General features: G+C 70.7%; 53 protein-coding genes (1 of these 53 only partly in view). 18 read left to right on the top strand and 35 right to left on the bottom strand.

Annotated elements, in window-relative coordinates:
• The first annotated feature begins 121 nt into the window (after nt 1–121).
• Complete coding sequence (locus ACZ56E_RS10375; RefSeq protein ID WP_471212985.1) at nt 122–829, top strand: PepSY domain-containing protein; 708 nt, start codon at nt 122–124, stop codon at nt 827–829.
• A 55-nt stretch (nt 830–884) separates the two neighbouring features.
• Here ACZ56E_RS10375 and meaB read toward each other — a convergent pair whose 3' ends face one another.
• Nucleotides 885–1,841 carry a methylmalonyl Co-A mutase-associated GTPase MeaB gene (meaB, locus tag ACZ56E_RS10370; protein ID WP_398301283.1) on the bottom strand — a complete coding sequence of 319 codons (957 nt, stop codon included), beginning with the start codon at nt 1,839–1,841 and terminating at the stop codon, nt 885–887.
• Nucleotides 1,842–1,949: 108 nt separating this feature from the next.
• Nucleotides 1,950–3,152 (bottom strand): acetyl-CoA C-acetyltransferase, encoded by a 1,203-nt coding sequence (locus ACZ56E_RS10365; RefSeq protein ID WP_471212982.1) that lies wholly within the window; start codon nt 3,150–3,152, stop codon nt 1,950–1,952.
• 138 nt (nt 3,153–3,290) lie between these two features.
• On the opposite strand from ACZ56E_RS10365, the gene mce reads away from it, so the two are divergent.
• The 8 genes from mce to ACZ56E_RS10325 all read left to right on the top strand — a co-directional run bounded on the left by mce (nt 3,291) and on the right by ACZ56E_RS10325 (nt 14,017).
• Nucleotides 3,291–3,731 (top strand): methylmalonyl-CoA epimerase, encoded by a 441-nt coding sequence (gene mce, locus ACZ56E_RS10360; RefSeq protein ID WP_362990308.1) that lies wholly within the window; start codon nt 3,291–3,293, stop codon nt 3,729–3,731.
• Between the two features lie 247 nt (nt 3,732–3,978).
• Entirely contained in the window at nt 3,979–7,983 is a 4,005-nt protein-coding gene (gene scy / locus ACZ56E_RS10355) for a polarized growth protein Scy (protein WP_471212979.1), read from the top strand.
• Nucleotides 7,984–8,165: 182 nt separating this feature from the next.
• Complete coding sequence (locus ACZ56E_RS10350; RefSeq protein ID WP_150216158.1) at nt 8,166–9,101, top strand: coiled-coil domain-containing protein; 936 nt, start codon at nt 8,166–8,168, stop codon at nt 9,099–9,101.
• Nucleotides 9,102–9,180: 79 nt separating this feature from the next.
• The gene (locus tag ACZ56E_RS10345; protein ID WP_471212977.1) at nt 9,181–10,131 is read left to right on the top strand and encodes an ABC transporter ATP-binding protein; all 951 of its coding nucleotides are present in this window, start codon (nt 9,181–9,183) and stop codon (nt 10,129–10,131) included.
• 3 nt (nt 10,132–10,134) lie between these two features.
• Nucleotides 10,135–10,905: an ABC transporter permease gene (locus ACZ56E_RS10340; protein ID WP_468608814.1), complete on the top strand. Its 771-nt coding sequence runs from the start codon at nt 10,135–10,137 to the stop codon at nt 10,903–10,905.
• 59 nt (nt 10,906–10,964) lie between these two features.
• The gene (locus tag ACZ56E_RS10335; protein WP_471212974.1) at nt 10,965–11,789 is read left to right on the top strand and encodes a hypothetical protein; all 825 of its coding nucleotides are present in this window, start codon (nt 10,965–10,967) and stop codon (nt 11,787–11,789) included.
• Between the two features lie 105 nt (nt 11,790–11,894).
• Nucleotides 11,895–13,082, top strand: coding sequence for an ABC transporter ATP-binding protein (locus ACZ56E_RS10330; RefSeq protein ID WP_471212972.1), 1,188 nt, complete (start codon nt 11,895–11,897; stop codon nt 13,080–13,082).
• A gap of 92 nt (nt 13,083–13,174) precedes the next feature.
• The gene (locus ACZ56E_RS10325; protein ID WP_471213156.1) at nt 13,175–14,017 is read left to right on the top strand and encodes an ABC transporter permease; all 843 of its coding nucleotides are present in this window, start codon (nt 13,175–13,177) and stop codon (nt 14,015–14,017) included.
• A 24-nt stretch (nt 14,018–14,041) separates the two neighbouring features.
• On the opposite strand, the gene ACZ56E_RS10320 is transcribed toward ACZ56E_RS10325, so the two are convergent.
• On the bottom strand, nt 14,042–14,374 hold the full coding sequence (locus tag ACZ56E_RS10320; protein WP_468608820.1) for an ATP/GTP-binding protein: 333 nt from the start codon (nt 14,372–14,374) through the stop codon (nt 14,042–14,044).
• Nucleotides 14,375–14,584: 210 nt separating this feature from the next.
• On the opposite strand from ACZ56E_RS10320, the gene ACZ56E_RS10315 reads away from it, so the two are divergent.
• Nucleotides 14,585–15,622: an LLM class flavin-dependent oxidoreductase gene (locus ACZ56E_RS10315; RefSeq protein ID WP_468608822.1), complete on the top strand. Its 1,038-nt coding sequence runs from the start codon at nt 14,585–14,587 to the stop codon at nt 15,620–15,622.
• 82 nt (nt 15,623–15,704) lie between these two features.
• Here the strand turns inward: ACZ56E_RS10315 and ACZ56E_RS10310 are convergent, their stop codons facing one another.
• Entirely contained in the window at nt 15,705–16,097 is a 393-nt protein-coding gene (locus ACZ56E_RS10310) for an SCO5389 family protein (RefSeq protein ID WP_468557075.1), read from the bottom strand.
• 242 nt (nt 16,098–16,339) lie between these two features.
• Between ACZ56E_RS10310 and nucS the strand changes: the two genes are divergently transcribed.
• Nucleotides 16,340–17,011, top strand: a complete 672-nt coding sequence (gene nucS, locus ACZ56E_RS10305; protein WP_362990291.1) for an endonuclease NucS — start codon at nt 16,340–16,342, stop codon at nt 17,009–17,011.
• Between the two features lie 58 nt (nt 17,012–17,069).
• On the opposite strand, the gene ACZ56E_RS10300 is transcribed toward nucS, so the two are convergent.
• The 4 genes from ACZ56E_RS10300 to ACZ56E_RS10285 form a co-directional block, all read right to left on the bottom strand.
• Entirely contained in the window at nt 17,070–19,538 is a 2,469-nt protein-coding gene (locus tag ACZ56E_RS10300; protein ID WP_471212969.1) for an ATP-binding protein, read from the bottom strand.
• Between the two features lie 217 nt (nt 19,539–19,755).
• On the bottom strand, nt 19,756–20,079 hold the full coding sequence (locus tag ACZ56E_RS10295) for an STAS domain-containing protein (RefSeq protein WP_055696792.1): 324 nt from the start codon (nt 20,077–20,079) through the stop codon (nt 19,756–19,758).
• 196 nt (nt 20,080–20,275) lie between these two features.
• The gene (locus ACZ56E_RS10290; protein ID WP_471212967.1) at nt 20,276–21,124 is read right to left on the bottom strand and encodes a 3-hydroxyacyl-CoA dehydrogenase family protein; all 849 of its coding nucleotides are present in this window, start codon (nt 21,122–21,124) and stop codon (nt 20,276–20,278) included.
• 147 nt (nt 21,125–21,271) lie between these two features.
• Nucleotides 21,272–21,913, bottom strand: coding sequence for a TetR/AcrR family transcriptional regulator (locus ACZ56E_RS10285; protein WP_471212965.1), 642 nt, complete (start codon nt 21,911–21,913; stop codon nt 21,272–21,274).
• 71 nt (nt 21,914–21,984) lie between these two features.
• Here ACZ56E_RS10285 and ACZ56E_RS10280 point away from each other — a divergent pair, with 71 nt between their 5' ends.
• Nucleotides 21,985–22,767, top strand: coding sequence for an ABC transporter ATP-binding protein (locus ACZ56E_RS10280; RefSeq protein WP_468608830.1), 783 nt, complete (start codon nt 21,985–21,987; stop codon nt 22,765–22,767).
• A gap of 36 nt (nt 22,768–22,803) precedes the next feature.
• Nucleotides 22,804–23,559 carry an ABC transporter permease gene (locus ACZ56E_RS10275; RefSeq protein WP_471212961.1) on the top strand — a complete coding sequence of 252 codons (756 nt, stop codon included), beginning with the start codon at nt 22,804–22,806 and terminating at the stop codon, nt 23,557–23,559.
• Nucleotides 23,560–23,562: 3 nt separating this feature from the next.
• Here ACZ56E_RS10275 and ACZ56E_RS10270 read toward each other — a convergent pair whose 3' ends face one another.
• On the bottom strand, nt 23,563–24,786 hold the full coding sequence (locus ACZ56E_RS10270) for a phospholipase D-like domain-containing protein (protein ID WP_471212959.1): 1,224 nt from the start codon (nt 24,784–24,786) through the stop codon (nt 23,563–23,565).
• A gap of 171 nt (nt 24,787–24,957) precedes the next feature.
• Here ACZ56E_RS10270 and ACZ56E_RS10265 point away from each other — a divergent pair, with 171 nt between their 5' ends.
• A complete protein-coding gene (locus tag ACZ56E_RS10265) occupies nt 24,958–25,200 on the top strand; it encodes a DUF6411 family protein (RefSeq protein ID WP_398301252.1) in 243 nt (80 codons plus the stop codon).
• A gap of 14 nt (nt 25,201–25,214) precedes the next feature.
• Nucleotides 25,215–25,787, top strand: a complete 573-nt coding sequence (locus tag ACZ56E_RS10260; RefSeq protein ID WP_468608836.1) for a cob(I)yrinic acid a,c-diamide adenosyltransferase — start codon at nt 25,215–25,217, stop codon at nt 25,785–25,787.
• A 10-nt stretch (nt 25,788–25,797) separates the two neighbouring features.
• Here ACZ56E_RS10260 and ACZ56E_RS10255 read toward each other — a convergent pair whose 3' ends face one another.
• Nucleotides 25,798–26,376 carry a hypothetical protein gene (locus ACZ56E_RS10255; RefSeq protein ID WP_471212957.1) on the bottom strand — a complete coding sequence of 193 codons (579 nt, stop codon included), beginning with the start codon at nt 26,374–26,376 and terminating at the stop codon, nt 25,798–25,800.
• Nucleotides 26,377–26,541: 165 nt separating this feature from the next.
• On the opposite strand from ACZ56E_RS10255, the gene ACZ56E_RS10250 reads away from it, so the two are divergent.
• The 3 genes from ACZ56E_RS10250 to ACZ56E_RS10240 all read left to right on the top strand — a co-directional run bounded on the left by ACZ56E_RS10250 (nt 26,542) and on the right by ACZ56E_RS10240 (nt 30,441).
• Nucleotides 26,542–27,732, top strand: a complete 1,191-nt coding sequence (locus ACZ56E_RS10250; RefSeq protein WP_471212954.1) for a sensor histidine kinase — start codon at nt 26,542–26,544, stop codon at nt 27,730–27,732.
• Nucleotides 27,729–28,379 (top strand): response regulator, encoded by a 651-nt coding sequence (locus ACZ56E_RS10245; RefSeq protein ID WP_471212952.1) that lies wholly within the window; start codon nt 27,729–27,731, stop codon nt 28,377–28,379. The genes ACZ56E_RS10250 and ACZ56E_RS10245 overlap by 4 nt, the downstream gene beginning before the upstream one ends.
• A gap of 193 nt (nt 28,380–28,572) precedes the next feature.
• Complete coding sequence (locus ACZ56E_RS10240) at nt 28,573–30,441, top strand: glycosyl hydrolase family 18 protein (RefSeq protein ID WP_471212950.1); 1,869 nt, start codon at nt 28,573–28,575, stop codon at nt 30,439–30,441.
• A gap of 82 nt (nt 30,442–30,523) precedes the next feature.
• On the opposite strand, the gene ACZ56E_RS10235 is transcribed toward ACZ56E_RS10240, so the two are convergent.
• From ACZ56E_RS10235 to ACZ56E_RS10115, 25 genes are all read right to left on the bottom strand, one after another.
• Nucleotides 30,524–30,973: a DUF2550 domain-containing protein gene (locus ACZ56E_RS10235; protein ID WP_398301239.1), complete on the bottom strand. Its 450-nt coding sequence runs from the start codon at nt 30,971–30,973 to the stop codon at nt 30,524–30,526.
• Between the two features lie 144 nt (nt 30,974–31,117).
• Nucleotides 31,118–31,492, bottom strand: coding sequence for a F0F1 ATP synthase subunit epsilon (locus ACZ56E_RS10230; RefSeq protein WP_150172272.1), 375 nt, complete (start codon nt 31,490–31,492; stop codon nt 31,118–31,120).
• A 130-nt stretch (nt 31,493–31,622) separates the two neighbouring features.
• On the bottom strand, nt 31,623–33,065 hold the full coding sequence (atpD, locus tag ACZ56E_RS10225) for a F0F1 ATP synthase subunit beta (RefSeq protein ID WP_362990266.1): 1,443 nt from the start codon (nt 33,063–33,065) through the stop codon (nt 31,623–31,625).
• Nucleotides 33,065–33,985 carry a F0F1 ATP synthase subunit gamma gene (locus tag ACZ56E_RS10220; RefSeq protein ID WP_365358517.1) on the bottom strand — a complete coding sequence of 307 codons (921 nt, stop codon included), beginning with the start codon at nt 33,983–33,985 and terminating at the stop codon, nt 33,065–33,067. Before ACZ56E_RS10220 ends, atpD begins: the two co-directional genes overlap by 1 nt.
• Nucleotides 33,986–34,005: 20 nt before the next feature.
• The gene (gene atpA / locus ACZ56E_RS10215; RefSeq protein ID WP_398301234.1) at nt 34,006–35,598 is read right to left on the bottom strand and encodes a F0F1 ATP synthase subunit alpha; all 1,593 of its coding nucleotides are present in this window, start codon (nt 35,596–35,598) and stop codon (nt 34,006–34,008) included.
• A gap of 112 nt (nt 35,599–35,710) precedes the next feature.
• Nucleotides 35,711–36,535 carry a F0F1 ATP synthase subunit delta gene (locus tag ACZ56E_RS10210; RefSeq protein ID WP_471212946.1) on the bottom strand — a complete coding sequence of 275 codons (825 nt, stop codon included), beginning with the start codon at nt 36,533–36,535 and terminating at the stop codon, nt 35,711–35,713.
• Nucleotides 36,532–37,080 carry a F0F1 ATP synthase subunit B gene (locus ACZ56E_RS10205; RefSeq protein WP_362990258.1) on the bottom strand — a complete coding sequence of 183 codons (549 nt, stop codon included), beginning with the start codon at nt 37,078–37,080 and terminating at the stop codon, nt 36,532–36,534. The genes ACZ56E_RS10210 and ACZ56E_RS10205 overlap by 4 nt, the downstream gene beginning before the upstream one ends.
• Nucleotides 37,081–37,118: 38 nt before the next feature.
• Nucleotides 37,119–37,361 carry an ATP synthase F0 subunit C gene (atpE, locus tag ACZ56E_RS10200; protein ID WP_362990256.1) on the bottom strand — a complete coding sequence of 81 codons (243 nt, stop codon included), beginning with the start codon at nt 37,359–37,361 and terminating at the stop codon, nt 37,119–37,121.
• A 75-nt stretch (nt 37,362–37,436) separates the two neighbouring features.
• Nucleotides 37,437–38,207 carry a F0F1 ATP synthase subunit A gene (gene atpB / locus ACZ56E_RS10195; protein ID WP_468563801.1) on the bottom strand — a complete coding sequence of 257 codons (771 nt, stop codon included), beginning with the start codon at nt 38,205–38,207 and terminating at the stop codon, nt 37,437–37,439.
• A gap of 276 nt (nt 38,208–38,483) precedes the next feature.
• Nucleotides 38,484–38,933 carry a hypothetical protein gene (locus ACZ56E_RS10190; RefSeq protein ID WP_471212944.1) on the bottom strand — a complete coding sequence of 150 codons (450 nt, stop codon included), beginning with the start codon at nt 38,931–38,933 and terminating at the stop codon, nt 38,484–38,486.
• A 261-nt stretch (nt 38,934–39,194) separates the two neighbouring features.
• The gene (locus ACZ56E_RS10185; RefSeq protein WP_468608855.1) at nt 39,195–40,505 is read right to left on the bottom strand and encodes an MraY family glycosyltransferase; all 1,311 of its coding nucleotides are present in this window, start codon (nt 40,503–40,505) and stop codon (nt 39,195–39,197) included.
• Nucleotides 40,506–40,643: 138 nt separating this feature from the next.
• The gene (locus ACZ56E_RS10180; protein ID WP_471212942.1) at nt 40,644–41,915 is read right to left on the bottom strand and encodes a serine hydroxymethyltransferase; all 1,272 of its coding nucleotides are present in this window, start codon (nt 41,913–41,915) and stop codon (nt 40,644–40,646) included.
• A gap of 50 nt (nt 41,916–41,965) precedes the next feature.
• Nucleotides 41,966–42,619 (bottom strand): arsenate reductase/protein-tyrosine-phosphatase family protein, encoded by a 654-nt coding sequence (locus tag ACZ56E_RS10175; RefSeq protein ID WP_362990248.1) that lies wholly within the window; start codon nt 42,617–42,619, stop codon nt 41,966–41,968.
• Nucleotides 42,616–43,263 carry an L-threonylcarbamoyladenylate synthase gene (locus tag ACZ56E_RS10170; RefSeq protein ID WP_362990246.1) on the bottom strand — a complete coding sequence of 216 codons (648 nt, stop codon included), beginning with the start codon at nt 43,261–43,263 and terminating at the stop codon, nt 42,616–42,618. The genes ACZ56E_RS10175 and ACZ56E_RS10170 overlap by 4 nt, the downstream gene beginning before the upstream one ends.
• A 46-nt stretch (nt 43,264–43,309) precedes the next feature.
• Nucleotides 43,310–44,155 carry a peptide chain release factor N(5)-glutamine methyltransferase gene (prmC, locus tag ACZ56E_RS10165; protein WP_468608859.1) on the bottom strand — a complete coding sequence of 282 codons (846 nt, stop codon included), beginning with the start codon at nt 44,153–44,155 and terminating at the stop codon, nt 43,310–43,312.
• A 44-nt stretch (nt 44,156–44,199) separates the two neighbouring features.
• Nucleotides 44,200–45,276, bottom strand: coding sequence for a peptide chain release factor 1 (gene prfA / locus ACZ56E_RS10160; protein ID WP_468608861.1), 1,077 nt, complete (start codon nt 45,274–45,276; stop codon nt 44,200–44,202).
• Between the two features lie 127 nt (nt 45,277–45,403).
• On the bottom strand, nt 45,404–45,625 hold the full coding sequence (gene rpmE / locus ACZ56E_RS10155) for a 50S ribosomal protein L31 (RefSeq protein ID WP_098244794.1): 222 nt from the start codon (nt 45,623–45,625) through the stop codon (nt 45,404–45,406).
• A gap of 159 nt (nt 45,626–45,784) precedes the next feature.
• The gene (locus ACZ56E_RS10150) at nt 45,785–46,897 is read right to left on the bottom strand and encodes an LCP family protein (RefSeq protein WP_471212939.1); all 1,113 of its coding nucleotides are present in this window, start codon (nt 46,895–46,897) and stop codon (nt 45,785–45,787) included.
• A 320-nt stretch (nt 46,898–47,217) separates the two neighbouring features.
• Nucleotides 47,218–49,290: a transcription termination factor Rho gene (gene rho, locus ACZ56E_RS10145; RefSeq protein WP_471212937.1), complete on the bottom strand. Its 2,073-nt coding sequence runs from the start codon at nt 49,288–49,290 to the stop codon at nt 47,218–47,220.
• A gap of 393 nt (nt 49,291–49,683) precedes the next feature.
• Entirely contained in the window at nt 49,684–50,601 is a 918-nt protein-coding gene (thrB, locus tag ACZ56E_RS10140; RefSeq protein WP_471212933.1) for a homoserine kinase, read from the bottom strand.
• A 242-nt stretch (nt 50,602–50,843) separates the two neighbouring features.
• Complete coding sequence (gene thrC, locus ACZ56E_RS10135) at nt 50,844–51,902, bottom strand: threonine synthase (protein WP_468608868.1); 1,059 nt, start codon at nt 51,900–51,902, stop codon at nt 50,844–50,846.
• Between the two features lie 6 nt (nt 51,903–51,908).
• A complete protein-coding gene (locus ACZ56E_RS10130; RefSeq protein WP_468608870.1) occupies nt 51,909–53,201 on the bottom strand; it encodes a homoserine dehydrogenase in 1,293 nt (430 codons plus the stop codon).
• 104 nt (nt 53,202–53,305) lie between these two features.
• Entirely contained in the window at nt 53,306–54,697 is a 1,392-nt protein-coding gene (lysA, locus tag ACZ56E_RS10125) for a diaminopimelate decarboxylase (RefSeq protein WP_471212929.1), read from the bottom strand.
• A gap of 26 nt (nt 54,698–54,723) precedes the next feature.
• Entirely contained in the window at nt 54,724–55,908 is a 1,185-nt protein-coding gene (nrtL, locus tag ACZ56E_RS10120) for an ArgS-related anticodon-binding protein NrtL (protein ID WP_471212927.1), read from the bottom strand.
• 516 nt (nt 55,909–56,424) lie between these two features.
• Nucleotides 56,425–56,511: the final stretch of a response regulator gene (locus ACZ56E_RS10115; RefSeq protein ID WP_471212923.1), read on the bottom strand. Its footprint extends 441 nt past the window's final position; 87 of the gene's 528 nt are visible here — the last part of the coding sequence; the start codon falls outside the window, past its right edge; it ends in the stop codon at nt 56,425–56,427.

Here is a 56,511-nt window from a genome sequence, read left to right as displayed (position 1 = left end):
ATTGGTCCTCGTCGCAACAACGGCTCGCAGCAGCAGCTCACAGCAAGGGCTCACAGCAAGGGCTCGCTGCAGCAGCTCGCGACGACAGCTCGTAGCAACAGACCGTCTCGGGAGGGACCTCATGAAGCGCAACATCGTCATCGCCACCGTCGCCGCACTCACGCTCGTCGGAGGTGGCACCGCCACCGCCCTCGCGGTCACCGGCGACGACGAGTCGAGCGCCGCCAACCGGTCGAGCGTCCAGCTGAAGGACCACGACCGCGACGACGACCGCAAGGACGACGACCGCGACGACGCCGCGGAGAACACCGCCGAGGCGAAGGCCGCGAAGGTGACCGCCGCGGAGGCCGTCAAGGCCGCCCTCGCGGACACCAGGGGCACCGCCGTCTCGGCCGAGCTCGACGACGAGGACGGCGGCCTGGTCTGGGACGTCGACATCCTGAACGGCAAGACGTGGCACAGCGTCGAGGTCGACCCGGGCACCGGCAAGGTCCTGGGCTCCTGGACAGAGAAGAGCGACGCGGACGACGCCCGTGAGGACGCCGCCGACGCGGCCCGGCTGAACTCCGCGCTGAAGGGCGCCTCCGTGAGCGCCGCGGACGCCGCCAAGGCCGGTGCCGACAAGGGCACCGTGACCTCCGTGGACCTGGACGACGACGGCCGGGCGACCGCCTGGAGCGTGGAGACCACCGACTCCAAGGGCGCCGAGTCCGAGTACAACGTCGACCTGAAGACCGGCAAGGTCACCGCGGACCACCACGACGACCGTGACGACCAGGGCGACCACGACGACCGTGACGACAGCGACAACGACGGCTCCGACGACTGACGCGCCCCTCACCACCACGGCCCGGACCGCAAGGTCCGGGCCGTGCCCGTCCGCCCTAGCTGTCCGTCAGCCCCTCGACCAGCTCGTCCGCGGCCGTGTACGGGTCCAGCTCCCCCGCCACGATCCGCTCCGCCAGCGCGGACAGCCTGAGGTCGCCGTGCAGGGAACCGATCCGCTCCCGCAGCGTCGTGACGGCGATCGTCTCGACCTCCCGGGAGGCGCGGGCGACCCGCCGCTCGGCGAGGACACCGCGCTCCTCCATCCACGCCCGGTGCTTCTCCAGCGCCTCCACGACCTCGTCGACGCCTTCGCCGCGCGCCGCGACCGTCTTCACGATGGGCGGCCGCCAGTCGCCGGGGCCCCGGGACTCGCCGAGGCCCAGCATGTGGTTCAGCTCGCGCGCGGTCGCGTCGGCGCCGTCGCGGTCCGCCTTGTTGACGACGTACACGTCGCCGATCTCCAGGATTCCGGCCTTGGCCGCCTGGATGCCGTCGCCCATGCCGGGCGCGAGGAGCACCACCGACGTGTCCGCCTGGGAGGCGATCTCCACCTCGGACTGGCCGACGCCGACGGTCTCGACGAGGATCACGTCGCAGCCCGCCGCGTCCAGGACACGGATGGCCTGCGGCGCGGCCCACGCGAGCCCGCCGAGGTGACCGCGCGTGGCCATCGAGCGGATGTAGACGCCGGGGTCGGAGGCGTGGTCCGACATCCGGACCCGGTCGCCGAGGAGCGCGCCTCCGGAGAAGGGGGACGACGGGTCCACGGCGAGGACGCCGACCCGCTTGCCGGCCCGCCGGTAGGAGCTCACGAGCGCGGACGTCGATGTCGACTTGCCGACACCGGGCGATCCGGTGAGACCGACCACATACGCGTGCCCTGCGAGCGGCGCCAGCGCCGCCATCACTTCACGCAGCTGCGGTGACGCCCCCTCGACCAGTGAGATCAGCCGGGCCACGGCCCGCGGCCTGCCCTCGCGGGCCTGCGCCACCAGGGAGGGGACGTCCTGCATCACAGCTCCGTTCACTACGTACGCGTACGGGGACGGGAGTACCGCCCCGTACGCGTCACGTACACGTAACCGCATACGTGTACGTACAGGACGGGACGTACCGCCGGGTCAGGCCTTGGCAACCTTCACGATCAGGGCGTCGCCCTGCCCGCCGCCACCGCACAGCGCGGCCGCGCCCACGCCGCCGCCACGCCGCTTCAGCTCCAGGGCGAGGTGCAGTACGAGGCGTGCGCCGGACATGCCGATCGGGTGACCCAGGGCGATGGCTCCGCCGTTGACGTTCACCTTTTCCGAGGAAACTCCGAGGTCGTTCATTGACTGCACCGCGACGGCGGCGAAGGCTTCGTTGATCTCGATCAGGTCGAGGTCGGAGACCTCCAAGCCCTCCTTCTTCAGCGCGTGCTGTATGGCGTTGGACGGCTGGGACTGGAGCGAGTTGTCGGGTCCCGCCACATTGCCGTGCGCCCCGATCTCGGCGAGCCAGTCGAGGCCCAGCTCCTCGGCCTTGGCCTTGGACATGACGACGACCGCGGCGGCGCCGTCGGAGATCTGCGAGGCGGAGCCCGCCGTGATCGTGCCGTCCTTGGAGAAGGCCGGGCACAGCTTGCCGAGGGACTCGGCGGTGGTCTCCGGGCGGATGCCCTCGTCCTTGGCGAAGAGCACCGGGTCGCCCTTGCGCTGCGGGATCTCGACCGGGGTGATCTCGGCCTCGAACAGGCCGTTCTTCTGGGCGGCCGCGGCGCGCTGGTGGGAGAGGGCGGCCACCTCGTCCTGCTCCGGGCGGCGGATGCCGAGGCGGGTGTTGTGCTTCTCCGTGGACTCGCCCATCGCGACGCCGTCGAAGGAGTCGGTCAGGCCGTCGTGCGCCATGGAGTCGAGCATCTCGATCGCGCCGTACTTGTGGCCCTCGCGGGACTTGGGGAGCAGGTGGGGGGCGTTGGTCATGGACTCCTGACCGCCGGCCACCACGATGTCGAACTCGCCGGCGCGGATCAGCTGGTCGGCGAGCGCGATGGCGTCGAGGCCCGAGAGGCAGACCTTGTTGACGGTCAGCGCGGGGACGTTCATGGGGATGCCCGCCTTGACGGCGGCCTGGCGTGCCGGGATCTGCCCTGCCCCGGCCTGGAGCACCTGGCCCATGATCACGTACTGGACCTGGTCGCCGCCGATTCCCGCGCGTTCCAGCGCGGCCTTGATCGCGAAGCCCCCCAGGTCCGCACCCGAGAAGGACTTCAGCGAGCCGAGGAGGCGGCCCATGGGCGTGCGTGCGCCCGCGACGATCACTGAGGTGGTGCCGGTCGTTCCTGCCATGTGCGACGACCCCTTGGGAGGAGAGGAGTTAACGAGGGTTTATCTGAATGTACTGAGCAGTACCCCTGCCGTCACCGGGCGGCGACTGTGATCGCGCGCACGTTGCGTAATCACTGCGTCAAGCGCTGCACTTGAACCATGCTGACGCGAATCGATCACATCGGGATCGCCTGTTTCGACCTCGACAAGACCGTCGAGTTCTACCGCGCGACGTACGGATTCGAGGTGTTCCACACCGAGGTCAACGAAGAGCAGGGCGTGCGCGAGGCCATGCTCAAAATCAACGAGACGAGTGACGGAGGTGCCTCCTACCTCCAGCTGCTCGAACCGACCCGCGACGACTCCGCGGTCGGCAAGTGGCTGGCCAAGAACGGCGAGGGCGTGCACCACATCGCCTTCGGCACCGCGGACGTGGACGGCGACGCCGCGGCCATCAAGGACAAGGGCGTACGCGTCCTCTACGAAGAGCCCCGGATCGGCTCCATGGGGTCCCGCATCACCTTCCTGCACCCGAAGGACTGCCACGGCGTCCTGACGGAACTTGTCACTTCGGCACCCTCCGAGGCACCGGAGCACTGACCTCCGTATATCTGGGCCGGTAGGGTTAGTGGCGGCCGTCCGAACTTTGGGCGGCCACATACCGGGGTCCGGGTTTCGGGGGACGAGCATCGGGGCAGCAGCTCATGCTCCGCTGTTGATCTGACACCATTCCCCCGGGGGTCCCGTTCGGCGGACGGACGGGGCTCGTTGGAGAGAATTGCGACCAGGAGTGGGGCCTCCCCTGCTCGAGCGCAGCCGAGAGCTCGGGGAAGGATGGGACCGCGCAGTGCGGGGCTACGAACGCCAAGAGAACTCGCGGGCTGAGACCGACAGTCTGTCGCGGTTCGAGGCCGAGATGGACCGGCTGAAGACCGAGCGGGAGAAAGCCGTCCAGCACGCCGAGGACCTCGGCTACCAGGTCGAGGTGTTGCGCGCCAAGCTGCACGAGGCGCGCCGCAACCTCGCGTCCCGTCCTGCCTACGACAGCGCGGACATCGGGTATCAGGCCGAGCAGTTGCTCCGCAATGCCCAGATCCAGGCCGAGCAGCTGCGCGCCGACGCCGAGCGCGAGCTCCGCGACGCCCGCGCGCAGACCCAGCGGATCCTCCAGGAGCACGCGGAGCAGCAGGCCCGCCTCCAGTCCGAGCTGCACGCCGAGGCCGTGTCCCGCCGCCAGCAGCTCGACCAGGAGCTGGCCGAGCGCCGCCAGACCGTCGAGTCCCACGTCAACGAGAACGTGGCCTGGGCCGAGCAGCTCAGGGCCCGCACCGAACAGCAGGCCCGCCGCCTCCTCGACGAGTCGCGCGCCGAGGCCGACCAGGCCCTGGCCGCCGCCCGCGCGGAGGCCGCCCGGATCGCCGAGGAGGCCCGCCAGCGCCTGGCGGGCGACGCCGAGGCCGCCCGCGCCGAGGCCGAGGCGATCCTGCGCCGCGCCCGCACCGACGCCGAGCGCCTGCTGAACGCCGCGTCCACCCAGGCCCAGGAGGCCACCGACCACGCAGAGCAGCTGCGCTCCACCACGGCGACCGAGTCCGAGCAGGCGCGCCGCATGGCCGCCGAGGCGAGCCGGGCCGCCGAGCAGCGCATGGCCGAGGCCGAGACGGCGCTGCGCCAGGCGCGCGGCGAGGCCGAGAAGGTGCTCTCCGAGGCCAAGGAGACCGCGGCCAAGCAGCTGTCGGCCGCCGAAGCGGCGAACGAACAGCGCACGCGGACCGCCAAGGAGCAGGTCGCCCGGCTTGTCGGCGAGGCCACCAAGGAGGCCGAGTCCACCCGGTCCGAGGCCGAGCAGCTGGTCGCCGACGCCCGCGCGGAGGCCGAGAAGCTGATCGCGGACGCCGCCGAGAAGGCGCGCACGATCACCGCCGAGGAGACCGCGAGCCAGCTCGCGAAGGCCGCGCGGACCGCCGAGGAGGTCCTCGACAAGGCCTCGAAGAACGCCAAGGAGACCACGAAGGCCGCCACCGAGGAGGCCGAGCGGATCCGGTCCGAGGCGGAGACCGAGGCGGACCGGCTGCGCGCCGAGGCGCACGACATCGCCGAGGAGCTCAAGGGCGCGGCGAAGGACGACACCAAGGAGTACCGCGCCAAGACCGTCGAGCTGCAGGAGGAGGCGCGCCGGCTGCGCGGCGAGGCCGAGCAGCTGCGGGCCGAGGCGGTCTCCGAGGGCGAGCGCATCCGGGGCGAGGCGCGGCGCGAGGCGGTCAAGGAGATCGAGGAGGCGGCCAAGTCCGCCGAGGAGCTCCTCACCAAGGCGAAGGCCGACGCCGAGGAGCTGCGCACGGCTGCGGCCGCCGAGAGCGACCGGGTCCGCACCGAGGCCGTCGAGCGCGCCACGACGCTGCGCACGCAGGCCGAGGAGACCCTGGAGCGCACCCGCGAGGAGGCCGAGCGGCACCGCGAGGAGGCCGCCGAGCAGGCCGAGGCCACGAAGTCCGAGGCCGAGGCGGCCGCGCGGGCCCTGCGCGAGGAGACCGAGCAGGCCATAGCGGCACGGCAGGCCGAGGCCGCCGAGGAGCTGACGCGGCTGCGCACGGAGGCCGAGGAGCGCCTGTCGGCCGCCGAGCAGGCGCTGACCGACGCCCGCGCCGAGGCCGCGCGCATGCGCAAGGAGGCCACGGACGAGACGGACCGGCTGCGCGCGGAGTCCGCCGAGCGGATCCGCACGCTCCAGGCGCAGGCCGAGACCGAGGCCGAGCGGCTGCGCAACGAAGCGGCAGCCGACGCCTCGCAGGCCCGCGCGGAGGGCGAGAACATCGCCGTACGCCTGCGTTCGGAGGCCGCGGCCGAGGCGGAGCGGCTCAAGACGGAGGCGCAGGAGTCGGCCGACCGGGTCCGTGCGGAGGCCGCGGCCGCCGCCGAGCGCGTCGGCACGGAGGCCGCCGAGGCGCTCGCCGCCGCCCAGGAGGAGGCGGTCCGGCGTCGGCGCGAGGCCGAGGAGACCCTCAACTCCGCGCGTGCGGAGGCCGACCAGGAGCGTGAGCGGGCCCGCGAGCAGAGCGAGGAGCTCCTCGCGTCCGCCCGCAAGCGGGTCGAGGAGGCGCAGGCCGAGGCGATCCGGCTCGTCGAGGAGGCCGACCGCCGCGCGACCGAGCTGGTCTCGGCCGCCGAGCAGCACGCCCAGTCCGTACGGGACTCCGTGGCCGGCCTGCACGAGGCGGCGCAGGAGGAGGTCGCGGGGCTGCGCTCGGCCGCCGAGCACGCCGCGGAGCGCACGCGGACGGAGGCGCAGGAGGAGGCGGACCGCGTCCGCACCGACGCCTACGCCGAGCGGGAGCGCGCCTCCGAGGACGCCAACCGCACCCGGCGCGAGGCGGCGGAGGCCTCGGAGGCCGCCAAGGAGCTCGCGGAGCGCACGGTTGCGGACGCGATCGCGGAGGCCGAGCGGATGCGCTCGGACGCCTCGGAGCACGCCCAGCGGGTGCGCACGGAGGCGTCGGACACCATCGCGCAGGCGGAGCAGGACGCCGCACGCACGCGTGCCGACGCCCGCGAGGACGCCAACCGCATCCGCAACGACGCGGCGGGCCAGGCCGACACGCTGATCGGCGAGGCCCGCAGCGAGGCGGAGCTGCTGCAGAACGAGACGATCGCCGAGGCCGAGCGGCTGCGCGCCGAGTCCACGGCGGAGGCCGAGCGGCTCAAGACCGAGTCCACCGCGGAAGCCGAGCGCGTGCGCACGGAAGCCGCGGAGCAGGCGGAGCGGCTGCGTGCCGAGTCCACCGCCGAGGCCGACCGGGTCCGCGCGGAGTCCGTGGCGAAGGCCGAGAAGCTCATCTCGGACGCGTCCGGCGACGCGGAGCGGCTGCGTGCCGAGGCCGCCGAGACGGTCAACTCCGCGCAGCAGCACGCCGAGCGGATCCGCAGTGAGTCGGAGCGCGTCAAGGCCGCGGCGGCCAGCGAGGCCGAGCGGCTCACGTCCCAGGCCCGCGAGGAGGCCGAGCGCACGCTCGACGAGGCCCGCAAGGAGGCCAACAAGCGCCGCCAGGAGGCCGCCGAGCAGGTCGACACGCTCATCACGGAGGCCGCGGCGGAGGCCGAGAAGCTGACGTCGGACGCCCAGGAGAAGGCGCTGAAGGCGACCACGGACGCCGAGGCGCAGGCCGACACGATGGTCGGCGCGGCCCGCAAGGAGGCCGAGCGCCTGGTCGCCGCGGCGACGGTCGAGGGCAACACGCTGGTGGAGAAGGCCCGTACGGACGCGGACGAGCTGCTCGTCGGCGCCCGCCGCGACGCGACCGCCATAAGGGAGCGCTCGGAGGAGCAGCGCGACCGTCTCAGCGCCGAGATCGAGGAGTTGCACGATCGCGCCCGCCGCGAGTCCGCCGAGGCGATGAAGTCCGCGGGCGAGCGGTGCGACGCGCTGGTCAAGGCCGCGGAGGAGCAGCTGGCCGAGGCCGAGGCGAAGGCCAAGGAGCTGGTCTCGGACGCCAACACGGAGGCGGGCAAGGTCCGTATCTCCGCCGTGAAGAAGGCCGAGGCGCTCCTGAAGGAGGCCGAGACGAAGAAGGCCGCGCTGACCCGCGAGGCCGAGCGGATCAAGGCCGATGCCGAGGCGGAGGCGACCCGCATGGTCGAGGAGGGCAAGCAGGAGCTGGAGGTTCTGGTGCGGCGCCGCGCGGACATCAATGCGGAGATCTCCCGTGTCCAGGACGTGCTGGAGGCGTTGGAGTCTTTCGAGGCCCCGTCGAGCGGTGCGAAGACCGGGTCGGGCGGCGGTTCCGGCGCGGGCGGCGTCAAGGCGGGGGCCGCGGCCGGATCGACACGTTCGAGTGGGAAGCAGTCGGAGGGGTAGTCAAAGGGAATCTGCCGTGCTCCGAAAGGACCTTTGGCCCTGTCCCTGGCAAGCACTCTGACGGTCAGCCACTCAAAAGGGGTGTCATTCTCCAGATCAAACAGGCATCTGCTCGATGACACGCCGCTTGGACCCCTAGGATTCCCTCTATCACCTCACCGGTCTCATTCGACAGGAACCCCATGAGCGACACTTCCCCCTACGGCTTCGAGCTTGTGCGGCGTGGGTACGACCGCGCTCAGGTGGACGAACGTATCTCCAAGCTCGTCTCCGACCGTGACAGCGCTCTTGCCCGTATCACTGCTCTGGAAAAGCGCATCGAGGAGCTGCACCTCGAGACGCAGAACGCCCAGGCCCAGGTCGCCGACGCCGAGCCGTCGTACGCCGGTCTCGGTGCCCGCGTCGAGAAGATCCTCCGCCTCGCCGAGGAGGAGGCGAAGGACCTGCGCGAGGAGGCCCGTCGCGCGGCCGAGCAGCACCGTGAGCTCGCCGAGTCCGCCGCCCAGCAGGTGCGCAACGACGCCGAGTCGTTCGCCGCCGAGCGCAAGGCCAAGGCCGAGGACGAGGGCGTCCGGATCGTCGAGAAGGCCAAGGGCGAGGCGAGCGCGCTGCGGGCCGAGGCCCAGAAGGACGCGCAGTCCAAGCGCGAGGAGGCGGACGCCCTCTTCGAGGAGACCCGCGCCAAGGCCGCCCAGGCCGCCGCGGACTTCGAGACGAACCTCGCCAAGCGCCGTGAGCAGTCCGAGCGTGACCTGGCCTCGCGTCAGGCCAAGGCGGAGAAGCGCCTCGCGGAGATCGAGCACCGTGCGGAGCAGCTGCGCCTGGAGGCGGAGAAGCTGCGGACCGACGCGGAGCGCCGCGCCCGGCAGACCGTCGAGACCGCGCAGCGCCAGGCCGAGGACATCGTCGCCGACGCGAACGCGAAGGCGGACCGGATCCGTTCGGAGTCCGAGCGCGAGCTCGCCGCGCTCACGAACCGCCGCGACAGCATCAACGCGCAGCTCACCAATGTGCGGGAGATGCTGGCGACGCTCACCGGTGCGGCGGTCGCCGCCGCGGGTACGCCCGCGGACGACGAGCCCGTCTCCCGAGGCGTGCCGGCTCAGCAGACCCGCTAGCCCCCGCGCCCCGAAAGGGACGCCAGAGCCCCTTGCCGCTCCGGTGGCAGGGGGCTTTGTCCCGTTTTAGCGTTGCCGCATGATCGAGCTAGAGGGGCTGACCAAGCGGTACGGCGAAAAAGTGGCCGTCAACAACCTGACCTTCGCCGTCCGCCCCGGCATGGTCACCGGCTTCCTCGGTCCGAACGGCGCGGGCAAGTCCACCACCATGCGCATGCTGCTCGGGCTCGACCACCCCTCGGCCGGCGCCGTCCGCATCGACGGCCGGCACTACACCCAGCTGAAGGACCCGCTCAAGTGCATCGGCGCGCTCCTCGACGCCAAGGCGATGCACGGCGGCCGCAGCGCCTTCAACCACCTGCTCTGCCTCGCGCAGAGCAACGGCATCCCGCGCGCCCGCGTCACCGAGGTCCTCGACACCGTCGGGCTGACCGCCGTCGCCAAGAAGAAGGCCAAGGGCTTCTCGCTCGGCATGGGCCAGCGCCTCGGCATCGCCGGGGCGCTCCTCGGCGACCCCGAGATCCTGATGTTCGACGAGCCGGTCAACGGCCTCGACCCCGAGGGCATCCACTGGATCCGCAATCTGATGAAGTCCCTTGCCGCACAAGGGCGTACGGTCTTCGTCTCCTCGCATCTGATGAGCGAGATGGCGCTCACCGCCGACCACCTCGTCGTCATCGGCCAGGGCCGCCTCCTCGCCGACCTGTCGATGTCCGACTTCATCCGGCAGAACTCCCGGTCGTACGTCAGAGTCCGCTCCCCGCAGCGCGAACGCCTCCTCGACGTCCTGCACCAGGCGGGCGTCACCGCCGTGGACGCGGGTGACGGCGCCCTCGAAGTGGACGGCGCCCCCGCGGAGCAGCTCGGTGAGCTCGCCGCGCGGAACCATCTCGTCCTCCACGAGCTGAGCCCCCAACAGGCGTCCCTCGAAGAGGCCTTCATGCAGCTCACCGCGGAGTCGGTCGAGTACCACGCGCACGCCGACCACAAGGGTCCCGGCCAGGGCTGGCAGCCGCGGAAGGGAGCCTGAGCGATGGCCGCGACACAGGTGCTGAAATCGGAGTGGACCAAGATCCGCTCGGTCTCGTCGACCGTCTGGACGCTCGGCCTCGCCCTCGTCGTCACGGTCGCGCTCGGCGCGTTGATCAGCGTCCTGTCCAAGAACGACTACGACAGCCTCGACGCCAGGGACAGGATGACCTTCGACCCGACGTTCATCAGCTTCGCCGGGATGTCCCTCGGCCAGCTCGCGATGATCGTCTTCGGGGTGCTCGTCGTCTCGAACGAGTACAGCACCGGCATGATCCGCACCTCGCTCGCGGCGGTCCCGCAGCGCGCCGCGTTCCTGTTCGGCAAGATCACCGTCGCCACGCTGCTCGCCTTCGTGGTGGGCCTGGCCACCAGCTTCCTCACGTTCTTCGTCGGGCAGGCGATGCTCGGCCCGTACAAGGCGCAGATCGGCGACCCCGGAGTGCTGCGCGCCGTCATCGGCGGCGCGCTCTACATGGCGCTCATCGCGCTGTTCTCCATGGGTGTCGCGGCGATGCTGCGCAGCCCGATGCTCTCCCTCGGCATCCTGATGCCGTTCTTCTTCCTCATCTCCAGCATCCTCGGCAACGTATCGGCGACGAAGAAGATCGGCCGCTTCCTGCCCGACCAGGCCGGCAGCAAGATCATGCAGGTCAAGTCGCCGTTCGACGACGACACCCCGTACGGGCCGTGGGGCGGCCTCGCGATCATGGTGGCGTGGGTGGTGCTCGCGCTGCTCGGTGGGTACGTACTGCTGAAGAGACGGGACGCTTGATCCAGGGCGTGTCCCGGGCGTCCACAGGGACGTACGACCGCCGTGCCCCGGGGGGACATGTGACGACGCAGGACCGCGGGCTCGCCGCGCTCGGCCTCGACGGCGTGCCCGCGCTGCAACCCCTCACCTATCCGGGCCTGCCGGTCACGGTCCCCGCCCTGCTCACCGGCGCCGAGCTGCTCGAACTGCGCCCGCGCCCCGGCGGCCTCGGCGCGTGGACCGTCGACGGCACCGGCCGCCCGCCGCACCGCTCACTGGACGACATCCTCACCGCCCTCGGCCAGCCACCCGTCGCGGGCCGGCACCCCGTCGTAGCCGTCGGCTCGAACGCCTCCCCCGGCCAGCTCTCCCACAAGCTCGCCCGGCGCGGCATCCCCGGCGCCGTGCCGATGGTGCCCGTGCGGCTGCGCGGCCTCGGCATCGGCTGCTCCGCCCACATCGGCCGGGCCGGGTATGTGGCGGCCGCCCCCTACGGAGCCCGCACCGCACGGACCACCCTCGTCGTCTCCTGGCTGGACGCGGCCCAGCTGCCCGCCGTCGACGCCACCGAGCTCCCCAACTACCGTCGCGTCCTGCTGCCCGGGGACGCGTACGGCATGACCCTGCCGTCCGGCGAGCGACTCGACGAGGCGTACGTCTACGTCAGCGTGCGCGGCGTCCTCGCCGACCCCGTGACCGGGCTGCCGCGGCCCGGCGGCGGCGACCAGGCCGCGCTGCTCGACGCCCTCCTCGACGCGTCACCGCGGCTGCGGGAACTGCTCGGGCCCGACGCGGCGTCCTGGGTACGGCGGGCGGCCGCCGACCCCGAGCTCCGCGCCCGGGGCACGCTTCTCTTCGCGGAAGAGGGCTGGGTGCTGCCGTGGACGGAGCTCCCGGTGCCGTAAACGCTTTTACTCGCTCTTGGCTGGAACCGTCAGCTCCCCGTTATCCTCCTAACCCTTACGGGGGCGTGTGCCCCGACGTCCTGAACCATTCGATGGGTGCGGAGAATGATCGAGGCAGTCGGCCTGACGAAGCGCTACGGCGCCAAGACAGCCGTGTACAACCTTTCCTTCCAGGTGCGGCCCGGAACCGTCACCGGCTTCCTCGGGCCCAACGGCTCCGGCAAGTCGACGACGATGCGCATGATCCTCGGGCTCGACGCGCCCACCACCGGGCAGGTGACGATCGGCGGCTACCCCTACCGCAAGCTGCCGAACGCCCCGCGCCAGGTCGGCGCGCTGCTCGACGCCAAGGCCGTGCACGGCGGCCGGCACGCCCGCAACCACCTGCTCTGCCTCGCGCAGCTCTCCGGCATCCCGGCCCGCAGGGTCGACGAGGTGCTCGGCGTCGTGGGCCTCCAGGAAGTGGCGAAGAAGCGCTCCAAGGGCTTCTCGCTCGGCATGGGCCAGCGGCTCGGCATCGCGGCGGCGCTCCTCGGCGACCCGCAGGTGCTGCTCTTCGACGAGCCGGTCAACGGCCTCGACCCCGAGGGCATCCTCTGGGTCCGCAACCTGATGAAGTCCCTCGCCGCCGAGGGGCGCACGGTCTTCGTGTCGTCCCACCTGATGAGCGAGATGGCGCTGACCGCCGAGCACCTCATCGTGATCGGCCGCGGCCAGCTGCTCGCCGACATGAGCGTCAAGGACTTCATCTCGCACAACTCCGCGGACTTCGCGCGGGTGCGGACGCCGGACAGCGAGCCCCAGCACCGCGAGAAGCTGACGTCGCTGCTGACCGAGGCGGGCGGCCAGGTGCTGCCCGAGCAGGACGGCGCGCTGCGCGTCACCGGTCTGCCGCTCCCCCGCATCAGCGACCTCGCGCACGGCGCCGACGTCCGCCTGTGGGAGCTCTCCCCGCACCAGGCCTCGCTGGAAGAGGCGTACATGCGGATGACGCAGGGCGCCGTCGACTACCGCTCCACGGTCGACCAGCGCGCGGGCCTCCAGCAGGAGATGCCGCCCGGCGCCATGCCCCCCGGCGCGCTGCCGGTGCCCGGCCAGGGCCAGCCCGGCTGGTACGCCCCGCCGCCGCCCCAGCAGGGCGGCGGCCAGCCCTTCGCGATGCCGCAGCCGCAGGGCGCGCCCGCGACGCAGAACCCGTACGCCGCGGCGCCCCCGCAGCAGGCGCCCGCCGCTCCCGCCCCCGACATGGCCAAGCGCGCCACCGCCACCGACAACGAGGACGCCGCACGATGACCACGCCTCCGACTCCGCAGCAGCAGCCGCAGGCGCAGCAGCCTCAGCAGATGTACGCACCGGCGGGCGCACCGGCGCCGCAGGGCGCCCCGATGGCTCCGCCGCCCGCCGCGCCCGCGCCGCCCTCCGCCTGGCAGCAGGCGATGGCCAACGCCTACACCTCGCCGATCCCGGTCAAGAAGACCCACCTCGGCAACGCCCTGAGCTCCGAGTGGACGAAGATCAAGTCGGTCCGCTCCACGATGTGGACCCTGGGCATCTTCCTGCTCCTGGTCGTCGGCATCGGCCTGCTCGCCGTGGCGAACACGGAGTCCGTCGACTACGCGGACATGCCGTTCACCGTCCCGGCCTTCTTCGGCCTGATGCTCGGTCAGATCTGCCTGATCACGCTCGGCGTGCTCGTCACCTCGTCCGAGTACGGCACGGGCATGATCCGTACGACGTTCACCGCGTCCCCGCAGCGCCACCGCGTCCTCGCCGCGAAGGTCATCATCTACTTCGTGGTCGCCTTCGCGGTCTCCGCGGGCTCCATCCTGCTGGTGGGCCTGGCGGCCTCGGCCGCCCACAGCGGTCCCGAGGCGGGTGACCTGCCCTGGGCGGGCACGGTCTTCAAGGGCGGTCTGTACGTCTCGCTGCTCGGCGTGCTCGCGCTCGCCGTCGGCTCGATGCTGCGGCACTCCGCGGGCGCCATCACCGCCATGCTCGGCGTGGTCCTGGTCCCCGCGATCATGCCCGCGTTCCTGATGATCTGGGAGAGCACGCAGCCGCTCGGCGAGAAGATGAACGACTACAACGCCATCACGGCCCTCGCCAAGATCTTCGGCGCGGACACCGCGGACGGCCCCGGCGGCGGCTCGCAGCTCGCGCTGCTCGTCGTCGTCACGGTGGCCGCCGTCGCCGGCGCGTTCGCGCTCCTGGAGAAGCGCGACGTATAACCGCACGACACGGTCGTACGAGGCTCAGTACCTCGGCGCGTTACGGGACCGCTGCACCCGCGTGGTGCGGCGGTCCTTCGCGTTCCAGCACGCCTTGTGCCAGTGTCTGCGCTCGTCCACGCCGGAGTGCTCGGGCCAGGCCACCACGTGCGCGAGGGCCGACGGGATCTCCTGGTCGCAGCCCGGGCAGCGGTACCGCTTGCCCGCCGCGCTCGCGCCCGCGACGTGGCGCACGCTCCACTCCTCGCCCTGCCAGCTCTCGGTGGACTGGAAGCCGCCGTAGCGGCCCGGCGGCTGCGCGCCCGCGGACGCCTTCGGCTCTCCGGCGCCCTTGGGGCGGTTGCGACGCGGGGACACGGAAACACCTCACGGGCTGTACGGCGGTCAGGGGTGCGACCAGCCTACGCGCCACGCCCCGGGGTACCCGTGCCCGCACCGAGGGCCGCCGGCCCCGTCGCTGCACGGAAAATCCAACAATCTTCATGCCAGGCCGTGCCTTTGGCACGTGTCACGCGTTGTTGCCCGTAGGGGGAGTGCCTGCGTCGGCGCCAAGGAGGCAGGAGTTCGATGCGTGTAGGTAGTTTTGTTCTGGCCGCCCAGTTCCCCGGACAGGGACAGGGGGAGGCACTGCACCGAGCGGTGCGGTCCGCCGAGGTGGCCGAGGAGGCGGGGCTGGACTCGGTCTGGCTCGCCGAGCACCACTTCGTGCCGTACGGCACGTGCCCGTCGGCGGTGACCCTCGCGGCCCTGCTGCTCGGGCGGACCCGGCGGATCCGGGTCGGCACGGCCGTCAGCGTACTCCCGACCGTGCACCCCGTGGCGCTCGGCGAGCAGGCGGCGCTGCTGCACATGACGTCCGGCGGGCGGTTCTCGCTCGGCGTCGGACGCGGCGGCCCCTGGGTGGACCTGGAGGTCTTCGGAGCCGGCCTGGAGGCGTACGAGAAGGGTTTCCCGGAATCGCTCGACCTGCTGCTCCGGTGGCTGAGCGAGCCCCGGGTCGAGGGCAGCGGGGGCCGGTTCTCCTTCCGCGAGGTGGCCGTCGTGCCACGCCCGCAGGAGGCGCTGCCCGGCCAGGGCGACACCGCGGGGCCCGAGGTGGTCGTCGCCTGCACCTCGCCGTCCAGCGTGCGGCTCGCGGCCCAGCGCTGCCTGCCCATGCTCCTCGGCATGCATGTGGGCGACGACGAGAAGGCCGAAATGGTGGCCTTGTGGAATCGGCACGCCCGTGCCGCCGGGCATCCCCCCGAGAAGGTCGCCGCCGCGTCGCACGTCTCCGCCGGGGTCGCCCAGATCGCGGACCGGCGCGTGGAGGCGGCCGAGACCTTACAGAAGGCGATGCCCGGCTGGCTGAAGCAGGGCCTGGACGCCCATGTGACCGTCGACGGCAGGCACCGCGCCATGCGGGACCCCGCGGCCTACACCGAGCTGCTGTGCGGGCTCCACCCCGTGGGCACCCCGCAGGTGTGCGCCGACCGGATCGCCGCCACGTCCGAGCGCACCGGCATCACGCGCTTCGCGCTGCTCGTGGAGGGCTCGGGCGACCTCGCGGCCACGGAGGAGAACGTGCGAAGGCTGGGCGCCGAAGTACTGCCCCAGCTCGGCTGAGATCCGCCGTCCGACTGAGAGCCTGAGGAGCTGCCGCTCCGGACTGACACACCTCCCGCGTACGGAGCGGCAGCAACAGACGTCAGCAGTCCCGCAGTTCGGGCGACTGGTTGAGCAGCTGCCCCCGGATCGACGTGAAACGGGCGAGCCGCTCGTCCACCGAAGGATCCAGCGGGAACACCGCGACGCGGTGGCAGTTCTGGAATGCCAGACGCACTCCGAAGTGCCGCTGCAGGGCACCGCGAATCGCGTCACTCGCGAGCGCGCGCAGCAGCTGACCGCGTGCCTGCTCGTCCGGCGGCGGGGTCTGGTTGTCGGCGAACTCGCCGCCGTCGACCTTGAGCTGGGCCACCAGGGAGCTGATCATCTCCCATGCGTAAGGCAGGGAGGTCCGGACGCAGTCGACGAATTCTGCTTCGTCGACCTCGCCTCGCTCGGCCTGTTCCAACAGTGCCGGTGAGACGTCGAGCGACATGGGTTCTCCTCTCGCACCCCCGGGGAGCGGGGGCCTACGGACAGGGATGGAGTCCGCCTACGCAGCGTGCACGGACGACGACCTCTTGCTTCTACGGTAGGCACCGGGCGGTGCCTACACCAGAAGATTGGGCACATAACCGGCCAGGATCGAACGGGTTCATCGCCGGACAAGTCGCTCCCGCGGGGGCGAGGGGTGGGCGAATCGCGCGCACCGGCTCCGGTCGAGTAGCGTTGCGCCCCATGCGTCTCGTCATTGCCCGATGCTCCGTGGACTACGCGGGCCGGCTCACCGCCCATCTCCCGTCGGCTCCCCGCCTGATCCTCGTGAAGGCGGACGGCAGCGTCTCGATCCACGCGGACGACAGGGCCTACAAACCGCTCAACTGGATGTCTCCGCCCTGCACATTGAAGGAGGGGACCGGGGACGACGCGGGTGTGTGGACCGTCGTGAACAAGGCGGGCGAGAAGCTCATCATCACGATGGAGGAAGTCCTGCACGACTCGTCGCACGAGCTCGGCGTGGACCCCGGCCTCATCAAGGACGGCGTGGAAGCGCACCTTCAGGAGCTGCTCGCCGACCGGATCGAGACACTCGGCGAGGGGTACTCGCTCATTCGTCGCGAGTACATGACGGCGATCGGCCCGGTGGACATCCTCTGCCGCGACGCCGACGGGCAGACCGTCGCCGTCGAGATCAAGCGGCGGGGTGAGATCGACGGTGTGGAGCAACTCACCCGTTATCTGGAGCTGTTGAACCGCGACCCGCACCTGGCGCCCGTCCGGGGCATCTTCGCCGCCCAGGAGATCAAGCCGCAGGCCCGCGTCCTCGCCACGGACCGCGGCATCGGCTGCACCGTCCTGGACTACAACGCGCTGCGGGGCATCGAGGACGACAAGCTGCGGCTGTTCTGACCGCACGCACGCGCTGAAGGGCCGGGTCCTGCGGGACCCGGCCCTTCAGCGTGCCGGTTCAGGCGCTGGGTGTCGTCCCGCCGGAGCCGCTCGCCGAGTTCGACTGGTCGGGCGAGGTGGGCGGGTCGTCGGTCGCGGGCGGCGTCGACGGCGGGGTGCTGGGGGGCGTGCTCGGCGGAGTCGTGGGCGGAGTGGTCGGCGGGTCCGTCGGCTTGTCGGACGGCTTGGTCGGCTTGTCCGAGGGCTTGGTCGGCTTGTCCGACGGCGTGCCGGACGGCTTGTCCGAGGGCTTCCCGGACGGCTTGTCGCTGCCGCTCGGCGTGGCCGACGGCTTCCCGCTGCCGCTCGGCGTCGGGCCGTCCGAGGCGCCGACGGTGCCGCCGTCGCCCGGGGTGCCACCGCCGCTCGTGGCGTCCTGCCGCGGCTTGTCGGCGGTCAGGCCTTCGCCGTCGCGGTCCTCCTTCGCCGACTGCTCCGTGGTGACCTTGTCGCCGGGCGGGTCGTTGTTGTCGGACGTGGCGCCGAGGGTGACGACGGTGCCGAGGACGGCGGCGAGGAGTGCTCCGGCGCCGGCGGCGACGAGGTTGCGCCGGGTGCCGCTGATGATGGAGCGGCGGCTGGGTGCGGGGCCGGACCCGATGATGGGCGTCGCCTTGCTGGTGACGAGTGTGTCCGGCTCCGGGGGCGGCTGGGGCAGCGCGAAGGCCGCGGGTATGCCGCCGGGGGGCGACGCCGACTCCTCGTAGCGGGCGTCGGGCACCTCTTCGCCCGCGGCCGTGCGCCCGCCGGGCTGCGCGCCGCCCGAGCGGTCGGCGACCAGGGCGAGGGCCCGGCGCCCGGAGATCATGCCGCGCTTGTCGGCGAGCGCGCCGCGGAGCCCGATGGAGGCCTCCAGCTCGGCGCGGGCCCGGTCCAGCTGTCCGCCGCAGAGCGCGAGGATGCCCAACTCGTGGTGGAAGTACGCCTCTTCGGCGACCTCGCCCGCGTTCCGCGCGGCTTCCTGGCCGGACCGCAGGGCGCGCTCCCATGCTCCCCAGTCGAGTCCGCCGGCGAAGGCGGGCGCCGCGGTGCGGGCGAGCAGCACGGCCGCGCCGGCCTCCGTGGCGACCAGGGCGCCGAGCGCGGCGTGCACGGCGTCGGCCTCGGCGGCGACGCGCTCCGGGGTGACGGAGGGGTGTCCTGCCCACCAGGCGTAGTGCTGGGCGGCGGCCAGGGCGCGCTCGGGCGCCTCGTCGGCGTATCCGGCGGCCTCCAGCTGGGCGCGGACGCCGGCGGCGAGGCGGTAGTGGGCGCCGACCGGGGTGACGAGGGCGCAGCTCACCAGTTCGGCGAGGGCCGCGTCGGCGTGGGTGTCGCCGACGAGGGCGGGCAGGTGGGCCTGGTGCGGGAGCTCGCCGCCGAGGGCGACGGCGAACTTCAGGGTGGCGCGGGCGGACGGGCTGAGCCGTGCGGCGAGCAGCGCGGCGGGTGCGGCGCCGTCGGCGAGCGAGGGCAGCGGGATCTCGGGGACGTCGTCGGGGCCGGCGTCGACGGGGGTCTCCGCGAAGTAGCCGTACTCCTCGAAGGCGTGCGGGTCGGCGCGCAGCTGGTCGCGCTGGCGGAGCAGGGCGCCCGCCTGGACGAAGCGCAGCGGCAGCCCCTCGGACTCGAACCACAGGTCGCCCGCCCAGTTGGCCTCCTCGTCGTCGAGGACGCGGCCGACGGCGCGCTCCAGGAGCTCCAGGCCGCTGCCCCGGCCGAGTCCGCCGAGGAAGACCTCTTCGAGGTGGCAGTCGGCGGAGGGGGCCGCCACGTCGGGTGTGGTCGCGATGAGGAAGGCGCACTCGGGGGTGGCGTCGAGCAGCTCGTCGAGGCCGGCGCCGCCGAACTCCAGGTCGTCGAGGACGACGACGGCGCCGATGTCGCGGACCAGGTCGAGCAGCTGGGCGCGGTCGGGGCGGTACAGGGGCGCGGTGTGGACGGCGGCGAAGAGGTCGTGGAGCAGCTCGCCGGGTGTCCTGCGGTAGCCGGAGAGGCGGACGACGCCGTCGGGGGCGAGGTCGGCGCAGTCGTCGGCGACGGCGTTGAGGAGTGCGGTGCGGCCCGATCCGGCGGGTCCGGTCAGCCGTACGGAGCGGCCGCGCGCGAGGAGCCGTGCGAGGCGCTCGCGCTCCTCCTGGCGCTCCAGGAGCGGCAGTCTGGGCAGCGCCGGGCCGGGCGGCACGGGCGGCAGCGCGGCCCGGCGCAGTTCGGCGCGCTCGGCGGCGGTGCGCTTGGCGGGGCGCTCCGGCTGCTCCCCGGGCGGGCAGGGTTCGATCTCGCTGCCGTCGACGGGGTTGACGGTGAGCAGGAAGTCGCCGGAGACGAGCTGGACGGTGCGGGCGAGGGCGGGCGCGGGCTGACCGAAATCAGGGGTCAGGGGGTCGCGCGGCGGCCGTCCGGCGCGTGTCGATGCGTCGTCGGTGCCGTCGCTCGCGCCGTCGTGGATGCTGCCGTCGTCGATGCCGTCGCGGCCGTACTCTTCGGGTCCCCGGTTCATCGGGTCCATGGTCTCAGCCCCCCAGATGCGTCGTGTGCACAGCCCCCTCCGGCCTTCGTGCACACTGCGCTGTCGCTTCTGGTCCGGCGCCCCCGTGCGGGTCCGTCTGTCGGTGGGCGACCGAACCCTAGACCTTCGCTCAGTATCTACGAGTGGGCGGGGTACCGCCCCGTCCGAGACGTCACAGTCTCGTGAGGATTGTGCGTGAGGTGCGGTTCAGGATCGTTCAGACTCTGGGGAGCGATTCGACACCGATGCCGCCTTCGATGGCGAGGATCCGGTGGAGCCGGGTCGCGACGAGGAGGCGCTGCATCTGCGGTGGCACGTGGCGCAGGACGAGCCTGCGGCCGCACCGCCCGGCGCGGCGGTGCGCGCCCATGATGACGCCGAGTCCCGTGGCGTCCCACGAGTCGAGTTCGGACAGGTCGAGCACCAGGTCGCCGGCGCCGTCGTCGACGGCCGAGTGCAGGACCGTGCGGGCGTCCGCCGCGCTGCGTACGTCGAGGCGTCCCCCGACGACCAGCTGGGCCTGATCGCCCCTGATGTGCATATGCGCTCCCCGAGAGTGCTGTGTCTGCTGTGGCGCCCGATACGTAGGGCGTCTGCGTATGTCACTGCAACTGACTGCCGCGTGGGCGAGGAAGTTGCCGTCTGTAAGCGAACCGATACCGAATTCACTCCGAGGGGTGACCCGCCGGGTGCCAATGCACCCGACGGGGCGTCAGACGGCGTACGTCAGTGCTGGTTCAGTGCTTGTAGAACCCTTGCCCGCTCTTGCGCCCGATGTCACCGGCGTCAACCATCCGGCGCATCAGCTCCGGCGGCGCGAACTTCTCGTCCTGGGACTCCGTGTAGATGTTGCCGGTGGCGTGCAGCAGGATGTCGACGCCGGTGAGGTCGGCGGTCGCGAGCGGGCCCATGGCGTGGCCGAAGCCGAGCTTGCAGGCGGTGTCGATGTCCTCGGCGGTGGCGACGCCCGACTCGTAGAGCTTGGCGGCCTCGACGACGAGCGCGGAGATCAGCCGGGTCGTCACGAAGCCGGCGACGTCACGGTTGACGACGATGCAGGTCTTGCCGACCGACTCGGCGAACTCACGGGTGCGGGCGAGGGTTTCGTCGCTGGTCTTGTAGCCGCGTACGAGCTCGCAGAGCTGCATCATCGGGACCGGCGAGAAGAAGTGGGCGCCGACGACGCGCTCCGGGCGCTCCGTGACGGCCGCGATCTTCGTGATCGGGATGGCGGAGGTGTTGGAGGCGAGCACGGCGTCGTCGCGCACGAGCTTGTCGAGCGTGCGGAAGATCTCGTGCTTGACCTCCAGCTTCTCGAAGACGGCCTCGACGACGATGTCGGCGTCGGCGACGGCGTCCAGGTCGGTGGTCGTCGTGATCCGCGCGAGCGCGGCCTCGGCGTCGTCGGCGGCGAGCTTGCCCTTGCTCACGAACTTGTCGTAGGACGCCATGATCCCGTCGGTGCCCCGGGTCAGTGCCTCGTCGGTGACGTCGCGCAGGACGACGTCCCAGCCCGCCTGGGCGGAGACCTGAGCGATGCCGGACCCCATGAGTCCGGCTCCGATGACGGCGAGCTTCCGTGCCACTGTTCCGACTCCCCTACCGCTTGTCTCGCTTGGCTCACACGCTGTTCACGTATGCCTCTTCGGCGCACGTTAGCGTTCGTGGGCGCGCCTGTGTCCGCGAAGAGATGCGCGTCACGTCTCAAATGACGGACATCACACTGGTACGGCTCATCCGGCGGCGCGCACCGCGTAGTTGAGGACCTTCTCGCCGAGCAGGTCCTCCATCTCGTCGAGCAGCGCGAGCGCTTCGCGGGAGACCTCGGCGGGCTCGCGGCTCTTGGACATCTCGTCGCCGATCCAGGCCATGAGCGTGCTGTGGAGCCAGGAGAGCTGACCCGCGATCAGTCCGGGCATGGGGTCGTCCGCGGCGGCCCCGGTCTCCTCGGCGAGGGTCTTCGTGAGGTGGGTGAGCGCTTCCTGCTGGATCGCCCAGAGCCGGGAGCGCAGGGCGTGCGCCTCGGTGATGACCTTCATGAAGTCGGCCCAGCCGGGGAAGAGCCCGATGCCGGGCGAGACGCCCTCCACGTCGGCGCGCAGCTCGCGCAGGACGGCGGCCGCGGCGGACTCCCCCGCCCGGCGGCCGCGCACATAGCCGGAGAGCCGGTCGACGACGGCCTCGCCCCGGTCGAGGAACAGGTCCTCCTTGGCCGGGAAGTAGTTGTAGACGGTGTTGACCGAGACGTCCGCGGCCTCCGCGATCTCCGCGATGGTCACCGTGACGAAGCCGCGCTCCAGGAAGAGCCCGGTCGCGATGTCCGAGATCCGCTGTTTCGTCTGCCGCTTCTTGCGCTCCCTCAGTCCCTCACTCATGACCCCATCCTAGGGTCTCTGAAATTTTGGGGCGATTGCAAAATTTTAGAGACTCTGTTTTTGTGGTCGGCATGGCAATCATCAGTACCTCCGGGCTCGCCCGGACTTTCCAGACCAAGGGCGGCCCCGTCGAAGCCGTGCGCGGCATCGACCTGCGCGTACAGCCCGGCGAGATCCTCGGCTTCCTCGGGCCGAACGGCGCGGGCAAGACGACCACGCTGCGCATGCTCACCACGCTGCTCGCGCCCACCGGCGGCGCCGCCACCGTGGCCGGCTGCGACCTGGCCAGGGACCCCGCCGGCGTCCGGAGCAAGATCGGGTACGTGGCCCAGTCCGGCGGCGTCGACCTGAGCGTCTCCGTCCGCGAGGAGCTCGTCACCCAGGGCCGGCTCTACCGGCTGCCGAAGGCCCGCGCCGAGGCCCGCGCCGACGAGCTGGCGCACGACCTCGGCCTCACCGAGCTCCTCGAACGTCCCTGCGCGGCGCTCTCCGGCGGCCAGCGCAGGCGCCTCGACATCGCCATGGGCCTCACCCACCGGCCCGAGGTGCTCTTCCTCGACGAGCCGACCACCGGCCTGGACCCGGGCAGCCGGGCCGACCTGTGGAAGCTGGTGCGGCGGCTGCGCGACGAGCACGGCACGACGGTCTTCCTCACCACGCACTACCTCGACGAGGCCGACGCGCTCTCCGACCGCCTGGTCGTCGTGGACCGGGGCGTCGTCGTCGCCGACGGCACGCCGAGCGCCCTCAAGCTCCAGCACGGCGGCTCGATCGACGCCACGCTCCAGGACACCTTCCTCGCCATCACCGGGCGCGACATCGCCCCGGCGGACACGACCCCCGTCGCCGTCTGACCCGCACGACCGACCTCCACGATCCGGGGCCCCACCATGCCTGCACTGCTCTCCGACACCGCACTGATCTTCGGGCGGTACGCCCGGCAGACCCTCCGCTCCAAGTTCCAGATCCTCTTCGGCGTCCTCACGCCCCTGCTCTACCTGCTCTTCTTCGGCCCGCTCCTCACCGATCTGCCGCTCGGCTCACAGGGCGACTCCTGGCAGGTGCTCGTGCCCGGGCTGCTGCTGCAACTCGGCCTGTTCGGCGCCACGTTCAGCGGTTTCGCGCTCATCATCGAGAAGCAGTTCGGCGTGGTGGAGCGGATGCGGGTGACGCCCGTCAGCCGTCTCGCGCTGCTCCTCGGCCGGATCCTGCGCGACGCCGCGCTCTTCGTCTTCCAGGCCGTGCTGCTCGTGCTCGCCGCGCTGGCGATGGGGCTCAGGGCGCCGCTCGGCGGCATCCTCATCGGCTTCGCGTTCGTGGCGCTGCTGACCGCGGGGCTCGCCTCACTGTCGTACGCGCTCGCCATGAAGGTCTCCAAGGCGCACGAGTTCGGGCCCGCCGTGAACGCGGTGAGCATGCCCTCGATGCTGCTGTCGGGGCTCATGCTGCCGATGGCCCTCGCGCCCACCTGGCTGGACGTGGTCTCCCACTTCATGCCGTTCCGCTATCTGGTCGACGCGGTGCGCGCGGGGTACGTCGGGGAGTACGCGACCACGACGATGCTGTACGGCGTCCTGATGGCCCTCGCCTTCGTCCTGCTGTCCGTCACGGTGGGCACACGTGTCTTCCAGCGGAGCGGGGCGTAGGCCTCACAGGAATCGGCGGATGGGCCGGACGCTCACCTCGCGGGCCCGCTGGAGGAGGGAGCGTCTCTTCCACCGGCCCTCCCGCATCAGCTCACTGGCCCGCACGTCGTCGTCGAAGTGCCCGTCCAGCGTCGCGGTGAACTCCTGGTCCAGGACGGCGAGCATGACCTCCTCGTCGTGGTCGAGGGAGCGGCGGTTGAAGTTGGTCGAGCCGATCAGGGCCGCGACGCCGTCGACGGTGATGACCTTGGCGTGCATCATCGTCGGCTGGTACTCGTAGATCCTCACCCCACAGCCGATGAGGTCCTCGTAGTAGTGCTGCCCGGCCAGCCGGCAGACCCGCTTGTCGGTGTGCGGCCCCGGCAGCACGATCTCCACCTCGACCCCGCGCCGCGCGGTGGCGCAGAGCAGCTCGACGAAGTACGCGTCCGGGGAGAAGTACGCCGTGGCAAGCCGGAAGCGTTCCTCGGCGGACTCGAGCATGACGCGGATCAGGGTCTGCATGTCCTGCCAGCCGAAGCTGGCCGAGCCGCGCACCACCTGCACGACGGCGTCGCCCTGGGGGCGGTGCCTGATGAACCGGTCCTGGTCGTCGAAGAGTTCGCCGTGGCACTCGGCCCAGTTCTGCGCGAACGCCGCGGCGATGCCGTCCACCGCGGGGCCGTGCACCTCGACGTGGGTGTCGCGCCACTCGCCGGGGTTGCGGGCGTCGCCGCACCACTCCTCGGCGATGCCCACGCCGCCGGTGAAGGCGGTCTCCTCGTCGACGACGAGGACCTTGCGGTGACAGCGGTGGTTCTGCTTGAGGGGCGACAGGTGCAGCGGCTTGCGGAACCACGTCACCTGCACCCCCGCCTGCTCCATCACCCGCAACTGCTCGCCCTCGATCAGCCGGCTGCCGAAGCCGTCGAGGAGCAGCCGCACCCGCAGCCCGGCGCGCGCCCGCTCCGCGAGGGCGTCGGCGAACCGGCGGGCGATGTCGCCCTTCCAGTAGACGAAGGTCATCATGTCGACCGTGTGCTCGGCGGACCCGATCGCGGCCAGCATGGCGGTGAAGATCTCGTCGCCGTTGCGCAGGACGGTCAGCGCGTTGCCCTCGGTCGCCGCGATGCCGATCAGCCGCTCCAGACGCCGCCGTATCCGCGCGACGCGATCCGGTACCGCCGGGCCACCGGGCGCTCCGGTGGCGTCCGAGGCCGGCTCGGCGGACTCCTGCGTACGGGTCATGACATTCCCTGGCCGGAACACGACGAGGAAACGTCGGGCCGCGGCGCCCGGTCCGGCACGGGCTGAGCGGCGAGCCGACTGTACCCCCGCCCCGCGGGCGGGCCGCGGGCGCCGCATGGGCCGTCGCTGCGGGGGCACACGGCAGACGTACCCGACCTCAAGGAGCCCGTCATGATGGTTGTCGGTATCGTCGCCGTCTGCGTCGTCCTGGCCGTCCTCGCCTTCCTCGTCCCCCGCCTCTCCCGGCACCCCGAACGCGGCACGCAGCGCACCCTGGGAGCCGGTTCGCGCGCCGGCGGCAAGGCCCCCGGCATCCTGGGCCGGATCTTCAGCAAGCCCTTCCGCAGCAGCTCCAAGGCGGTGGGCCGCAGCGGCTCCGCCGGCCGCCGTGCCCGGGGCCGCATGCCGTTCTGACTAGGCTGGCCCGCATGGTCAATCTGACGCGCATCTACACCCGGACCGGCGACCAGGGCACCACGGCCCTCGGTGACATGAGCCGCACCGCCAAGACCGATCTGCGGATCGCGGCGTACGCCGACGCCAACGAGGCCAACGCGGCCATCGGCACGGCGATCGCACTCGGCAGCCTCGACGAGGAGGTCGTGAAGGTCCTGGTCCGGGTCCAGAACGACCTCTTCGACGTGGGCGCCGACCTCTCCACCCCCGTCGTCGAGGACCCCAAGTACCCGCCGCTGCGCGTCGAGCAGAGCTACATCGACAAGCTGGAGGCGGACTGCGACCGCTTCCTCGACGACCTGGAGAAGCTCCGCAGCTTCATCCTGCCGGGCGGCACACCCGGCGCGGCCCTGCTGCACCAGGCGTGCACGGTGGTGCGCCGGGCCGAGCGGTCGACCTGGTCGGCCCTGGAGACGCACGGCGAAGCGATGAACCCCCTGACCGCGACCTACCTGAACCGCCTCTCCGACCTCCTCTTCATCCTGGCCCGCACGGCCAACAAGGACGTCGGGGACGTGCTGTGGGTGCCGGGGGGCGAGCGCTAGGCCCGCGCTCTCAGGCTTTCGTCAGGGGCCGGTCCTCGTCCCGCTCCCGCGGGGCAGGTCCCGGGCCCTTCTTCGGGAAGAGCGTGTACGTCCCGGCGATGACGACATTGATCCCGATCACCCACAGCATCTTCTGCTGCCACATCCGCAGCGAGGAGATCTCGCCGTCCCCGCCCACGTACCAGACCGCGCCCTGCAGCAGGGCCATGGCGATCAGGGCGGCGAGGATCCAGCGGGCGGCGAGTTTCCACTCGTGGACGGCGCGGGCGGCGCCGTACTTCGGTGTCGAGGGGGCGGGGCCGCCCGCGAAGCGGTGGGCGACGCGGACGTCCACCCACTTGATCGTGTAGTGGCCGAGCGCGATCGAGTAGCCGATGTAAACGGCGGCGAGGCCGTGCTTCCAGTCCGGCTCGGCGCCGTTCTTCAGGTCGATCGCCGTGACGACGAACAGCAGGACTTCGAGCAGCGGCTCGCACAGCAGGACGGCGACGCTCGTACGCGGCATCCTCGCCCAGTAGCGCAGGGCGAGCCCGGCGGCCAGCAGCACCCAGAAGCCGACCTCGCAGATGACGATCAGCGCGACGATCACGGCGCTCTCCTTACGTTCGCTTCCCCGGTCACCCTTCAAGGCTCGCGTTCCGGAGGCCGCTGATCGTCGTCGTCAGTGACGAAGTGGGACTGCATCCTTCGATGTAGCGGGCGGTTCCTCCCTCAGGATCAGGCAGGGGGCCGCCTCGCCGTGTTGGATGGACCCATGGCCCCGTCCCTTCCCCGCCCGCAGCGCGTCGACGTGCAGATCGCCGCGGCCAGCCTGTTCTGCGGGCTGGTGCTCGAGGCGCTCGGGCTGCACTCCCAGACGGGCCGGCCGTTCGGCGGCCACTGGTCGCTGCTGCCGCTCCTCGTCCTCGCCGGGCTCGAACTTCTGCGCAGCAGCAGGCCGCAGACCGCCCTGGCCTGCGGCACGCTCGCGCTGGTGGCCGACCAGTTCACCTCGGGCAACCTCGCGTCGATCCTGATGTTCACGGACATCGTCTACGCGGCCGTCGTGTACGGCACCCCGGCCGCGGCCCGGCGCATCCCCGTCACCACGGGCCTGGTGACGGTGGCGGTCACCCTCGGCTTCCTCGCCTGGTTCCAGCAGGCGGAGGCCGTCCTCATCGGCTTCGTCACCGGCGTCGTCTCCTTCGCGCCCGCCACCACGGGCGTCCTCGTGCGCAACCACCGCGAGGCCGCCGAGGCGGCGAAGCTGCGGGCCGAGCAGACCGCGCTCCTGGCGGAGATGGACCGCGCCCAGGCCGTCGGCGCCGAGCGCGCCAGGATGGCCCGCGAACTGCACGACATGGTCGCCAACCACCTCTCGGCCATCGCCATCCACTCCACCGCCGCGCTCTCCCTGGACGACCCGAAGACCAGCAAGGACGCGCTGGCCGTCATCCGTGAGAACAGCGTCGAGGGGCTGGCCGAGATGCGCCGCCTCATCGGCATCCTGCGCGACGACAGCGGCGACCTGGAGCCGGCGGCCGCGCCCACCCTCGACGGCCTCGGCGCCCTCGTCGCCAACGCCCGTACGAACGGCCTCGACGTCACACTCGACGACGCGCGCACCCCGGACGGCCCGAAGCTGCCCACACCGGTGGAGCTCGCGGCGTACCGGATCGTGCAGGAATCCCTGACGAACGCCCTGAAGCACGCCTCGCCCGGCCGCGTCACCGTCTCCCTGGTCCAGGAACCGCGCGCCCTCGCGGTCCGGGTGACCAGCCCCTGCGGAGATCCCTCGGGGCCCCGCGCCCCGGGCTCGGGCGCCGGCCTCGTCGGCATGCGCGAGCGCACCGAACTGCTCGGCGGCACCTTTGAATCGGGCCCCGAGAGCAGCCCCGACGGCAAGGTCTGGATCGTCTCCGCGACCCTGCCCGTCGACCCCGCCGACGAAGGAGCCAAGGAATGATCCGGGTACTGGTCGCCGAAGACCAGTCAGCCGTGCGCGCGGGACTCGTCCTGATCCTGCGCAGCGCGTCCGACATCGAGGTCGTCGGCGAGGCGGCGGACGGCGAGGAGGCCGTCGCGCTCGCCCGCGAACTCCGTCCCGACCTGGTCCTGATGGACATACAGATGCCACGTCTCGACGGGGTGGCGGCGACCCGGCAGGTCGTCGCCGAGGGGCTCGCGGACGTCCTGGTCCTGACCACCTTCGACCTCGACGAGTACGTCTTCGGGGCGCTGCGCGCGGGCGCCTCCGGGTTCATGCTGAAGAACACGGAGGCGAAGGACCTCCTCGAAGGGGTCCGTACGGTCGCGCGCGGCGAGGGCCTGATCGCACCGGCCGTCACCCGCCGCCTGATCGCCGAGTTCGCCGCCCCTTCGAAGGCGGTACGCGGGGAGAACGCGCCGGACCCCGCCGTCCTGGACTGCCTCACGCGCCGCGAGCGCGAGGTCCTGTCCTGCATCGGTGAGGGCCTGTCCAACGCGGAGATCGCGGACCGGCTCGCCATGGCGGAGGCGACGGTGAAGACGCACGTCAGCCGGATGCTGGGGAAGCTGGAACTGCGCAGCCGGGTGCAAGCGGCCGTGCTGGCGCAGGAGTTGGGGGTCTGAGCCGAGACGAACCGCTCGGAGCGGGGCCGTGGACCGTCGCGATTCGGCCATTGGTTCAGACCTCTTGACCGTTGGTCCAGACCTTTCTATTCTCACCGCACTGCGGTGAGCACTCCCCCACGTGTCCACGTGCTCACGGGCGGCGCAGGGTCCCAACCCCTAAGACCCCCGGATCTCACCCGAGGAGCACCTCGTGCGCTTCAAGAAGAGCACCAACCGCTCGAGACTCAAATTCAGACACAAGGCCGTGGCGGGCGTCACCACGCTGCTGCTCCCGCTCGCCACCCTGGTCGCCCTCGGCTCCTCCGCCGAGGCGGCACCCGACGCCGCCCCCGAGGCCACCGCCACGTACGCCAAGACCCAGGACTGGGGCAGCGGCTTCGAGGGCAAGTGGACGATCAAGAACACCGGCACCACGAGCATCAGCTCCTGGAACGTCGCCTGGGACTTCCCCACCGGCACCAGGGTGACCTCCGCCTGGGACGCCACCGTCACCAACTCGGGCAACCGCTGGACCGCGAAGAACCTCGGCTGGAACGGGACGCTCGCCCCCGGCGCCTCGGTCTCCTTCGGCTTCAACGGCACCGGCTCCGGCGCCCCCTCCAACTGTGATCTGAACGGCGCCAGCTGTGACGGCGGCGGCGTCCCCGGCGACAACCCGCCGAGCGCCCCCGGCACCCCGACCGCGTCCGGCATCACCGACACCTCGGTCAAGCTCGACTGGAAGGCCGCCACCGACGACAAGGGCGTCAAGAACTACGACGTCCTGCGCGACGGCGCCAAGGTCGCGACGGTGACGGAGACCTCGTACTCCGACACCGGACTGACCAAGGGCACCGACTACTCGTACACCGTCCAGGCCCGCGACACGGCCGGCCAGACGGGACCCGCCAGCGGCGCCGTCAAGGTCCGCACCACCGGCGGCGGCGACCCGGGCCCCGGCCCCGGCGACAAGGTCAAGCTCGGCTACTTCACCGAGTGGGGCGTCTACCAGCGCAACTACCACGCGAAGAACATCGCGACCTCCGGCTCCGCCGAGAAGATCACGCACATCAACTACAGCTTCGGCAACGTCCAGGGCGGCAAGTGCACCATGGGCGACTCGTACGCCGCCATCGACAAGGCCTACACCGCCGACCAGTCCGTCGACGGCGTCGCCGACACCTGGGACCAGCCCCTGCGCGGCAACTTCAACCAGCTGCGCAAGCTCAAGGCCAAGCACCCGAACATCAAGATCCTCTGGTCCTTCGGCGGCTGGACCTGGTCCGGCGGCTTCACCGACGCCATGAAGAACCCGGCGGCCTTCGCCAAGTCCTGCCACGACCTGGTCGAGGACCCGCGCTGGGCCGACGTCTTCGACGGCATCGACCTGGACTGGGAGTACCCGAACGCCTGCGGTCTGTCCTGCGACACGTCGGGCCCGGCCGTCTTCAAGAACATGATGCAGGCGTTCCGCACCGAGTTCGGCGCGAAGAACCTCGTCACCGCCGCCATCACCGCCGACGCGTCCAGCGGCGGCAAGATCGACGCAGCGGACTACGGCGGCGCGGCGCAGTACAGCGACTGGTACAACGTCATGACGTACGACTTCTTCGGCGCGTGGGCGGCGAAGGGGCCGACGGCGCCGCACTCGCCGCTCACGTCCTACCCTGGCATCCCGCAGGAGGGCTTCAACTCCGCGGCCGCCATCGCCAAGCTCAAGGCCAAGGGCGTGCCCGCCTCGAAGCTGCTGCTCGGCATCGGGTTCTACGGGCGCGGCTGGACCGGCGTCACCCAGAAGGAGCCGGGCGGCACGGCGACGGGGCCCGCGCCGGGCACGTACGAGCAGGGCATCGAGGACTACAAGGTCCTCAAGAACTCCTGCCCGTCCAACGGCACGGTCGCCGGGACCGCCTATGCCCACTGCGGCAGCAACTGGTGGTCGTACGACACGCCGTCGACCGTCCGCTCCAAGATGGCCTGGGCCAAGGAGCAGGGGCTTGGTGGGGCGTTCTTCTGGGAGTTCAGTGGCGATACGGCCAACGGAGAGTTGGTGTCCGCGATCAATGACGGCCTGAAGTAACACTGGCCGTCGTCCATAGACGAAGCCGGGAAGACAGGATCGCCCCCTGTCTTCCCGGCTTCTTCATGCCGTACGGGAAGTACTACGCCACGTTCACGCGCTGGCCCGGAGGTGCCGCCTCCAGCCACGCCAGGAAACCCGTCAGCGCGTCCTCGCTCATCGCCAGCTCCAGGCGGACGCCCCGGTGCAGGCAGCCCAGGACGATCGCGTCGGAGAGCAGGGCCAGCTCCTCCTCGCCGTCGGGGGCGCGGCGGTCCACCACCTCGATGGCGGAGCGCTCGAGGACGCGGCGCGGCCGGGGAGCGTACGAGAAGACGCGGAACCACTCGACGCGGTCACCGTTGTAGCGGGCGACCCCGTACCCCCAGCCCTTGCCGGAGGTGTCGCCCTTCTCAGGGGCGTCCCAGCGCAGGGAGCAGTCGAAGGTGCCGCCGGAACGCTGGATCAGCCGGCGCCGCAGTCCGAAGACGAAGAGCCCCACCAGAACCAGCACGATCAAAGCAAGTCCGCACACGAGCAGAGTGAGGATCATCGGCACCGACCTCCTCGCCTCTACTGTCGGCCGACGGGCCGACAACGGACCAATACATTGCACCCGCATTGCCTCAGCCGCGACCCGGTCCGGAACCTTCCCGGACCTGGCCGCGGCTGAGTCACGTTACGCCGCGCGCTGGGGTCAGCGCGTCGCCACCGCACGCAGTCGGACGTCAGCGCGCCGCTCGGCGGAGGCGTCGGCCTCCGACTTCGCGCGCTCCAGCGCCCGCTCCGCACGCTTGACGTCGATCTCGTCGGAAAGCTCCGCGATCTCGGCGAGCAGCGACAGCTTGTCGTCCGCGAAGGAGATGAATCCTCCGTGGACGGCGGCCACGACCGTGCCGCCATCGCTCGTACGAATGGTCACCGGGCCCGACTCCAGCACACCGAGCAGCGGCTGGTGACCGGGCATGACGCCGATGTCGCCGGACGTGGTGCGCGCGACGACCAGGGTGGCCTCGCCGGACCAGACACTGCGGTCCGCCGCGACCAGCTCGACATGCAGCTCAGCAGCCAAGAGTGGCTCCTCGGGTCACCACCCGGCGGTTCAGCCGGGTGTTGGGTCAAATTCTAGTGGGCGTACGGGGAGGGACGGGACACGGCCCCCGCGGGGGTGACCCGTCCCTCACCGTCATGAGCTACCGAGCTCAGGAGACGCCGAGCTCCTTGGCGTTCTTCTTGAGGTCCTCGAGACCACCGCACATGAAGAAGGCCTGCTCGGGGAAGTGGTCGTACTCGCCGTCGCAGATCGCGTTGAACGCCGCGATCGACTCCTCGAGGGACACGTCCGAGCCGTCCACGCCGGTGAACTGCTTGGCGGCGTGGGTGTTCTGCGACAGGAAGCGCTCCACGCGACGGGCACGGGCGACGACGAGCTTGTCTTCCTCGCTGAGCTCGTCGATACCGAGGATCGCGATGATGTCCTGGAGGTCCTTGTACTTCTGCAGGATCCCCTTGACGCGCATGGCGCAGTCGTAGTGGTCCTGCGCGATGTAGCGCGGGTCCAGGATGCGGGACGTGGAGTCCAGCGGGTCCACGGCCGGGTAGATGCCCTTCTCGGAGATCGGACGGGAGAGCACCGTCGTCGCGTCGAGGTGGGCGAACGTGGTGGCCGGGGCCGGGTCGGTCAGGTCGTCCGCGGGGACGTAGATCGCCTGCATCGAGGTGATCGAGTGACCACGGGTCGACGTGATGCGCTCCTGGAGGAGACCCATCTCGTCGGCCAGGTTCGGCTGGTAACCCACCGCGGACGGCATGCGGCCGAGCAGGGTCGAGACCTCGGAACCGGCCTGGGTGAAGCGGAAGATGTTGTCGATGAAGAACAGCACGTCCTGCTTCTGCACATCGCGGAAGTACTCCGCCATGGTCAGACCGGCCAGGGCGACGCGCAGACGCGTGCCCGGCGGCTCGTCCATCTGGCCGAAGACCAGCGCGGTCTTGTCGAGAACGCCGGCCTCCTCCATCTCGACCATGAGGTCGTTGCCCTCACGGGTGCGCTCGCCGACACCGGCGAAGACGGAGACACCGTCGTGCAGCTTGGCCACACGGACGATCATTTCCTGGATCAGCACGGTCTTGCCGACACCGGCACCACCGAACAGACCGATCTTTCCACCCTTGACGTACGGGGTGAGAAGGTCGACGACCTTCAGGCCGGTCTCGAACATCTCGGTCTTGGACTCGAGCTGGTCGAAGGCCGGGGCCTTGCGGTGGATCGTCCAGCGCTCGGCGTCGGCGACCGTGGACGGGTCGTCGTTCAGGACCTCACCGAGGGTGTTGAACACACGACCCTTGGTCACGTCACCGACCGGCACCGAGATGCCCTTGCCGGTGTTGGTGACGGGCGCCTGGCGGACCAGGCCGTCGGTGGGCTGCATCGAGATCGCGCGGACCACGCCGTCACCCAGGTGCTGGGCGACCTCGAGGGTCAGCGTCTTCTTCGCGCCCTCGGTCGACGGGTCGTCGACCTGGACGTGCAGGGCGTTGTAGATCTCCGGCATCGCGTCGACGGGGAACTCCACGTCGACGACCGGGCCGATCACCCGGGCGACGCGGCCCGTGGCAACGGCCGTCTCAACAGTGGTCGTCATTACTTGTCACTCCCCGCGGTCGCGTCGGCCAGCGCTGCTGTGCCGCCGACGATCTCGCTGATTTCCTGGGTGATTTCGGCCTGGCGGGCCGCGTTGGCAAGCCGGGAGAGGCTGTTGATCAGATCCCCGGCGTTGTCGGTCGCCGACTTCATCGCGCGGCGCGTGGCGGCGTGCTTGGAGGCAGCCGACTGGAGCATCGCGTTGTAGATACGGCTCTCGACGTACCGCGGCAGCAGGGCGTCGAGGACGTCCTCCGCCGACGGCTCGAAGTCGTACAGCGGAAGGATCTCGTCCTTGCCGGACTTCGACTCCTCCGCCACCTCTTCGAGGCGGAGCGGCAGCAGGCGGCCGTCGATGGCCGTCTGCGTCATCATCGAGATGAACTCGGTGTAGACGATGTGGAGTTCATCCACGCCGCCCTCCGCCGTCTCCTTCTCGATCGCCTCGATCAGCGGCACCGCGACCTTCTTGGCGTCCGCGTACGTGGGCTCGTCGGTGAACCCCGACCACGACTCCACGACCTTGCGCTCGCGGAAGTTGTAGTGGGACAGACCACGGCGGCCGACGATGTACGTGTCGACCTCCTTGCCCTCGGCCTCCAGGCGCGCGGTCAGCTGCTCCGCGGCCTTGATGGCGTTCGAGTTGAAGGCGCCGGCCAGTCCGCGGTCGCTCGTGAGGAGCAGCACCGCGGAACGGGTCGCCGTCTCCGGCTCGGTGGTCAGCGGGTGCTTCGTGTTCGAGCCGGTGCCGACCGCCGTGACCGCGCGGGTGAGCTCGGTCGCGTACGGCGTGGACGCCGTCACCTTGCGCTGGGCCTTGACCACGCGCGAGGCGGCGATCATCTCCATCGCCTTGGTGATCTTCTTGGTCGCGGTGACGGATTTGATGCGACGCTTATAGACCCGGAGCTGGGCTCCCATGAGTCAGGTCCCTTCCGTCGTCACTTGCCGGCGGCGGCCGGAGCGTCCTCGCCGAGAAGCTTCCCGTCCGAGGTCTCGAACTGCTTCTTGAACGCCGCGATCGCGTCGCCGACGGCCTGCAGCGTGTCGTCCGACATCTTGCCGCCCTCCTTGATGGAGGTCATGAGGCCCTGCTCCTGCCGGTGCAGGTAGGCGAGGAGCTCACGCTCGAAGCGGCGGATGTCGTTGACCGGCACGTCGTCCATGCGACCGGTGGTACCGGCCCACACGGAGACGACCTGGTCCTCGGTCGCCATCGGCTCGTACTGCGGCTGCTTGAGCAGCTCGACCATGCGCTGACCGCGCTCCAGCTGCGCCTTCGACGCGGCGTCCAGGTCGGAACCGAAGGCTGCGAACGCCTCCAGCTCACGGAACTGGGCGAGGTCCACGCGGAGGCGGCCCGAGACCTGCTTCATCGCCTTGTGCTGCGCGGAACCACCGACTCGGGAGACGGAGATACCGACGTTCAGCGCGGGGCGCTGACCGGCGTTGAAGAGGTCCGACTCCAGGAAGCACTGGCCGTCGGTGATGGAGATGACGTTGGTCGGGATGAACGCCGACACGTCGTTCGCCTTGGTCTCGACGATCGGCAGACCGGTCATCGAGCCCTTGCCCAGCTCGTCCGAGAGCTTCGCGCAGCGCTCGAGCAGACGCGAGTGCAGGTAGAAGACGTCACCCGGGTAGGCCTCGCGCCCCGGCGGGCGGCGGAGCAGCAGGGACACGGCGCGGTAGGCGTCGGCCTGCTTCGAGAGGTCGTCGAAGATGATGAGGACGTGCTTGCCCTCGTACATCCACTGCTGGCCGATGGCCGAACCGGTGTACGGCGCCAGGTACTTGAAGCCGGCCGGGTCGGACGCCGGGGCGGCGACGATGGTCGTGTACTCCAGCGCGCCGGCCTCTTCGAGCGCACCACGCACGGAGGCGATGGTGGAGCCCTTCTGACCGATGGCGACGTAGATGCAGCGCACCTGCTTGTTCACGTCGCCGGTGCGCCAGTTGTCGCGCTGGTTGATGATCGTGTCGACGGCCAGGGCGGTCTTGCCGGTCTGGCGGTCACCGATGATCAGCTGACGCTGGCCACGGCCGATCGGGGTCATCGCGTCGACGGCCTTGTAGCCGGTCTCCATCGGCTCGTGCACCGACTTGCGCTGCATGACCGTGGGGGCCTGCAGCTCGAGGGCGCGACGTCCGCTGGTCTCGATCTCGCCGAGGCCGTCGATCGGGTTGCCGAGCGGGTCGACGACGCGGCCGAGGTAGCCCTCGCCGACGGCGACCGACAGCACCTCGCCGGTACGGCTGACCGACTGGCCCTCTTCGATACCGCTGAACTCGCCGAGGACGATCGAACCGATCTCGCGCTCTTCAAGGTTCAGCGCGAGACCGAGGGTCCCGTCCTCGAACTTCAGCAGCTCGTTGGCCATGGCCGAGGGCAGGCCCTCGACCTTCGCGATGCCGTCGCCGGCAAGGGTGACCGTACCGACCTCCTCGCGCGAGGCCGCGTCCGGCTTGTACGCCTGGACAAAGTTCTCCAGCGCGTCCCGGATCTCCTCCGGCCGGATCGTGAGCTCCGCCATCTGGGTTCCCTGCTCTCCTTGTTGGGCCCGAAGTTTTCTTGGGGGGTCTGGGGTCAGCCCCCAGGAATCCTCTGCACGGCCCAACTAGGGCCGTAGGTCGTGCTTCTTTGTCTTACTGACCGGCCACGCGGCGGCCGGCTTCCTCGATACGGTCCGCGATGGAGCCGTTGATGACCTCGTCGCCCACCTGGACCCTGATCCCGCCGAGGACCGTGGGGTCCACGTCGAGGTTGAGGTGCATCTGGCGTCCGTACACCTTGGCCAGGACGGCGCCGAGGCGCTGCTTCTGCCGGTCCGAGAGCGGAACAGCGGAAGTGACGACGGCGACCATGCGGTTGCGGCGGTCCGCGGCCAGCTTGGCGAGGGACTCGAGGCCCTCTTCCAGGCTACGTCCACGCGGCGCGGTGACGAGGCGCTCGACGAGACGCTCCGTGACGTCCTCGGCGCGACCCCCGAGCAGGCTGCGCAGCAGCTCGCTCTTGGCCGTGCCCGTCGCGGCGCGGTCGGTGAGCGCGGCCCGCAGCCCGGTGCTGGAAGAGACGATCCGGCCGAACCGGAAGAGCTCGTCCTCGACGTTGTCCAGGGCGCCGGCCTGCTGCGCGCCGGTCAGGTCGGCGAGGATGGCGAGCTCTTCGAGAGCGTCCACCAGGTCGCGCGACTGCGACCAGCGCGAGCGGACCATGCCGGCCACCAGGTCGGCGGTCGGGCCGCCCACCTGGCCGGACAGCAGGCGTCCCGCAAGCTCGGCCTTGGCCTCACCGGACTGCGACGGGTCGGTGAGGACCCGGCGCAGCGAGACCTCGCGGGCGAACAGCGCCGTGACGGCGGCAAGCTCGTCCGCGAGCTGCTTGGCGTCGACCGAGGTGCTGTCCGTCAGCGCGTCGAGACGCTCGCGCGCGGCGGCCAGGGCCTCGCGGCTCGCTCCGTGCGCTGTCATCGAGCCGCCTCGGCCTTCTCCTCGAGCTCGTCGAGGAAGCGGTCGATGGTGCGGCTCTGGCGGGCGGAGTCCTCGAGGGACTCACCGACGAGCTTGCCGGCCAGGTCGGTGGCCAGCTGGCCCACGTCCTGACGCAGCGACTGCGCGGCGGCCTTGCGGTCGGCCTCGATCTGGGCGTGACCGGCGGCGACGATCTCCTCGCGCTGACGCTGGCCCTCGGCCCGCATCTCGGCGATGAGCGTGGCGCCCTGCTCCTGCGCCTCCTGGCGCAGACGCGCGGCCTCGTGCCGGGCCTCGGCGAGCTGAGCCTTGTACTGCTCAAGAACGCTCTGGGCCTCGGTCTGAGCGGCCTCGGCCTTCTCGATACCGCCTTCGATCGCCTCCCGGCGCTCTTCCAGAACCTTGTTGATGTTCGGGAGGAGCTTCTTCCAGAAGAAGAAGAAGACGATGGCGAAGGCGATGGCGCCGACGAGCAGCTCAGGACCCGGCGGGACGAGCGGGTTCTGCTCTTCCTCGGCCGCCAGCTGAACCAGGTTGGCGATCACATCAGTGCCTTTCGTCGAAAAGTGTCAGTAAGAAGTGCTTACTTACCGAACACGAACGGCATAACGATGCCGATGAGGGCGAGCGCCTCACAGAAGGCGAAGCCAAGGATCTGGTTGGCGCGGATCAGGCCGGCAGCCTCGGGCTGACGGGCGAGAGCCTGCGTGCCGTTACCGAAGACAATGCCGACACCGATGCCGGGGCCGATCGCGGCGAGGCCGTAACCGATCGAACCGAGGGAGCCGGTGACTTCGCTGGCGGCAAGGGTCTGGAGAGCGGACATGCCGGTTCTTCCTTCTCTTTCATGGACCGGTGGGGGTTGGCCACCGGGCGATCTGGGGGTTTGCGGCGGGACGGCTCAGTGGTGCTCGGCGAGCGCGCCCTGGATGTACGTGCAGGCGAGGAGTACGAAGACGTACGCCTGGACGGCCTGCACGAAAAGCTCGAAGAGGATCATGACCACGGTCATCACGAAGGAGACGCCCGCGGCGGGGATCATGTAGCTGTTCAGCAGGTACCAGGAGGCGACGGTGAACATCACCAGCATCAGGTGACCGGCGAACATGTTGGCGAACAGTCGCACCGCGTGCGTGAAGGGACGCACGAGCAGGTTCGAGAAGAACTCGATGAACGACACGAGCCACTTGATCGGGCCGAGCGAGTTGTCGTAGCCCGTGATGTTCTTCCAACCGCCCACGAAACCGTGGCGCTTGAAGGTCAGACCCACCCAGAGCACGTAAACCAGGAGTGCCAGCACGACCGGGTACGCGATGATCGACGAGACCGGGAACTGGGCCAGCGGGATCACGGACCAGATGTTCATGATCCACACGAAGAAGAAGATCGAGACCATCAGGGGGACGTACTTCTCGCCCTCCTTCTTGCCGAGGGTCTCGTAGACGATCCCGCGTCGCACGAAGTCATAACCGGCCTCGCCGATCATCTGCAGCTTGCCCGGGACCATCTTGGCCTTGCCGAACGCCACATAGAAGAAGGTGACGACGACAAGCGTGGTCAACAGGGCGAGCAGCATCACCTTGTTGATCTCGACCCCGCCGACCGTGGCGATCGGCTTGAAGAGGAACGAGTGCAGGCCCGGAGCCGGGAAGCCACAGCCGTTGTCGGACATGATCCGACAGCTCCAGTTGAAGGCGAGCTCATTTTGGTCAGCACTCACCGCGGGCTCCTTCGGCGTGACGCATAGGTACGGCAACCTCGTTGTCGTGTCGGCGCGGCACGCGGCCGCGGGTCGGCACCGGACTGGTGTTTCGGAAGTGTGAGCGGCGTTCAGGCATCGAGCCTCGCGATCGTGCAGGCGTCAGCTCAGATGCCCGCGCCAGCAGTGCCGCAGTTGGCACCGGACGATAGCAGCATCTCGAACGGCCATTTATCCCGCCCCTACCCTTCACGACGACGACCCTGACTTCTCCGGCTTGTCCTTCTTCTCGGAGTCGCTGACGGAGTCGGGGTCGACGTAAAGGATCTTGGCTTTCATGTGCGCGCGGGCCTGCGAGGCCATCCACGCGACGGTGGCCACCACAAGTCCGACGGCGAATGCCTTCGGGCTGAACAGAGTCGTGTCCTTGAACAGGGCCACGAAGAAGAGCAGCAACAGGAGTTGGGCGACATAAAGCATCATGCCCATCGCCTGGAACAGCTGCGGAAGCGATTTTGCCGTCCGTTGCAGGACGAAGAGACCGAGCCCCATGAAAGCGATGACGACCAGGGTGCCGACGACAGCCCCGATGGCCCCCTTTCCGCCGGCCACCACGGCACTGACCGCGGCGACGATCGCGCCGACGGCAGCTGTGGGCACAGCGGACTGAAGGAGATTTCGGGTGTCTTGAGACGGCATGGCGGCAGCTCCGCTTACTGATGGGGGCAGGGTGTCGTCATGGACGAGCGTAGACCCGGGTCGAGAGGGGCCCTCGGGCCAATGGACCGTCGCACTACGGTCCTTCGGCTCTATCCCGGGATCTCGTGAACCGTATCACAAACTATTTGATGAGGTCTTTACCTGCTTGGTGTGCCCACTGTCACACATGAGAAGTAATCCGCGCGCATGTGCACTCAGCGGGGCGGCTTGTCTGGTAATGGGGTGTTTTGGAAACGGGCGTCATCGCGACGTCTCGGCTTCCCGCCGCTCCTCGTAGCGCGAGCGGGCGCCGATCGCGGTCGCTCCGTTGACGCCCACGGGGACCGGAGCCTCCTCCTCCGCCGGCATCGCGTCGTGGGCGGCCGGTTCGGCGGCGGCAGCGCCGCGACGGCGGTAGCGCGGCGGCACGAAGGCCTCCGCCCACCGCGGCGTGCGCGGGGTGAAGCGCGGCAGGAGGAGCAGCACGAGGCCGAGACCGCTGAGCGCGACGATCATCAGCAGGATCCACATGCTCGTCGAGTGCACGGAGTACGCGACGGTGCCGAAGGCGATGAGCGCCGACCAGAAGTACATGATCAGCACCGCGCGGCTGTGCGAGTGGCCGATCTCCAGGAGCCGGTGGTGCAGGTGGCCGCGGTCGGCGGCGAACGGCGACTTGCCGTTCCAGGTGCGCCGGACGATGGCGAGGACCAGGTCCGCGAAGGGGATCGCGATGATCGTGAGCGGCATCAGGAGCGGGATGAAGACCGGCAGCATCGCGTGCGTGGCATCGCGGCCGCCGCCGAAGTTCAGCTTCATCGCGGCGGGGTCGACCTGGCCGGTGACGGAGATCGCGCCGGCGGCGAGGACGAGCCCGATGAGCATCGAGCCCGAGTCGCCCATGAAGATCCTGGCCGGGTGCATGTTGTGCGGCAGGAAGCCGAGGCACATGCCCATGAGGATGGCGGCGAAGAGCGTGGCGGGGGCCGCGGCCTCGATGCCGTAGCCGTACCAGATGCGGTAGGCGTACATGAAGGACGCCGCCGAGGCGATGCACACCATGCCCGCCGCGAGGCCGTCGAGACCGTCGACGAAGTTGACGGCGTTGATCGTGATGACGACGAGCGCGACCGTCAGGAGGGTGCCCTGGCCGGAGGTGAGCGAGACCGTGCCGACGCCGGGGACCGGGATCCACAGGATCGTCAGACCCTGCATGACCATCACGCCGGCGGCGATCATCTGGCCGCCGAGCTTGATCAGCGCGTCGATCTCGAACTTGTCGTCCAGGACGCCGATCAGCCAGATCAGCGCCGCCCCGGAGAGCAGCGCGCGCGGCTCGTTGGAGTTCTCGAAGACCGTGTTCAGGTTCGGCAGGTGGTCGGCGACGAGGAGGCCGGCGCACAGGCCGAAGAACATCGCGATCCCGCCGAGCCGGGGCGTCGGCTCCCGGTGCACGTCACGAGCGCGGATCTCCGGCATGGCACCGGCCACGATCGCGAACTTCCGCACCGGGCCGGTCAGCAGGTAGGTCACCGCAGCCGTGATGCAGAGCGTCAGCAGGTATTCACGCACGGGCTTCCCCACAGGTCTCGCTGGCCGTCACAGCCCCACACCCTAGCTTTGCGCGCATAGGGTTGGGGACTTCCGGGTAGCGACGATGGTTGCACGAGCATCCCACCAGCACCGTCAGCCCCCTGCGGCGGCCGTCCCTCACCGGGCCGGGTAGGGCGGAAATCTTCCCACCAGTTCGCGTACCTCTTCTCGTACGTTCGACTCCTCGCGCACTGCTTCGGCCAGCAGTGCCGCGATGCGTGCCATTTCGGGGGCGCCCATGCCCTGGGTGGTGACGGCGGCGGTGCCGAGGCGGAGGCCGCGGGTGTCGCCGTGCGGCAGGGCGCAGGTGTCGAGGAAGATGCCGGCCGCCGCGAGCCTGGCGCGGGCGGTTCGGGCGTCCACGCCCAGGGGTGCGGGGTCGGCCAGGACCAGGTGCGTGTCCGTGCCGCCGGTGGCGATGGCGAAACCGACCGCGGCCAGCGCCTCCGCGAGGGTCCGCGCGTGCTCGACCACCTGATGGGCGTACGCCGCGAAGGCCGGCGTCGCCGCCTCCCCGAACGCCACGGCCTTGGCGGCGATCGTGTGCATCTGGGCGCCGCCCTGGGTGAACGGGAAGACGGCCCGGTCGATCCGTTCCGCGAGGTCCGCCCCGCACAGCAGGAGGCCGCCTCGCGGGCCGCGCAGGACCTTGTGGGTGGTCGCGCAGACCACGTCGGCGTACGGCACCGGGCTGGGCGCCGCTCCCCCGGCGATCAGGCCCATGGGGTGCGCGGCGTCGGCGATGAGGTAGGCGCCCACGTCGTCGGCGATCTCACGGAAGGCCGCGTAGTCGATGTGCCGTGGATAGGCGATGGAGCCGCACACGATGGCCTTGGGCTGGTGCGAGCGGGCGAGGGCGTGCACCTGGTCGTAGTCGAGCAGGCCGCTCTCGGGGTCCACGCCGTAGCCGACGAAGTCGAACCATCTGCCGGAGAAGTTGGTGGGCGAGCCGTGCGTGAGATGTCCGCCGTACGGCAGCCCGAGGGCCAGGACCGTGTCGCCGGGCCGCAGCAGCGCGGCGTACGCGGCGAGGACGGCGGAGGACCCGGAGTGCGCCTGTACGTTGGCGTGCTCGGCGCCGAACAGGGCCTTGGCGCGGTCGACGGCGATCCGCTCGGCGACGTCGACCAGTTCGCAGCCCCCGTGGTGGCGGGCGCCGGGGTAGCCCTCGGCGTACTTGTTGGCGAGCGGCGAGCCGAGGGCGGTGAGGACGGCGGGCGACGTGAAGTTCTCGGCGGCGATCAGCTGGAGCGCGTCGGACTGCCGGGCGGCCTCGCCGATGAGGACGTCGGCGAGCTCGGGGTCCTGCCTCCGCAGCCCCTCGAGATCCGTGTACGCGGCGGAGGCGGAGGGTGCGGCGGGTGCGGTGCTGACCGTGCTGAGCGACATCGTGGGCTCCGGGGCCGTGCGGGGGGTGACCTCAGATCCAATGTAGGCCGCTACATGTGCGCGGGCACCCCGGTCAGCGCCGTCACCACCGGGTCGAGTGCCTGGTTGATCTCGTCGCCCACGGAACGGAAGAACGGCAGGGGCGCCCCGTACGGGTCGTACACCTCGTCGGCCTCCACGTTCGGCGCGAGGAGCCAGCCGCGCAGCGCGGCGGCGGCCCGGACCAGGGCTCGCGCCCGCTCGACCACGCCGTTGCCGTCGGGCTCGGGCAGGGTCGTCGGGTCTATGGCCCGCACGAGCCGGGTGAACTCCTTGAGCGTGAAGGTGCGCAGGCCCGCCGAGTGGCCCATGGAGATGACCTGCGCCCGGTGGTCGCGGGTGGCGGTCAGGACCAGGTCGGCGCGGATGACGTGGTCGTCGAGGAGCTCGCGCCCCATGAAGCCGCTGGCGTCCGCGCCGAAGTCGGCGAGGACCGTCTCGGCGTTGGTCTCCATGGGGGCGCCCTCGTGGCCCCAGGTGCCCGCGCTCTCCACGATGAGGCCGCCGGTCAGCGGGTCGCCCAGGCGGTCGGCCAGGGCATGCCTGGTCAGCCGCTCGGTGATGGGTGAGCGGCACACGTTGCCGGTGCTGACGTGGAGGATGCGGAAGGCGTCCGCGGAGCCCGGGAAGCCCGCTATGCCACGCCCCGTCTCAGGGGCTGTCAATTCGCCACCTCGAGGTCGGGTACCACCTTGCGCAGCTCGTCCGCGGTCAGCGCGCCCGCGCGCAGCAGCACCGGCACCTTGCCCGTGACGTCGACGATCGACGACGGGACGATGCCGGGGGTCGGGCCGCCGTCCAGGTACACGGAGACGGAGTCGCCGAGCATCTCCTGCGCGGCGTCACAGTTCTCCGGGGCGGGGTGCCCCGTGAGGTTCGCCGAGGAGACGGCCATCGGGCCGACCTCGGTGAGCAGTTCGATGGCGACGGGGTGCAGCGGCATGCGGATGGCGACCGTGCCGCGGGTGTCGCCGAGGTCCCACTGGAGCGACGGCTGCTGCTTGGCGACCAGGGTCAGGGCGCCGGGCCAGAAGGCGTCGACGAGCTCCCAGGCCATCTCGGAGAAGTCGGTCACCAGGCCGTGCAGCGTGTTCGGCGAGCCGATCAGGACGGGCGTGGGCATGTTGCGGCCGCGGCCCTTGGCGTCCAGCAGGTCCGAGCAAGCCTCCGGGGTGAAGGCGTCGGCGCCGATGCCGTAGACGGTGTCGGTGGGCAGCACGACCAGCTCGCCACGGCGGACGGCGGACGCGGCCTCGCGCAGACCGGTCGTACGGTCGGTCGCGTCGTTGGTGTCGTATCGCCGTGCCATTAGTCCGGACTCCTCACTGAAAAGCTGACACTGATGATCTGGGTCGTCACGGCATCGCCCTGCGGGCGGTCGCGAAGCGGGGCCTGTTGTTGAGGTCGGGGTGGTCGGCCGCGTCGGCCCAGCCCCGCTCCTCGGTGAAGATCCACGGGACCTGGCCGCCCTGGGTGTCCGCGTGCTCGATGACGACGACTCCGCCGGGGCGGAGCAGCCGGTGGGCGGTGCGCTCGATGCCGCGGATCAGGTCGAGGCCGTCCTCGCCGGAGAAGAGGGCGAGTTCGGGGTCGTGGTCGCGGGCCTCCGGGGCGACGTACTCCCATTCGGTGAGCGGGATGTACGGCGGGTTGGAGATCACGAGGTCGACCTGTCCGTCGAGCTCCGGGAAGGCGTCCCTGGCGTCTCCCTGGACCAGCTTGACCCTGGACCCCTCGACGTTCTTCCGCGTCCACGTGAGGGCGTCCTCGGACAGCTCGACGGCGTGCACCCGCGAGCGCGGGACCTCCTGGGCCATGGCGAGCGCGATGGCTCCGGAGCCGGTGCACAGGTCGACGATGAGCGGCTCGACGACGTCCATCGCGCGGACGGCGTCTATGGCCCAGCCGACGACGGACTCGGTCTCCGGGCGGGGCACGAAGACGCCGGGGCCGACCTGCAGCTCCAGGTAGCGGAAGAAGGCCCGCCCCGTGATGTGCTGCAGCGGCTCGCGGGCCTCGCGCCGCGCGACGGTCTCCCAGTAGCGGGCGTCGAAGTCGGCGTCCTTGACGGAGTGCAGCTCGCCCCGCTTCACGCCGTGCACGAAGGCGGCGAGCTCCTCCGCGTCGTTGCGCGGCGAGGGCACGCCGGCGTCGGCCAGCCGCTGGGTGGCCTGGGCCACTTCCGCGAGCAGCAGGTTCACGCTGGTCCTCCGGGGCGGGTCGGGACGGGTCGTACGAGAGTGCCTCAAGCGGCGGCGAGCTTCGCCGCGGAGTCCGCGTCGACGCAGGCCTGGATGACCGAGTCGAGGTCTCCGTCGAGCACCTGGTCCAAGTTGTACGCCTTGAAGCCGACGCGGTGGTCCGAGATCCGGTTTTCCGGGAAGTTGTACGTCCGGATCTTCTCGGAGCGGTCGACGGTGCGGACCTGGCTGCGGCGGGCGTCCGCGGCCTTGCTCTCCGCCTCTTCCTGGGCCGCGGCGAGGAGCCTGGAGCGCAGAATACGCATCGCCTGCTCCTTGTTCTGCAGCTGGCTCTTCTCGTTCTGGCAGGAGGCGACGACGCCGGTGGGCAGGTGGGTGATGCGCACCGCGGAGTCGGTGGTGTTGACGGACTGGCCGCCGGGCCCGGAGGAGCGGTAGACGTCGATCCGCAGGTCGTTCGCGTGGATCTCGACGTCGATCTCCTCGGCCTCGGGCGTCACGAGCACGCCGGCCGCGGAGGTGTGGATGCGGCCCTGGGACTCGGTGGAGGGTACGCGCTGCACGCGGTGCACGCCGCCCTCGTACTTCAGCCGCGCCCAGACGCCCTGGCCGGGCTCGGTGGCGCCCTGGCCGCCCTTGGTCTTCACGGCGACCTGGACGTCCTTGTAGCCGCCGAGCTCGGACTCGGTGGAGTCGATGATCTCGGTCTTCCAGCCGACGCGCTCGGCGTACCGCAGGTACATGCGCAGGAGGTCGCCGGCGAACAGGGCCGACTCGTCGCCGCCCGCGCCCGCCTTGATCTCCAGGATGACGTCCTTGTCGTCGGACGGGTCACGGGGCACGAGCAGCAGCCGCAGCTTCTCGGTGATGGCCTCGCGCTGCCGCTCCAGGTCCTTGACCTCGGCGGCGAAGTCGGGGTCGTCGGCCGCGAACTCGCGCGCGGTCTCGATGTCGTCCCCGGTCTGCTTCCAGGAGCGGTACGTCGCCACGATCGGGGTCAGCTCGGCGTAGCGCTTGTTGAGCTTGCGCGCGTTGGCCTGGTCGGCGTGGACCGACGGGTCGGCGAGCTTCTTCTCGAGATCGGCGTGCTCGCCGATCAGTTCCTCGACCGCCTCGAACATCGGGGGCTCCTGGTTTTCTGCGCGAAGGTTCTCCGCGCGGTTCTACGCGAATTGGCTGCGGGACGGCAAAAGCGCCGGTCCCGGCCACCCCCTCCCGAGGGCAGCCGATGACCGGCGCAGTGGCTCGCTACTTGTTGGCGCCTGCAGCCTTGCCGAAGCGGGCCTCGAAGCGGGCCACGCGGCCACCGGTGTCGAGGATCTTCTGCTTGCCCGTGTAGAACGGGTGGCACTCGGAGCAGACCTCGGCGCGGACGGTGCCGCTGGAGATCGTGCTGCGGGTGGTGAACGACGCACCGCAGGTGCAGCTGACCTGGGTCTCGACGTACTCGGGGTGGATGTCGCGCTTCAAGGTGTCTCCTAGTTTCGGGAGGGCGCCGGGTCGTACGCGCGGATTGCTCGTACGTGAACCGGGGCCGACGTACCAGTCTGCCAGGACCGGCCGTATCTCCCAAAACCGGGGGGCGCGCCGATCTATTCCTGCTCCGTCCTCAAGGCCTGCCCCTGAGGGTCAGTGCCCGGCGACCACGTCGCCCACGTCGCCCTTGTCGCCCGCGGACTCCTCGGTGGCGGACTTGGGGATGGGCTTGTCGGCCTTGAGGGCGTCCCAGACCTGCCGGTCGGCCTCCTCCAGGGGGAGGACGCGGTTGCGGTCGCTCGGGTCGTACTGGATGGGCAGCGTGACCATCTTCATGTCGCCCGCGCCGATGCCCTTGAGGCCGTTCGCGAAGCTCGCGAGGCTCTTGACGTCGTTGAGGTCGGAGTCGGTGGTGATGGCGCTGGTCGCGTCGTCCGCGAGGTCCCAGAGCTTCTTCGGGTTGCCGAAGACGCCGACGTCCTTGACCTGGTCGAGGAGGGCCTTGATGAAGGCCTGCTGGAGCTGGATGCGGCCGAGGTCGCTGCCGTCGCCGACGCCGTGCCGGGTGCGGACGAGGCCGAGGGCCTGCTCGCCGTTCAGGGTGTGCGTGCCCGCGTCCAGGTCCAGGTGGCTGTCCTTGTCGCGGATGTCCTTCTTGGTGGTGATGTCGACGCCACCGAGGGTGTCGATGAGCTTCTTGAAGCCCGTGAAATCGACTTCTACGTAGTGGTCCATCCGGATGCCGGACATTTTCTCGACCGTCTTGACGGCGCAGGCGGGGCCGCCGACCTCGTACGCCGTGTTGAACATCTGCCGCTGCCCGCCGGGGGTCGTCTTGCCGTCCTCGGTCGTGCAGTCCGGCCGGGATATCAGGGTGTCGCGGGGTATGGAGACGACGCTGGCCTTCTTGTGGCCCTTGTAGACGTGCACGATCATCGCGGTGTCCGAGCGGGCCGCGCCCTCGTCCTTGCCGTACTTGGCGTTGTCGCCGGAGCGCGAGTCGGAGCCGAGGACGAGGATGTCCTGGGAGCCGTTGTCGACGTCCATGGGGCGGTCGGTGCCGAGCGCGGCGTTGATGTCGACGCCCTTGATGTTGCCGTTGAGCTTGAAGTAGACGTAGCCGAGGCCGGTGCCTCCGAGGACGGCCACTCCCGCGGCGGTCCAGGCCGTGACGACGAGAACCTTCTTGCGCTTGCTGCGCGGCTTGCGGCGGCGACCGCGCTTGCCGCGCCTCGGCGCGTCGGCGGCCCTGCTCTCGTCGGTCATGCGCTCCTCAGTCCTCGTCGGTCGGTTACCCCCTGCTTTCAGGGCCAGGCGTGGCTTTCCGTCACTTGTCAGACGGGAAAACCGAAAGAAGGGTTGCACGACCCCCTGTGTGCGCCCCGGGGTGCGACCACTACGGAGAGTGCCTTGAGCATCCGCATTTCGGCCCCTCACCTGCGCTTTCGACCGGTTCCGCGCTACCGGCTGTGACCGTGAGAATCTCTTAGACGTGTGGCCAAGGTCTCGCTCCGGTCACGCCGGGCAACAGAAGAGCCGCCCCGTCACAGAGGTGACGGGGCGGCTCTTCGGACCGCTGAGGACGACTAGTCGTTGCCGTTGCCCGGCGTCGGCGTCGTCTTCTGGATCTGCAGCAGGAACTCGGCGTTCGACTTCGTCTGCTTCATCTTGTCGAGCAGCAGCTCGATCGCCTGCTGCTGGTCGAGCGCGTGCAGCACGCGGCGCAGCTTCCAGGTGATGGCGAGCTCGTCGCTGCCGAGCAGGATCTCTTCCTTACGGGTACCGGACGCGTCCACGTCCACCGCCGGGAAGATGCGCTTGTCGGCGAGCTTGCGGTCGAGCTTGAGCTCGGCGTTGCCGGTGCCCTTGAACTCCTCGAAGATGACCTCGTCCATGCGGGACCCGGTGTCGACGAGCGCGGTCGCGAGGATGGTCAGCGAGCCGCCGTCCTCGATGTTGCGCGCGGCACCGAAGAAGCGCTTCGGCGGGTAGAGGGCCGTCGAGTCGACACCACCGGACAGGATGCGGCCGGAGGCCGGCGCCGCGAGGTTGTACGCACGGCCCAGACGGGTGATCGAGTCGAGCAGTACGACGACGTCGTGGCCCAGCTCGACCAGCCGCTTGGCGCGCTCGATGGCGAGCTCGGCGACCGTGGTGTGGTCCTCGGCGGGACGGTCGAAGGTCGAGGAGATGACCTCGCCCTTCACCGACCGCTGCATGTCGGTGACCTCTTCCGGACGCTCGTCGACCAGGACGACCATCAGGTGGCACTCGGGGTTGTTGTGCGTGATCGCGTTGGCGATCGCCTGCATGATCATGGTCTTGCCGGTCTTCGGCGGGGCCACGATCAGACCGCGCTGGCCCTTGCCGATGGGCGCGACGAGGTCGATGATGCGGGTCGTCAGCACACCCGGGTCGGTCTCCAGGCGGAGCCGGTCCTGCGGGTAAAGGGGCGTCAGCTTGTTGAACTCCGGTCGCCCGCGCCCGGATTCGGGCGCCATGCCGTTGACCGAGTCGAGGCGCACGAGCGCGTTGAACTTCTCGCGGCGCTCGCCGTCCTTGGGCTGACGGACCGCGCCGGTGACGTGGTCGCCCTTGCGCAGGCCGTTCTTGCGGACCTGGGCCAGCGAGACGTACACGTCGTTGGGACCGGGGAGGTAGCCCGACGTACGGATGAACGCGTAGTTGTCGAGGATGTCCAGGATGCCCGCGACGGGGATCAGGACGTCGTCCTCGGAGACCTGCGGTTCGTTGCCGAAGCCCTGCTCGTCGCGGCCGCGACGGCCACGGCGGTCCCGGTAACGGCCCCGGCGGCCACGGCGGCCACCCTCGAAGTCGTCGTCGTCCTGCGGACCGTTGTCCCGCTGACGGTCCTGCCGGTCCTGGCGGTCCGGACGGCCGCCGCCCTGCTGCTGACGGTCCTGCCGGTCCTGGCGGTCCGGACGGCCGCCACCCTGCTGGTCGTCGCCCTTGTTCCCGCGGCGGTCGCGGTCGCGGCCGCGGCCCTGCCGGTCACGGCGGTCGCGGCGGCCCTCGGCGCCGTCGCCGGAGTTGTCGCCGCCCTTGTCGCCCTTGGCCTCGGACGCGTCGCCCTTGGCCTCGGTCTTCGCCTCGGCGGTGACGGTCTCCGGGCTGCCCGCGTCGGCGGTGGCGCGGCGCCGACGGCGCTCGCCGGCCGGCTGGTCGTCTCCGCCGCGGTCGGCCTCGGCCGTGCGGCCGGGGCCGCCGGCGGGCTGGCCGGGGATGTCGATCTGCTGCTGGGTGGCGGCCTTCTCGGCCTTGCCGCCCTTGGCGTCGTCGGCCTTGGCCGCCTTGGCGGCGGGCTCGGCGGCGTCCTCGCCCGTACGGGCCTTCGAGGTGGCCCGGCGCTTGGGCTTGGTCTCGGTGGTCTCACCGGAAGCCGCGGCGCTCTTCGCCGGGGCTCCGCCCCCTGCCTGCGCCTCCTTGATGACCTCGATCAGCTGGCTCTTGCGCATGCGCCCGGTGCCCTTGATTCCAAGGCCCGATGCGACCTGCTGCAGTTCCGCCAGCACCATGCCCTCAAGGCCGGTGCCGCGGCGCCGCCGGGACCCGGCCGAAGCACCGGTGGCAGGCGCCGCGGAGGCGTCCGTGGCGGGCGTGTCGGCAGTCACGCCCATCAGATCGGTGGTGTCGCTCACGAAGGGTCCTTCCCTGGAGCGGACGTCGGCCTGTCTGGCTCGGCGACCGGTTGTGCTGTCCGGCGATCGGTCCTTGCATTCTGTGGACCGTGCCGGGGCGGTGGTCCGCCAACGCGGCGGAAGAATTCATTGGTGATGGCGATTCCCGGTGCGGTGCCACTGATGTGCGGTGTCACCCGGCTCGGTCACGCCGGTTCCGGAGCGTGCTCAGGACCGCTCAGTGCGGGGCACGAAGCAGTTTGGGAGGCTCCCGGAAGAATGGTTGTCCCGGACGGGGACGCAAAGCACCTCGCCATGGTGAGGTCGGGTGCAGACTTGAGATTAACACTACCGGATCCAACAAACATTCCCCCTCTCAGGATCGGGACACCCCGAATCCCTTCGTTCACTGCGTCAGGGCGCGAGCGGCAGCACGCTCGTGCCCGTGGCGTCGAGCGCCAGGCGATTGGCCGCCCAGCCCTCCCCTGCCAGTCGTGCGACCTTGTCGGCCGCACTGTCTTCGACCAGCGCGAGGACCGTGGGTCCCGCGCCGGAGATCATCGCGGGCACGCCGTCGGCGCGCAGCCGCTCCACCAGGGCGGCGCTCTCCGGCATGGCCGGGGCGCGGTACTCCTGGTGCAGCCGGTCCTCCGTGGCGGGGAACAGCAGCTCGGGGCGCCTGGTCAGGGCCTCGACGAGCAGGGCCGCCCGGCCCGCGTTGGCGGCCGCGTCGACGTGCGGGACGGTGCGCGGGAGCAGGCCGCGCGCCATCTCGGTGAGGACGGGTTTTCCGGGGACGAAAACCACCGGAACGATGGAATCGGCGGGTTCCATCCGGATCGCCCGCCCCGCTCCCCCGTCCATCCAGGAGAGCGTGAAACCGCCGAGCAGACAGGCGGCGACGTTGTCGGGGTGGCCCTCGATCTCGGTGGCGAGGTCGAGCAGCGCGGCGTCGTCGAGCCGGGCCTCGCCGCCTATGGTCACGGCGCGCGCGGCGACGATGCCCGCGCAGATGGCGGCGGACGAGGAGCCGAGGCCGCGGCCGTGCGGGATGCGGTTGGCGCAGACGATCTCGAGACCGCGCGGCTGTCCGCCGAGCAGGTCGAAGGCGGTGCGCAGGGATCGTACGAGCAGATGCGACTCGTCGCGCGGAAGGGTCTCGCTGCCCTCCCCCGCGATGTCGATGTTCAGGCCGGAGTCGGCCACCCGGACGACGACGTCGTCGTACAGCCCCAGTGCCAGGCCGAGGGCGTCGAAGCCCGGGCCGAGGTTGGCGCTGGTGGCGGGGGTGCGCACCCGGACGGCGGCGGCGCGGAACGCGGGACCGGCCATCGCTCGATGACTCTCCTTGAGCTGCGTGTTTTCGAGGCTGCGTATTTTCGGTACGTGCCACATGTACGGAACACCCGAAGGCCGCGAACAACGGCGGCACCGCGGCATATGCGGCGGGGCGGGTTCGGTACAGCCTATCGAAGGAAGGTTCTGTGGCGACATAGGGCGCACAGGAGGCGCACGATGCGTGTCGTAAGCCCCCTGTGCCACCCCCTGTACGGAGTTGCGGGTTTTGCCTGCGGTTACGCGAGGCCGAGGCGCTCGGCGGCGGCGTCCGCGTCGACCGGGACGGTGACCGGCTGCGGGGCGCCGGCGACGGCCCAGTCCGGGTCCTTGAGGCCGTTTCCGGTCACGGTGCAGACGATCCTCTGCCCCTTGTCGACCTTGCCCTGCTCGGCGGCCTTCAGCAGACCGGCGACCGAAGCGGCCGACGCGGGCTCCACGAAGACACCCTCCTGGGACGCCAACAGCTTGTAGGCGCGCAGGATCTCACGGTCCGTCACCTCGTCGATGAAGCCGTCCGACTCGTCGCGCGCGTCGAGCGCGTACTGCCACGACGCGGGGTTGCCGATGCGAATCGCGGTGGCGATCGTCGACGGGTCCTTGACGACCTCGCCGCGCACGATGGGCGCGGAGCCGGAGGCCTGGAAGCCCCACATCCGGGGGGTACGGGTCGACACCGCGTCGGCCGCGTACTCCTTGTAGCCCTTCCAGTAGGCGGTGATGTTGCCGGCGTTGCCGACGGGAAGGACGTGGATGTCGGGGGCGTCGCCGAGGGCGTCGACGATCTCGAACGAGGCGGTCTTCTGGCCCTCGATACGGAACGGGTTCACCGAATTGACCAGCGCCACCGGGTAGTTCTCCGACAGCCCTCGAGCGAGGTTCAAGCAGTCGTCGAAGTTCCCGTCGACCTGGAGGATCTTCGAGCCGTAGACGAGGGCCTGGCCCATCTTGCCGAGGGCGATCTTGCCCTGCGGCACGAGGACCGCGCAGACCATGCCCGCGCGTACGGCATAGGCGGCGGCGGACGCCGACGTGTTGCCGGTGGAGGCGCAGATGACGGCCTGCGCGCCCTCCTCCTTGGCCTTGGTGATCGCCATGGTCATGCCGCGGTCCTTGAAGGACCCGGTGGGGTTGGCACCCTCGACCTTGAGGTGGACCTCGCAGCCCGTGCGCTCGGAGAGCACCTGTGCGGCCACGAGCGGCGTGCCGCCCTCGCCGAGCGTCACGACCGGCGTGGTGCCGGAGACCGGAAGCCGGTCCCGGTACTCCTCGATGATTCCGCGCCACTGGTGGGTCATTGCTGCTTACTCCCCTTCAACCCGCATGATGCTGGCGACACCACGCACGGTGTCGAGTTTGCGCAGCGCGTCGACGGTGCCGGTGAGGGCGGCGTCGGGCGCGCGGTGGGTGACGACGACGAGGGAGGCCTCGCCGTCCTTGCCCGTCTGACGGACCGTATCGATCGATACGCCGTGCTCGGCGAAGACCGTCGCGACCTGGGCGAGGACGCCCGGCTTGTCGGCCACGTCGAGGCTGATGTGGTAGCGCGTGACGACCTCGCCCATGGAGCTCACGGGCAGCTGCGTGTACGCGGAGTCGCCGGGCCCGGTGGCTTCGGCGAGCTTGTTGCGGCAGACGGCGACGAGGTCGCCGAGGACGGCGGACGCGGTGGGCGAGCCACCGGCGCCGGGTCCGTAGAACATGAGCTGCCCGGCGGCCTCGGCCTCGACGAAGACGGCGTTGTACGCCTCGCGGACCGACGCCAGCGGGTGGCTGAGCGGAATCATCGCGGGATGCACGCGCGCGGTCACCGACTCACCGTCGGCGGCCCGCTCACAGATGGCGAGGAGCTTGATGGTGCAGCCCATGCGCTTCGCGGAAGCGAAGTCGGCGGCGGTCACCTCGGTCATGCCCTCGCGGTACACGTCGTCGAGACGCACGCGCGTGTGGAAGGCGATGCCGGCGAGGATCGCGGCCTTGGCGGCGGCGTCGAAGCCTTCGACGTCGGCGGTGGGGTCGGCTTCCGCGTACCCGAGGGCGGTGGCCTCGTCCAGGGCCTCCTGGTAGCCCGCCCCCGTCGTGTCCATGGCATCGAGGATGAAGTTCGTCGTGCCGTTCACGATGCCGAGGACGCGGTTGACCTTGTCTCCCGCCATGGACTCGCGCAGCGGCCGGAGCAGCGGAATGGCGCCGGCGACGGCGGCCTCGTAGTAGAGATCCCGCCCGTGCTCGACGGCCGCCTCGTGCAGCGCGGCGCCGTCCTGCGCGATGAGCGCCTTGTTCGCGGAGACGACCGAGGCGCCGTGCTCGAAGGCGGTGGTGATGAGGGTCCTGGCGGGCTCGATCCCCCCGATCACCTCGACGATGACGTCAATGTCACCCCGCTTGACCAGCGCGGTCGCGTCGGTGGTGATGAGGTCGGGGTCGATCCCCTCACGCACCTTGGAGGGCCTGCGGACGGCGACCCCGGCGAGCTCCACCGGGGCACCGATCCTGGCTGTGAGGTCGTCGGCGTGCGTCGTCATGATGCGCGCCACCTCTGAGCCGACCACTCCACAGCCCAGCAGCGCCACCTTCAGCGGACGCGTACGCATCATCCGACCTCACTTCTCATACATCTACGGTGGAACCAGTCTCACCCACCGGAACAGACTTTCTGTCCATTGTCCGGATCCTGAGACATGTATTTCATGTTTTTTCGTCAGCCGACGTCGAGACGCAGGAGATCTTCCTCCGTCTCGCGCCGCACGATCACCCGCGCCTCGCCGTCCTTCACGGCGACGACGGGCGGGCGAAGAGCGTGGTTGTAGTTGCTCGCCATCGACCGGCAGTACGCACCGGTCGCGGGCACGGCGATCAGGTCGCCGGGCGCGAGGTCCGCCGGAAGGAAAGCATCCCGTACGACGATGTCCCCACTCTCGCAGTGCTTGCCGACGACGCGCACGAGGACGGGCTCGGCGTCGGAAGAGCGGGAGACGAGGGCGACGGTGTACTCGGCGTCGTACAGCGCGGTACGGATGTTGTCGGACATGCCGCCGTCCACGGACACGTACGTACGAAGCCCTTCGAGGGGCTTGATGGTGCCGACCTCGTAGAGCGTGAAGGCGGTCGGACCGACGATGGCGCGCCCGGGCTCCACGGAGATGCGGGGGGTGCGGAGCTTCGCGGCCTCGCACTCCCGCGTGACGATCTCGCGCAGCGCCTTCGCGATCTCGTGCGGCTCGCGGGGGTCGTCGTCGGAGGTGTACGCGATGCCGAGGCCGCCGCCGAGGTCGATCTCGGGCAGCTCGACACCGTGCTCGTCGCGCACCTCGGCGAGCAGCTGCACGACGCGCCGCGCGGACACCTCGAACCCGGCCATGTCGAAGATCTGCGACCCGATGTGGGAGTGGATCCCGATGAGCTCGAGCCCATCGAGCTTCAGGGCGCGGCGGACGGCCTCGGCGGCCTGCCCACCGGCGAGCGCGATGCCGAACTTCTGGTCCTCATGGGCCGTGGCGATGAACTCGTGGGTGTGCGCCTCGACGCCCACGGTCACGCGGATCTGCACGGGCTGCCGCTTGCCGAGCCGCTCCGCGATGTGCGAGACGCGCACGATCTCCTGGAAGGAGTCGAGGACGATGCGTCCGACGCCGGCCTCGATCGCGCGGTGGATCTCGCTCTCGGTCTTGTTGTTGCCGTGGAAGGCGATGCGCTCGGCCGGCATGCCCGCTTCGAGGGCGGTGGTGAGCTCACCACCGCTGCACACGTCGAGGTTCAGCCCTTCTTCGTGCAGCCACCGCACGACGGCCCGGGACAGGAACGCCTTGCCGGCGTAGAAGACATCGGCGTCACTGCCGAAGGCGTCGCGCCAGGCCTGGCAGCGGGCGCGGAAGTCGGCCTCGTCGATGAAGTACGCGGGGGTGCCGAACTCCTCGGCGAGCCGCGTCACTTCGATGCCGCCCGTACTGACGACGCCTTCGGGCGTACGGGTGACGGTGCGGGACCAGACCTTGGGGTCGAGGGCGTTCAGGTCGGCGGGCGGAGCGCTGTAGTGGCCCTCGGGGAGTACGTCGGCGTGGCGGGGACCGGCGGGGTGTGCGGAACGGCTCATGGCTGTGTCGTCTCGTCTTTCACATGTCACAGATGGTCGGGTGCGCTGATGCCGAGCAGGGACAGGCCACCGGCGAGCACCGTCCCGGCGGCTTCGGCGAGCGCGAGCCGGGCACGGTGGGCGGCCGAGGGTTTCTCGTCTCCCATCGGCAGGATCTGCCCTCGGTCGGCGCTTCGCGGGGGCCCTTGTGGGGCGCTGTGTGCAGCGCTGTGTGGAGCGCTCTGAAAGGAGAGGAAGGCGTCGGCGGTGACGACGAGGTGCCGGGCGAGCCGGTCCGGGGCGCGGTGGCGCGCGGCGGAGGCGAGGACGGCGGGGTGGGCGGCGAGGGCGGTCAGGAGGGGGGTGGCGGGGTGGTGGGTGTCAATGTCGCCGGGGGCGGCGGTGAAGCCGAGGGCGGCGGCGTTGCGGGTGAGGGCGCGGGAGCGAGCGTGGGCGTACTGGACGCGGAAGAGGGGGTTGCTCTCGCGCTGCACGAGGTGCTGGTCGCCGCCCTCCTCGGGGGTGATGCGGGGGTGGTCGTGGGGGGCGGGGTGGAGCAGCGCCCAACGGGCGGCGTCGCGGCCGAGGCGGAGGGGCCCTTCGCGGCCGTCCGAGGGGGCGTGTGCCGGGACGGGGCGCAGGGTGGGGAGGGACTCGGGCGGCCTCCCGTGGGCGTCGACGCGGACGCCGAGTACATCCGCCCAGGCGGGGTCGGGCGCGTCGTCACAGGTGACGCGGACGAGGACGCCCTGGGAGCGCAGGATGCGGCGGACGCTGTCGGCGACGACGACGGCGCGGATCTCACGGGGCACGTGGATCTGGGCGAGGGCGCCGGTGTCGGGGTGCACGTGCCCGTAGCAGGAGCCGCGCTCCAGGATCTCGCGTACAAGGGCTTCGTCGCGGGCGCCCGCGAGGGTGATGTTGAGGAACCCGGGCCCGGTGATGTCGACGCCGGCGATACCGGGCTCGGCGGCGAGCCGCGGGGACAGCACCTCGGCCACTTGGCGGGGGGTGCGCCCGGCGGCGCGGGCGAGCTGGAGGGCGATGTTGGTGGCGTAGTCGCCGCAGCCGCCGGGGCGGGGCTTTTCCACCTGCACGGGCAGACGCCCCGACGCGACGGACGCGTCCAGCTCCCCATCCAAGTCCACGCCCACGCCCACGCTGAGCTCACCGGCATCGACGGCCTGGCGCATGGCGCGCAGCACGGTGCGGGAAAGCTCGACGGGGGTCACGGGACCAAGCGTATGGGAGGAGGGGGGTGGGGAGGCGACTCGGTTTAGCGGATGGTCCGGGATGTGGACCGGGGGGCGGGGCGAGGGGGCTCGCCCCGGGGGGCGGGGCTGAGGGTTTTTCCCGGGTGGGGGGGGAGGCGGTGGATTGCCTGGGGCCGGGAGGCGGGTTGCCCGGGGCCCGGGGGCAGCGGATTACCCGAGGCGTCGGGCAGTGGCTCGCCTGCCGGGGGGGGGAGGAGGGTGCGGCTTGCACGGGGGCGGGGGCTGCGGCGAGCCGGGGCCCCGGGGGCAGCCGATTACCCGAGGCATCGGGCAGTGGCTTGCCGGAGGCCCAGCAGGGTGCGACTTGCACGGGAGCCGAGGGCTGCGGCGAGCCGGGGCCCGCTGGAGGCAGCGAACTTGCCGGGTCGAGTGGCTGCGGCTTGCCGGGGACCCGAAAGGCAGCGGCTTGCCGGGCGCATTGGGGCGGCGGCTTGCCGAGGTGGGCCTGCGGGGCTGGACTGGGCTGAGCTGGGGTCAACCCCCGGGGTGTGCGGCGCGCTCGGTGTCGCTGACACTGCCGCCTACGACGTCCCCGCTGCCGCCTCCACAACCACTGACTCG

The sequence above is a fragment of the Streptomyces sp. NPDC039480 genome (assembly GCF_055597165.1).
This window is presented reverse-complemented; position numbering and strand designations above follow the sequence as displayed.

Coding starts and splice junctions, on each gene's coding strand:
- ACZ56E_RS10150 (WP_471212939.1), bottom strand. CDS start 46,897: ATGACCGACGAGAGCAGGGCCGCCGACGCGCCGAGGCGCGGCAAGCGC.
- ACZ56E_RS10345 (WP_471212977.1), top strand. CDS start 9,181: ATGATCGAGCTAGAGGGGCTGACCAAGCGGTACGGCGAAAAAGTGGCC.
- ACZ56E_RS10325 (WP_471213156.1), top strand. CDS start 13,175: ATGGCTCCGCCGCCCGCCGCGCCCGCGCCGCCCTCCGCCTGGCAGCAG.
- ACZ56E_RS10235 (WP_398301239.1), bottom strand. CDS start 30,973: ATGATCCTCACTCTGCTCGTGTGCGGACTTGCTTTGATCGTGCTGGTT.
- ACZ56E_RS10220 (WP_365358517.1), bottom strand. CDS start 33,985: ATGGGAGCCCAGCTCCGGGTCTATAAGCGTCGCATCAAATCCGTCACC.
- ACZ56E_RS10275 (WP_471212961.1), top strand. CDS start 22,804: ATGCCTGCACTGCTCTCCGACACCGCACTGATCTTCGGGCGGTACGCC.
- ACZ56E_RS10250 (WP_471212954.1), top strand. CDS start 26,542: ATGGCCCCGTCCCTTCCCCGCCCGCAGCGCGTCGACGTGCAGATCGCC.
- ACZ56E_RS10315 (WP_468608822.1), top strand. CDS start 14,585: ATGCGTGTAGGTAGTTTTGTTCTGGCCGCCCAGTTCCCCGGACAGGGA.
- ACZ56E_RS10340 (WP_468608814.1), top strand. CDS start 10,135: ATGGCCGCGACACAGGTGCTGAAATCGGAGTGGACCAAGATCCGCTCG.
- ACZ56E_RS10260 (WP_468608836.1), top strand. CDS start 25,215: ATGGTCAATCTGACGCGCATCTACACCCGGACCGGCGACCAGGGCACC.
- ACZ56E_RS10280 (WP_468608830.1), top strand. CDS start 21,985: ATGGCAATCATCAGTACCTCCGGGCTCGCCCGGACTTTCCAGACCAAG.
- prfA (WP_468608861.1), bottom strand. CDS start 45,276: ATGTTCGAGGCGGTCGAGGAACTGATCGGCGAGCACGCCGATCTCGAG.
- ACZ56E_RS10365 (WP_471212982.1), bottom strand. CDS start 3,152: ATGGCAGGAACGACCGGCACCACCTCAGTGATCGTCGCGGGCGCACGC.
- atpA (WP_398301234.1), bottom strand. CDS start 35,598: ATGGCGGAGCTCACGATCCGGCCGGAGGAGATCCGGGACGCGCTGGAG.
- thrC (WP_468608868.1), bottom strand. CDS start 51,902: ATGACCCACCAGTGGCGCGGAATCATCGAGGAGTACCGGGACCGGCTT.
- ACZ56E_RS10130 (WP_468608870.1), bottom strand. CDS start 53,201: ATGATGCGTACGCGTCCGCTGAAGGTGGCGCTGCTGGGCTGTGGAGTG.
- thrB (WP_471212933.1), bottom strand. CDS start 50,601: ATGGCCGGTCCCGCGTTCCGCGCCGCCGCCGTCCGGGTGCGCACCCCC.
- ACZ56E_RS10190 (WP_471212944.1), bottom strand. CDS start 38,933: ATGCCGTCTCAAGACACCCGAAATCTCCTTCAGTCCGCTGTGCCCACA.
- ACZ56E_RS10295 (WP_055696792.1), bottom strand. CDS start 20,079: ATGCACATCAGGGGCGATCAGGCCCAGCTGGTCGTCGGGGGACGCCTC.
- ACZ56E_RS10265 (WP_398301252.1), top strand. CDS start 24,958: ATGATGGTTGTCGGTATCGTCGCCGTCTGCGTCGTCCTGGCCGTCCTC.
- ACZ56E_RS10180 (WP_471212942.1), bottom strand. CDS start 41,915: ATGTCGCTCAGCACGGTCAGCACCGCACCCGCCGCACCCTCCGCCTCC.
- ACZ56E_RS10300 (WP_471212969.1), bottom strand. CDS start 19,538: ATGGACCCGATGAACCGGGGACCCGAAGAGTACGGCCGCGACGGCATC.
- ACZ56E_RS10270 (WP_471212959.1), bottom strand. CDS start 24,786: ATGACCCGTACGCAGGAGTCCGCCGAGCCGGCCTCGGACGCCACCGGA.
- lysA (WP_471212929.1), bottom strand. CDS start 54,697: ATGAGCCGTTCCGCACACCCCGCCGGTCCCCGCCACGCCGACGTACTC.
- atpE (WP_362990256.1), bottom strand. CDS start 37,361: ATGTCCGCTCTCCAGACCCTTGCCGCCAGCGAAGTCACCGGCTCCCTC.
- atpD (WP_362990266.1), bottom strand. CDS start 33,065: ATGACGACCACTGTTGAGACGGCCGTTGCCACGGGCCGCGTCGCCCGG.
- atpB (WP_468563801.1), bottom strand. CDS start 38,207: ATGTCCGACAACGGCTGTGGCTTCCCGGCTCCGGGCCTGCACTCGTTC.
- ACZ56E_RS10245 (WP_471212952.1), top strand. CDS start 27,729: ATGATCCGGGTACTGGTCGCCGAAGACCAGTCAGCCGTGCGCGCGGGA.
- ACZ56E_RS10375 (WP_471212985.1), top strand. CDS start 122: ATGAAGCGCAACATCGTCATCGCCACCGTCGCCGCACTCACGCTCGTC.
- ACZ56E_RS10210 (WP_471212946.1), bottom strand. CDS start 36,535: ATGACAGCGCACGGAGCGAGCCGCGAGGCCCTGGCCGCCGCGCGCGAG.
- nucS (WP_362990291.1), top strand. CDS start 16,340: ATGCGTCTCGTCATTGCCCGATGCTCCGTGGACTACGCGGGCCGGCTC.
- mce (WP_362990308.1), top strand. CDS start 3,291: ATGCTGACGCGAATCGATCACATCGGGATCGCCTGTTTCGACCTCGAC.
- meaB (WP_398301283.1), bottom strand. CDS start 1,841: ATGCAGGACGTCCCCTCCCTGGTGGCGCAGGCCCGCGAGGGCAGGCCG.
- ACZ56E_RS10285 (WP_471212965.1), bottom strand. CDS start 21,913: ATGAGTGAGGGACTGAGGGAGCGCAAGAAGCGGCAGACGAAACAGCGG.
- ACZ56E_RS10330 (WP_471212972.1), top strand. CDS start 11,895: ATGATCGAGGCAGTCGGCCTGACGAAGCGCTACGGCGCCAAGACAGCC.
- ACZ56E_RS10310 (WP_468557075.1), bottom strand. CDS start 16,097: ATGTCGCTCGACGTCTCACCGGCACTGTTGGAACAGGCCGAGCGAGGC.
- ACZ56E_RS10170 (WP_362990246.1), bottom strand. CDS start 43,263: ATGGCACGGCGATACGACACCAACGACGCGACCGACCGTACGACCGGT.
- ACZ56E_RS10350 (WP_150216158.1), top strand. CDS start 8,166: ATGAGCGACACTTCCCCCTACGGCTTCGAGCTTGTGCGGCGTGGGTAC.